The 53,451-nt window shown below is 70.4% G+C and carries 63 protein-coding genes and 1 riboswitch (1 of these 64 only partly in view); of the genes, 32 read left to right on the top strand and 31 right to left on the bottom strand.

Annotated features, from left to right (window positions below; all coding sequences use genetic code 11):
• Positions 1-272 carry the 3' end of a class I SAM-dependent methyltransferase gene (locus tag C4V41_RS27835; RefSeq protein WP_103958914.1) on the top strand. The gene continues 388 nt to the left of window position 1, outside the view, so only the last 272 of its 660 coding nucleotides appear in the window; the start codon falls outside the window, past its left edge; it ends in the stop codon at positions 270-272.
• 484 nt (positions 273-756) lie between these two features.
• A complete protein-coding gene (locus tag C4V41_RS27825; protein WP_103958912.1) occupies positions 757-1,155 on the top strand; it encodes a hypothetical protein in 399 nt (132 codons plus the stop codon).
• Between the two features lie 699 nt (positions 1,156-1,854).
• Here the strand turns inward: C4V41_RS27825 and C4V41_RS27820 are convergent.
• Entirely contained in the window at positions 1,855-2,436 is a 582-nt protein-coding gene (locus C4V41_RS27820; protein ID WP_235030420.1) for a CGNR zinc finger domain-containing protein, read from the bottom strand.
• A 92-nt stretch (positions 2,437-2,528) separates the two neighbouring features.
• Here C4V41_RS27820 and C4V41_RS27815 point away from each other — a divergent pair, with 92 nt between their 5' ends.
• The 3 genes from C4V41_RS27815 to C4V41_RS27805 all read left to right on the top strand — a co-directional run bounded on the left by C4V41_RS27815 (position 2,529) and on the right by C4V41_RS27805 (position 4,569).
• Entirely contained in the window at positions 2,529-3,260 is a 732-nt protein-coding gene (locus C4V41_RS27815) for a metallophosphoesterase (RefSeq protein WP_103958910.1), read from the top strand.
• 72 nt (positions 3,261-3,332) lie between these two features.
• On the top strand, positions 3,333-3,941 hold the full coding sequence (locus C4V41_RS27810; RefSeq protein WP_103958909.1) for a LysE family translocator: 609 nt from the start codon (positions 3,333-3,335) through the stop codon (positions 3,939-3,941).
• Between the two features lie 337 nt (positions 3,942-4,278).
• Positions 4,279-4,569 (top strand): YciI family protein, encoded by a 291-nt coding sequence (locus C4V41_RS27805; protein WP_103959249.1) that lies wholly within the window; start codon positions 4,279-4,281, stop codon positions 4,567-4,569.
• Here the strand turns inward: C4V41_RS27805 and C4V41_RS27800 are convergent.
• Both C4V41_RS27800 and C4V41_RS27795 read right to left on the bottom strand, forming a co-directional pair.
• Positions 4,566-5,759, bottom strand: coding sequence for a sensor histidine kinase (locus tag C4V41_RS27800; protein ID WP_103958908.1), 1,194 nt, complete (start codon positions 5,757-5,759; stop codon positions 4,566-4,568). The two genes, C4V41_RS27805 and C4V41_RS27800, sit on opposite strands and share 4 nt — an antisense overlap.
• On the bottom strand, positions 5,756-6,412 hold the full coding sequence (locus tag C4V41_RS27795) for a response regulator transcription factor (protein WP_103958907.1): 657 nt from the start codon (positions 6,410-6,412) through the stop codon (positions 5,756-5,758). The genes C4V41_RS27800 and C4V41_RS27795 overlap by 4 nt, the downstream gene beginning before the upstream one ends.
• Positions 6,413-6,563: 151 nt before the next feature.
• Between C4V41_RS27795 and C4V41_RS27790 the strand changes: the two genes are divergently transcribed.
• From C4V41_RS27790 to C4V41_RS27775, 4 genes are read left to right on the top strand one after another with little or no spacing between them, the layout of a single operon-like run.
• Positions 6,564-7,091, top strand: a complete 528-nt coding sequence (locus C4V41_RS27790) for a hypothetical protein (RefSeq protein ID WP_103958906.1) — start codon at positions 6,564-6,566, stop codon at positions 7,089-7,091.
• Entirely contained in the window at positions 7,091-8,224 is a 1,134-nt protein-coding gene (locus tag C4V41_RS27785; protein ID WP_103958905.1) for an efflux RND transporter periplasmic adaptor subunit, read from the top strand. Before C4V41_RS27790 ends, C4V41_RS27785 begins: the two co-directional genes overlap by 1 nt.
• Positions 8,221-8,940, top strand: coding sequence for an ABC transporter ATP-binding protein (locus tag C4V41_RS27780; RefSeq protein ID WP_327537472.1), 720 nt, complete (start codon positions 8,221-8,223; stop codon positions 8,938-8,940). The genes C4V41_RS27785 and C4V41_RS27780 overlap by 4 nt, the downstream gene beginning before the upstream one ends.
• The gene (locus C4V41_RS27775; protein ID WP_235030419.1) at positions 8,940-10,160 is read left to right on the top strand and encodes an ABC transporter permease; all 1,221 of its coding nucleotides are present in this window, start codon (positions 8,940-8,942) and stop codon (positions 10,158-10,160) included. The genes C4V41_RS27780 and C4V41_RS27775 overlap by 1 nt, the downstream gene beginning before the upstream one ends.
• A gap of 199 nt (positions 10,161-10,359) precedes the next feature.
• Here C4V41_RS27775 and C4V41_RS27770 read toward each other — a convergent pair whose 3' ends face one another.
• Positions 10,360-10,800: a hypothetical protein gene (locus C4V41_RS27770; protein WP_103958904.1), complete on the bottom strand. Its 441-nt coding sequence runs from the start codon at positions 10,798-10,800 to the stop codon at positions 10,360-10,362.
• A 142-nt stretch (positions 10,801-10,942) separates the two neighbouring features.
• Between C4V41_RS27770 and C4V41_RS27765 the strand changes: the two genes are divergently transcribed.
• Complete coding sequence (locus C4V41_RS27765; RefSeq protein WP_160150407.1) at positions 10,943-11,236, top strand: STAS domain-containing protein; 294 nt, start codon at positions 10,943-10,945, stop codon at positions 11,234-11,236.
• Here the strand turns inward: C4V41_RS27765 and C4V41_RS27760 are convergent.
• Positions 11,224-11,865 carry a TetR/AcrR family transcriptional regulator gene (locus C4V41_RS27760; protein WP_103958902.1) on the bottom strand — a complete coding sequence of 214 codons (642 nt, stop codon included), beginning with the start codon at positions 11,863-11,865 and terminating at the stop codon, positions 11,224-11,226. The genes C4V41_RS27765 and C4V41_RS27760 overlap by 13 nt on opposite strands.
• 60 nt (positions 11,866-11,925) lie before the next feature.
• Between C4V41_RS27760 and C4V41_RS27755 the strand changes: the two genes are divergently transcribed.
• Entirely contained in the window at positions 11,926-12,216 is a 291-nt protein-coding gene (locus C4V41_RS27755) for a hypothetical protein (protein ID WP_103958901.1), read from the top strand.
• Between the two features lie 132 nt (positions 12,217-12,348).
• Here C4V41_RS27755 and C4V41_RS27750 read toward each other — a convergent pair whose 3' ends face one another.
• Together C4V41_RS27750 and C4V41_RS27745 are read right to left on the bottom strand one after the other, a co-directional pair.
• Positions 12,349-12,861 (bottom strand): VOC family protein, encoded by a 513-nt coding sequence (locus C4V41_RS27750; RefSeq protein WP_103958900.1) that lies wholly within the window; start codon positions 12,859-12,861, stop codon positions 12,349-12,351.
• Between the two features lie 35 nt (positions 12,862-12,896).
• Positions 12,897-13,874: a rod shape-determining protein gene (locus C4V41_RS27745; protein ID WP_103958899.1), complete on the bottom strand. Its 978-nt coding sequence runs from the start codon at positions 13,872-13,874 to the stop codon at positions 12,897-12,899.
• A 301-nt stretch (positions 13,875-14,175) separates the two neighbouring features.
• On the opposite strand from C4V41_RS27745, the gene C4V41_RS27740 reads away from it, so the two are divergent.
• The 3 genes from C4V41_RS27740 to C4V41_RS27730 all read left to right on the top strand — a co-directional run bounded on the left by C4V41_RS27740 (position 14,176) and on the right by C4V41_RS27730 (position 16,559).
• Positions 14,176-14,376 (top strand): DUF5302 domain-containing protein, encoded by a 201-nt coding sequence (locus C4V41_RS27740; protein WP_146103807.1) that lies wholly within the window; start codon positions 14,176-14,178, stop codon positions 14,374-14,376.
• 161 nt (positions 14,377-14,537) lie between these two features.
• A riboswitch (cyclic di-AMP (ydaO/yuaA leader) is annotated at positions 14,538-14,671 on the top strand.
• Between the two features lie 173 nt (positions 14,672-14,844).
• A complete protein-coding gene (locus C4V41_RS27735; RefSeq protein WP_235030418.1) occupies positions 14,845-15,588 on the top strand; it encodes a hypothetical protein in 744 nt (247 codons plus the stop codon).
• A 125-nt stretch (positions 15,589-15,713) separates the two neighbouring features.
• Positions 15,714-16,559 carry an alpha/beta fold hydrolase gene (locus C4V41_RS27730; RefSeq protein ID WP_200824271.1) on the top strand — a complete coding sequence of 282 codons (846 nt, stop codon included), beginning with the start codon at positions 15,714-15,716 and terminating at the stop codon, positions 16,557-16,559.
• Between the two features lie 47 nt (positions 16,560-16,606).
• Here C4V41_RS27730 and C4V41_RS27725 read toward each other — a convergent pair whose 3' ends face one another.
• From C4V41_RS27725 to C4V41_RS27705, 5 genes are all read right to left on the bottom strand, one after another.
• Positions 16,607-16,978 carry a hypothetical protein gene (locus tag C4V41_RS27725; protein ID WP_103958897.1) on the bottom strand — a complete coding sequence of 124 codons (372 nt, stop codon included), beginning with the start codon at positions 16,976-16,978 and terminating at the stop codon, positions 16,607-16,609.
• Between the two features lie 32 nt (positions 16,979-17,010).
• Positions 17,011-17,397, bottom strand: coding sequence for a roadblock/LC7 domain-containing protein (locus C4V41_RS27720; protein ID WP_103958896.1), 387 nt, complete (start codon positions 17,395-17,397; stop codon positions 17,011-17,013).
• Positions 17,398-17,426: 29 nt separating this feature from the next.
• A complete protein-coding gene (locus tag C4V41_RS27715) occupies positions 17,427-18,287 on the bottom strand; it encodes a hypothetical protein (protein WP_103958895.1) in 861 nt (286 codons plus the stop codon).
• A gap of 3 nt (positions 18,288-18,290) precedes the next feature.
• Entirely contained in the window at positions 18,291-18,665 is a 375-nt protein-coding gene (locus C4V41_RS27710) for a roadblock/LC7 domain-containing protein (protein WP_103958894.1), read from the bottom strand.
• 137 nt (positions 18,666-18,802) lie between these two features.
• Positions 18,803-19,153: a winged helix-turn-helix transcriptional regulator gene (locus C4V41_RS27705; RefSeq protein WP_103958893.1), complete on the bottom strand. Its 351-nt coding sequence runs from the start codon at positions 19,151-19,153 to the stop codon at positions 18,803-18,805.
• Between the two features lie 54 nt (positions 19,154-19,207).
• Here C4V41_RS27705 and C4V41_RS27700 point away from each other — a divergent pair, with 54 nt between their 5' ends.
• Positions 19,208-19,810 carry an NAD(P)-dependent oxidoreductase gene (locus C4V41_RS27700; RefSeq protein ID WP_103959245.1) on the top strand — a complete coding sequence of 201 codons (603 nt, stop codon included), beginning with the start codon at positions 19,208-19,210 and terminating at the stop codon, positions 19,808-19,810.
• Here C4V41_RS27700 and C4V41_RS27695 read toward each other — a convergent pair.
• Positions 19,796-21,013 carry a DUF4032 domain-containing protein gene (locus C4V41_RS27695; protein ID WP_103958892.1) on the bottom strand — a complete coding sequence of 406 codons (1,218 nt, stop codon included), beginning with the start codon at positions 21,011-21,013 and terminating at the stop codon, positions 19,796-19,798. The genes C4V41_RS27700 and C4V41_RS27695 overlap by 15 nt on opposite strands.
• A gap of 22 nt (positions 21,014-21,035) precedes the next feature.
• Between C4V41_RS27695 and C4V41_RS27690 the strand changes: the two genes are divergently transcribed.
• Positions 21,036-22,604, top strand: coding sequence for a DUF885 domain-containing protein (locus C4V41_RS27690; RefSeq protein WP_103959244.1), 1,569 nt, complete (start codon positions 21,036-21,038; stop codon positions 22,602-22,604).
• A 22-nt stretch (positions 22,605-22,626) separates the two neighbouring features.
• On the opposite strand, the gene C4V41_RS27685 is transcribed toward C4V41_RS27690, so the two are convergent.
• Both C4V41_RS27685 and C4V41_RS27680 read right to left on the bottom strand, forming a co-directional pair.
• Positions 22,627-23,259 (bottom strand): class II aldolase/adducin family protein, encoded by a 633-nt coding sequence (locus C4V41_RS27685; RefSeq protein WP_103958891.1) that lies wholly within the window; start codon positions 23,257-23,259, stop codon positions 22,627-22,629.
• A 37-nt stretch (positions 23,260-23,296) separates the two neighbouring features.
• Positions 23,297-23,881, bottom strand: a complete 585-nt coding sequence (locus C4V41_RS27680; protein WP_103958890.1) for a TetR/AcrR family transcriptional regulator — start codon at positions 23,879-23,881, stop codon at positions 23,297-23,299.
• Between the two features lie 46 nt (positions 23,882-23,927).
• Between C4V41_RS27680 and C4V41_RS27675 the strand changes: the two genes are divergently transcribed.
• From C4V41_RS27675 to C4V41_RS63165, 4 genes are all read left to right on the top strand, one after another.
• Positions 23,928-24,842, top strand: coding sequence for a carbohydrate kinase family protein (locus C4V41_RS27675; protein ID WP_103958889.1), 915 nt, complete (start codon positions 23,928-23,930; stop codon positions 24,840-24,842).
• Positions 24,843-24,853: 11 nt separating this feature from the next.
• Complete coding sequence (locus tag C4V41_RS27670) at positions 24,854-26,068, top strand: aminotransferase class III-fold pyridoxal phosphate-dependent enzyme (protein ID WP_103958888.1); 1,215 nt, start codon at positions 24,854-24,856, stop codon at positions 26,066-26,068.
• Between the two features lie 78 nt (positions 26,069-26,146).
• Positions 26,147-26,689 (top strand): RNA polymerase sigma factor, encoded by a 543-nt coding sequence (locus C4V41_RS27665; protein ID WP_103958887.1) that lies wholly within the window; start codon positions 26,147-26,149, stop codon positions 26,687-26,689.
• Positions 26,686-27,579, top strand: coding sequence for a hypothetical protein (locus tag C4V41_RS63165; protein WP_200824270.1), 894 nt, complete (start codon positions 26,686-26,688; stop codon positions 27,577-27,579). Before C4V41_RS27665 ends, C4V41_RS63165 begins: the two co-directional genes overlap by 4 nt.
• Here C4V41_RS63165 and C4V41_RS27660 read toward each other — a convergent pair whose 3' ends face one another.
• The gene (locus C4V41_RS27660; protein ID WP_200824269.1) at positions 27,580-28,812 is read right to left on the bottom strand and encodes an alkyl sulfatase dimerization domain-containing protein; all 1,233 of its coding nucleotides are present in this window, start codon (positions 28,810-28,812) and stop codon (positions 27,580-27,582) included.
• A 147-nt stretch (positions 28,813-28,959) separates the two neighbouring features.
• Here C4V41_RS27660 and ngcE point away from each other — a divergent pair, with 147 nt between their 5' ends.
• The 7 genes from ngcE to C4V41_RS27625 all read left to right on the top strand — a co-directional run bounded on the left by ngcE (position 28,960) and on the right by C4V41_RS27625 (position 34,592).
• Positions 28,960-30,399, top strand: a complete 1,440-nt coding sequence (gene ngcE, locus C4V41_RS27655; protein ID WP_103958886.1) for an N-acetylglucosamine/diacetylchitobiose ABC transporter substrate-binding protein — start codon at positions 28,960-28,962, stop codon at positions 30,397-30,399.
• A gap of 3 nt (positions 30,400-30,402) precedes the next feature.
• On the top strand, positions 30,403-31,305 hold the full coding sequence (locus C4V41_RS27650) for a carbohydrate ABC transporter permease (RefSeq protein ID WP_103958885.1): 903 nt from the start codon (positions 30,403-30,405) through the stop codon (positions 31,303-31,305).
• A gap of 2 nt (positions 31,306-31,307) precedes the next feature.
• The gene (locus C4V41_RS27645; RefSeq protein WP_103958884.1) at positions 31,308-32,153 is read left to right on the top strand and encodes a carbohydrate ABC transporter permease; all 846 of its coding nucleotides are present in this window, start codon (positions 31,308-31,310) and stop codon (positions 32,151-32,153) included.
• A 9-nt stretch (positions 32,154-32,162) separates the two neighbouring features.
• A complete protein-coding gene (locus C4V41_RS27640) occupies positions 32,163-32,426 on the top strand; it encodes a 4a-hydroxytetrahydrobiopterin dehydratase (protein ID WP_103958883.1) in 264 nt (87 codons plus the stop codon).
• 96 nt (positions 32,427-32,522) lie between these two features.
• Positions 32,523-33,092 (top strand): superoxide dismutase family protein, encoded by a 570-nt coding sequence (locus tag C4V41_RS27635; RefSeq protein WP_103958882.1) that lies wholly within the window; start codon positions 32,523-32,525, stop codon positions 33,090-33,092.
• A 64-nt stretch (positions 33,093-33,156) separates the two neighbouring features.
• On the top strand, positions 33,157-34,266 hold the full coding sequence (locus tag C4V41_RS27630; protein ID WP_160150406.1) for a low temperature requirement protein A: 1,110 nt from the start codon (positions 33,157-33,159) through the stop codon (positions 34,264-34,266).
• A complete protein-coding gene (locus C4V41_RS27625) occupies positions 34,263-34,592 on the top strand; it encodes a nuclear transport factor 2 family protein (RefSeq protein ID WP_103958880.1) in 330 nt (109 codons plus the stop codon). Before C4V41_RS27630 ends, C4V41_RS27625 begins: the two co-directional genes overlap by 4 nt.
• Here the strand turns inward: C4V41_RS27625 and C4V41_RS27620 are convergent.
• From C4V41_RS27620 to C4V41_RS27605, 4 genes are all read right to left on the bottom strand, one after another.
• Complete coding sequence (locus tag C4V41_RS27620) at positions 34,585-34,782, bottom strand: hypothetical protein (RefSeq protein WP_103958879.1); 198 nt, start codon at positions 34,780-34,782, stop codon at positions 34,585-34,587. The genes C4V41_RS27625 and C4V41_RS27620 overlap by 8 nt on opposite strands.
• Positions 34,779-35,129, bottom strand: coding sequence for a MarR family transcriptional regulator (locus tag C4V41_RS27615; RefSeq protein WP_200824268.1), 351 nt, complete (start codon positions 35,127-35,129; stop codon positions 34,779-34,781). The genes C4V41_RS27620 and C4V41_RS27615 overlap by 4 nt, the downstream gene beginning before the upstream one ends.
• A gap of 130 nt (positions 35,130-35,259) precedes the next feature.
• Positions 35,260-36,225: a pirin family protein gene (locus C4V41_RS27610; RefSeq protein WP_103958877.1), complete on the bottom strand. Its 966-nt coding sequence runs from the start codon at positions 36,223-36,225 to the stop codon at positions 35,260-35,262.
• Between the two features lie 127 nt (positions 36,226-36,352).
• Positions 36,353-37,690, bottom strand: coding sequence for a serine hydrolase (locus tag C4V41_RS27605; RefSeq protein WP_103958876.1), 1,338 nt, complete (start codon positions 37,688-37,690; stop codon positions 36,353-36,355).
• 164 nt (positions 37,691-37,854) lie between these two features.
• On the opposite strand from C4V41_RS27605, the gene C4V41_RS27600 reads away from it, so the two are divergent.
• Positions 37,855-39,588, top strand: a complete 1,734-nt coding sequence (locus tag C4V41_RS27600; protein ID WP_103958875.1) for a sensor histidine kinase — start codon at positions 37,855-37,857, stop codon at positions 39,586-39,588.
• Positions 39,581-40,255: a response regulator transcription factor gene (locus C4V41_RS27595; protein ID WP_103958874.1), complete on the top strand. Its 675-nt coding sequence runs from the start codon at positions 39,581-39,583 to the stop codon at positions 40,253-40,255. Before C4V41_RS27600 ends, C4V41_RS27595 begins: the two co-directional genes overlap by 8 nt.
• Here C4V41_RS27595 and C4V41_RS27590 read toward each other — a convergent pair.
• From C4V41_RS27590 to C4V41_RS27575, 4 genes are read right to left on the bottom strand one after another with little or no spacing between them, the layout of a single operon-like run.
• The gene (locus C4V41_RS27590; protein ID WP_235030417.1) at positions 40,234-41,394 is read right to left on the bottom strand and encodes a DUF418 domain-containing protein; all 1,161 of its coding nucleotides are present in this window, start codon (positions 41,392-41,394) and stop codon (positions 40,234-40,236) included. The two genes, C4V41_RS27595 and C4V41_RS27590, sit on opposite strands and share 22 nt — an antisense overlap.
• Positions 41,395-41,421: 27 nt before the next feature.
• The gene (locus C4V41_RS27585) at positions 41,422-42,045 is read right to left on the bottom strand and encodes a GOLPH3/VPS74 family protein (RefSeq protein ID WP_160150405.1); all 624 of its coding nucleotides are present in this window, start codon (positions 42,043-42,045) and stop codon (positions 41,422-41,424) included.
• Positions 42,032-42,265, bottom strand: coding sequence for a hypothetical protein (locus C4V41_RS27580; protein WP_103959242.1), 234 nt, complete (start codon positions 42,263-42,265; stop codon positions 42,032-42,034). Before C4V41_RS27580 ends, C4V41_RS27585 begins: the two co-directional genes overlap by 14 nt.
• A gap of 5 nt (positions 42,266-42,270) precedes the next feature.
• Positions 42,271-43,221 (bottom strand): SPFH domain-containing protein, encoded by a 951-nt coding sequence (locus C4V41_RS27575; RefSeq protein ID WP_103958872.1) that lies wholly within the window; start codon positions 43,219-43,221, stop codon positions 42,271-42,273.
• A gap of 161 nt (positions 43,222-43,382) precedes the next feature.
• Between C4V41_RS27575 and C4V41_RS27570 the strand changes: the two genes are divergently transcribed.
• The 3 genes from C4V41_RS27570 to C4V41_RS27560 are packed head-to-tail and all read left to right on the top strand — an operon-like array spanning position 43,383 to position 46,192.
• Complete coding sequence (locus tag C4V41_RS27570) at positions 43,383-44,747, top strand: SUKH-4 family immunity protein (protein ID WP_103958871.1); 1,365 nt, start codon at positions 43,383-43,385, stop codon at positions 44,745-44,747.
• Between the two features lie 4 nt (positions 44,748-44,751).
• Positions 44,752-45,522 carry an aminoglycoside phosphotransferase family protein gene (locus C4V41_RS27565; RefSeq protein ID WP_103958870.1) on the top strand — a complete coding sequence of 257 codons (771 nt, stop codon included), beginning with the start codon at positions 44,752-44,754 and terminating at the stop codon, positions 45,520-45,522.
• 10 nt (positions 45,523-45,532) lie between these two features.
• Complete coding sequence (locus C4V41_RS27560; protein WP_103959241.1) at positions 45,533-46,192, top strand: SDR family NAD(P)-dependent oxidoreductase; 660 nt, start codon at positions 45,533-45,535, stop codon at positions 46,190-46,192.
• A gap of 39 nt (positions 46,193-46,231) precedes the next feature.
• On the opposite strand, the gene C4V41_RS27555 is transcribed toward C4V41_RS27560, so the two are convergent.
• From C4V41_RS27555 to C4V41_RS27525, 7 genes are all read right to left on the bottom strand, one after another.
• Positions 46,232-47,233: a substrate-binding domain-containing protein gene (locus C4V41_RS27555; protein ID WP_103958869.1), complete on the bottom strand. Its 1,002-nt coding sequence runs from the start codon at positions 47,231-47,233 to the stop codon at positions 46,232-46,234.
• A gap of 9 nt (positions 47,234-47,242) precedes the next feature.
• Entirely contained in the window at positions 47,243-48,238 is a 996-nt protein-coding gene (locus C4V41_RS27550) for an ABC transporter permease (RefSeq protein WP_103958868.1), read from the bottom strand.
• On the bottom strand, positions 48,235-49,728 hold the full coding sequence (locus tag C4V41_RS27545; RefSeq protein ID WP_103958867.1) for a sugar ABC transporter ATP-binding protein: 1,494 nt from the start codon (positions 49,726-49,728) through the stop codon (positions 48,235-48,237). Before C4V41_RS27545 ends, C4V41_RS27550 begins: the two co-directional genes overlap by 4 nt.
• Positions 49,729-49,741: 13 nt before the next feature.
• Complete coding sequence (gene rbsD / locus C4V41_RS27540) at positions 49,742-50,146, bottom strand: D-ribose pyranase (protein WP_103958866.1); 405 nt, start codon at positions 50,144-50,146, stop codon at positions 49,742-49,744.
• Entirely contained in the window at positions 50,143-51,084 is a 942-nt protein-coding gene (gene rbsK, locus C4V41_RS27535) for a ribokinase (RefSeq protein WP_103958865.1), read from the bottom strand. The genes rbsD and rbsK overlap by 4 nt, the downstream gene beginning before the upstream one ends.
• Positions 51,085-51,161: 77 nt before the next feature.
• Entirely contained in the window at positions 51,162-51,983 is an 822-nt protein-coding gene (locus tag C4V41_RS27530; protein ID WP_103959240.1) for an aldehyde dehydrogenase family protein, read from the bottom strand.
• Positions 51,976-53,394: an aldehyde dehydrogenase family protein gene (locus C4V41_RS27525; RefSeq protein WP_103959239.1), complete on the bottom strand. Its 1,419-nt coding sequence runs from the start codon at positions 53,392-53,394 to the stop codon at positions 51,976-51,978. The genes C4V41_RS27530 and C4V41_RS27525 overlap by 8 nt, the downstream gene beginning before the upstream one ends.
• Positions 53,395-53,451 lie beyond the last annotated feature (57 nt).

The following is a 53,451-nucleotide window of genomic DNA, read 5'->3' as shown; positions in this document are numbered from 1 at the left end:
GCAGGGCCACGAACTGGCTCACGGAGAACGGCCTCCTCGTCGCCAACCTCGACGCCCACTCCATCCGCCTCCCGGACGGCACCCCGGCGGGCCGCCGCCTCACGGCTGCGTTGCGCTCACAGGGACTGACGTACGACGCCCGTACCAAGAGAATCCGCTGCCACGGCCCCCGGACGATCAACTTCCCTTACCGCTACCTCGGCGCAAACGACCAGGCAGGCCCCAACTACACCGGCCAGCCCGCCGTCGACTCCCACTACACCCCGGCCTGAAGCCGGGGACGAGCGACCAGGCACACGCTGATCACTGACGGGGCCAAGGGAAGCGTCCAAGACAGACACCTGACACGACCCGCCCCTGCACCCTCCGCACCCCGTGACACGACCGACTCCCGAGCCGTCCACCCCCTGAGCCGTCCGCGCCTCCTGGGTCGCCCCGCGTTCCGTGAGCCGTCCGCCCCCTGAACCCCACCGAGTTCGCCCCCGATCTGCGTCTGGACTGCTCCTCCACCCCGACCACCCCTCAGCTCTCACCCTTCACCCGAAACTGTCGGTCCCCTCTGCCAACCTGATCCCCAGATCTTCGCGCCCAGGCGCAGGAAACCGTCCAAGCAGACAAGGAGCACGGCCATTTTCGCGCCGCCCTCGTGAACCTCATCCTGGTCTCCCCGATCCTGGTACTCGGCCCCTATGTAGCCGATCAGCACCTCGGCGGAGCCCCGGCCTGGTCGGCACCCGCTGGCGGCCCGCACGCCCGATGGTGGCCGCGATCCTGATCCTTCTGCTGACGGCCCCACTCCCGGCCCTGCTCGCGCTGCCCGCCGACGTCTGGCTCCTCGCGATCGCGGGCATCGGCTCCGGCCTGCAACTGGTCATCTACAACGTCCTCCAGACGACCACCATTCAGCAGCAGGTCCCGGAGGCGTTCCTGGCGCGGGCGACCTCGGTGACCATGCTGGGCTCCCTCGTGGCGGCCCCCCTCGGAATGGGCCTGGCCGGCCCCGCCGCAACGGCCTTCGGCACCCGACCGCTCCTCCTGGCCTGCGCCGGATTCGCCCTGGCCTTAACCGCCGCCACACTGCTGATCCCGGCCGTGTGGCGAATCAAACCTCCCACCGCCACCCCACAGCGCACCCCCGAACCCGCCCACCCCTGAAGCCTGAGACAACACAGCGCCTCCTCAACGAGACATGGGGACGGGCTGAGACGTCCAAACCAGGCGACGCTTGCGAGACAAACGGTCCGGTCAGGAGCGGCCGTGGCGTCGGTGCCGGCGGTGCGTCGGCGCGGGTCGTGCTACTGGGACCCGGCTGGCTGTCAGGGCGTGCCACGCGCTGGGCTCGGCGGCGCGGTCAGGACAGGCGGTGCAGTCAAGATCGGCAGAGCGTCAGGACAGGCAGGGCGGTCAGGATCGGCGGCGCGGCCAGGGAGCGGCCGAGGTGCCGGTGCTGGTAGTGCGTCGAGTGGGCCGTGCCGTCAGGACCTGGCCGAGGTTTCGCGGCGTGCCGTTGTGGGGCACCGGCGCGGCGGAAACGGCCGAGGTGTTGGGCGGGCCGTGTGGTGGGACCGGCGTGCGGCGAAATCGGACAAGGGTGCCGACGTGAGACGTGCGATCGGGACCGGCGGTGCCGCTACGAGAAGTCATGCGGCCCGGGAGAGAGCGGTGCCGCTGCGCAGCGGTGCGACTGGGGGAAGTCGTGCGCTCAGGGCAGTCCTTTGGTGCGCATGCCGTGTCGCCTGGACGGCCGTGCGGTCAGGGCATGTTCTGTGATCTGCATGCTGTGTCGTCTGGATAGCCGTGTCGCCTGGATGGCCGTGTCGCCTGGATGGCCGTGTTGCCTGGATGGCCGTGTGGTCAGGGTGAGTCGTCGGTTGTGCGGTGGCGTTGGTAGTGGCGGGCTGCGCGTGCCCGGTTGCCGCAGGATGGTTTGCACCATTCCTGCCGGCCGTGGCTCTTGAGGAAATACCGCACGCAACGTGGCGCACTACAAGCCCGCAACTGCTCCCGCCCAGGCCCGGACAGAAAGTCGATGGCCGCCCGAGCCAGCCCCGCCAGTAGGCGCACCCGTACATCCTGTTCGGGCGAGAGCATTCGGGTCCGTGGTGCCCCGTCCGCTGGCCAGTCGAGGAGGGGGACGACCGGTTCGCGGGCGGCCACGGCGTTGAGGTGTGCCAGTGCCTCCTCCACCGGCATCAGCCGGTGCGCGTCGGCGCGGCTGGATGGCGCCGGGCTGACCACTCGGGCGAACAGCGCCCGCACGGCCCGGCGTAGCGCGACGATCTCGACCCTGAGCGCCTCGTCCATGGGCGGCTCGGGCAGATCACTCTGCTGCTGGAGCCAGCGGGCCGCCCCCTGGAGCGTGGACAGGTCATCGGCAACACCACCATCACCGTCGTGCCGGATCGTGCTCGCCAGTGCCAAGGCCGGCTCCGCCACCACACCTCTCCCTCCTGCTTGCCCAATTCCCACCTACACTCTATGTTCTCTAACGGTAAATTAACATTAGCCGTTAGAAGGAGAGTCGGCAGATGACGCTACTGCTCGCCCAGATCAGTGACCTGCACCTGGACGGCACCGAACGGGCGACCAGTCGCGCCGAGCGGATCATGGAGTATCTGCGGCCCCTGCCGATCGACGCCCTCCTGGTCACCGGTGACATCGCCGACCACGGCGCCGAGGCCGAGTACGAGGAGGCGGCTCGCCTCCTGGCCGCCCCCTTCCCCGTGCTCACCTGCCCCGGCAACCACGACATCCGCCCCGCCTACCGCAAGGCCCTGCTCGGCCGGCCACCCCGTGACGCCCCGATCAACGAGGTCCACCACGTCGCCGGCACCGCGATCCTGATGTGCGACTCGACCATCCCCGGCCGCGACGAGGGCCTGCTGGACGCCGCCACCCTCGCCTGGATGGACGACACCCTGTCCCACCTGGACACACCGGCCCTGATCGCCTTCCACCAGCCGCCCGTACGGCTCCACCACCCGCTGCCCGACTCCGGCCGCCTCCAGGATGAGGACCGGCTGGCCGCCCTGCTCGAAGCCCATCCCCACGTCGTCGCCGTCCTCACCGGCCACGCTCATACGGCGGCCGCCTCCACGTTCGCCGGCCGGCCGCTGATCGTCGGCCCGGCCGTCACCTGGACCCTGCGCCTGCCCTGGGAGGGAGAGCACCCCGCCGACCGCGCCCAGCCCCCTGGCCTCGCCTTCCACGTCCTGGACGACGAGCGCCGCCTGACCACCCACTACCGCGTCGTGCTCTGAAACCGATGATCCACCCGTACGCCGCCGTTGTGAGGTTCCTGTGATGCACCCCTACGCCGTCGCGGACTTTCGGTGATCCACCCGTATGCCGTCGCGGGCTTCCTGCTCGCGATCCTGCCCCTGATCGCCGCCCCGGGAGCCAGCCTGACCCTGCTGGTCGGCCAGGTCACCACCGGCGGCCGCCGCCGGGCCGCGCCCGTCATCCTCGGTACGGTCACCGGCCTGTACGTGCACGCCACCCTGGCCATGGCCGGCCTGTCGGCCCTGGTCATGCACTCCAGCCAGGCGTTCACCACCGTCAAGCTGGCCGGCGCCGCGTACCTCATCGGCCTCGGCATCTGGACCTGGCGCTCCACCACCCCGACGCGCGCCCGCCGGCAGCGTTCGGGTTCCCCTTATGTTCAGGCCCTGCTCTCCAACGTCCTCAACCCGAAGGCCGCCTCCATCTACCTGACCCTGGTGCCGCAGTTCGTCGCACCGGAGAGCCCGTTGACCGGTCAGATCCTCACTCTCGCCACCGCTCACGCCCTCCTGATGGTGGTGTGGCTGCTCACCTGGGCCTTCCTCATCCACCGGGCGGCCCACGTCCTGCGGCGCCCCTGGTTCAGGCAGGCGATCGCCAAAGCCGCCTCGGTGGTGCTGGTGATCCTCGGCCTCCGCACGGCCGCCACCCTCGGCTAGTCCTATATTCGCCATGACTCTCCCTCTCCGCCGCACTTCGGCGGGGTCCTTCTGAAGAAAGAGGGAGGTGGAGAGGCCGGTTCGCCTGCGGCGATTCAGCACGTGTGGAGTACGAGGCATGCGGCCGCCACCCTCGGCCGGCGGCCGATATTCGGTGGATGTCCGACGCGCTCGATTGGTGGGCCGTCGCCCCGGATGGTGTCCGTCATGCTCGGATTGCGCTCGTGGCCCCCCGAATGGTGCCCGTTATGATCGGACTGCGCTCGTCGTCTCTGGGATAGCGCCCGTCGCTCCCGGTATGGCGCTCGGCATGCGCGGATGGCGGGAGAATGGCGGCATGTTGCACGTGCTGCTGGTGCGCTACACCGCTCCGATCGACCAGGTGAGCCCTCATGTGCCGGGTCACGTGACCTACCTGGAGCGCCGGCACGCCGACGGTACGTTCCTGCTGTCCGGTCAGACGGTCCCCGGCGACCTCGGCGGCGTGATCCTGGCCGTCGGTCCCCGGGAACACGTGGAGCGGGTGGCGGCCGAGGATCCGTTCGCGGTGGCGGGCGTGGCCGCGTACGAGATCGTCACCGTCGAGCCGGGGCGGATCCGCGACGACCTGCGCGCGCTGCTCGGCTAGTCGCGGGCCCGGGGCAGGGCCGCGACCACGACCAGCCCCCCGCCGTCCCGGGGCCAGGCCCGGATGTCGCCGCCGTGCGCCACCGCCACCGACCGGACGATCGACAACCCCAGCCCCGCACTGGTCCCCGTCACCGTCCGCTCCGTCCCGAGTCGATGGAACGGCTTGAACAGCAGCGGAACGTCGTACGGCGGCACGCTCGGCCCCGTGTTGCTGACCTCGACCTCCACCCGGCCCTCGGACACGGTACGGCTCACCACCCGCACCCACCCGGTCCCGTCGTCCAGGTTGTACCGGATGCCGTTCTCGACCAGGTTGTGCACGAGCCGTTCGAGCAGCAGCGCGTCCCCGGTGGTGGGGGCCTGGGCGCTGACCTCGTACACGCTGACCTTCGCGTCGGCGGCGTCGCGCTCGGTGTGCGCGATCACGTGCGTGACCACGTCGGCCAGATCGACCGGCGACCGTTCCGCGATCTCCTGCTCCGACCTGGCCAGCAGCAGCAGGCCGCTGATCAGGCGTTCGTGGCGGGTGTTGATCTCCAGCAGGCTCTCGCCCAGCTCCTTGACGTCGGACGAGGCGGTACGCCGGTGCATGGCCAGCTCGACCAGCGCCCGGTTGAGCGTGAGGGGAGTGCGCAGCTCGTGGGAGGCGTTGGCGACGAACCGGCGCTGCCCGTCGAAGGAGTGGTCGAGCCGCTCCACCATGGTATCGAAGGTGTCGGCCAGATCCTTGACCTCGTCGGCGGGCCCCTGCAGCGCGATCCGCTCGTGCAGGCCGCGCTCGGCCATGGGCGCGGCGGCGATCTTGCGGGCCGTGGCGGTGACCAGGTGCAGCGGGGCCAGTACGCGGCCGGCGACCACCCAGCCGAGTCCGACGGCCGCGCCCCCGACCACGACGAGCGCGATCGCGCCCTGGGAGAGCAGTGAGGTGATGGCGACGCCGCGCAGCTCCTCCTCCTGCTGCCGCAGCCAGTTGATCGCATCCTGGCCCCGCAGCTCGACGCCGCCCTTCTCGATGAAGATCAGGTTCTTGGTCTTGCCGGGCTCGGCGGCGTACCGGCTCTCGAAGCTCCGGTTGAGCTGCTGGTTGAACAGGAAGTACGTGACACCGAGCAGGGTCAGCCCGGCGAGGAAGAACAGGGCGCCGTAGACGAGGGTGAGCCGCAGCCGCAGCGTCGGACGTACTTTCATGCGATGCGGTAGCCGACTCCCGGCACGGTCTCCACGACCGGCGGGTCGGCGAGCTTGCGGCGCAGTTTGAGTATGGTGAGCCGGACCGCGCCCGTGAACGGGTCGGCGTGCTCGTCCCACGCCTTCTCCAGGAGCTGCTCGGCCGAGACGACGTTCCCGCCGGCCCGCATCAGCTCGGTCAGGACGGCGAACTCCTTCTTCGATAACGGTACGAACCGCCCGTTCCTGAACACCTCCCTGCGCGCCGGATCGAGCGTGATCCCGGCCCGCCGCAGCACGGGCGGCACGGCCGGCCGTGAGCGCCGGCCCAGCGCCAGGACCCGGGCGGCCAGCTCGGGAAAGGCGAACGGCTTGGACAGATAGTCGTCGGCCCCCAGGGACAGCCCGGTCACCCGGTCGTCGAGCTGGGCGGCGGCCGTGAGCATGAGCACCCGCGCGTCGCGCTCCGACGCGACCAGCTCCTTGCACACCTCGTCACCGTGGACGCGCGGCAGGTCCCGGTCCAGCACGACCACGTCATAGTCGTTGACCGCGATCCGTTCCAGCGCGGCCTCGCCGTCGTGTGCCAGGTCGACCGCGTGGGTCTCCTCACGCAGCCATTCGGCAATCGCGTCGGCGAGCATGCGCTCGTCCTCAACCACCAGCACCCGCATGGCGCACCCAGGCCCTTCTTTCCGCTTACAAAGCCGAGTGTGACCTAGGGGGCATTTGGTCAAAATAAGCCGCCGATGGAAACGCTGAGGAAACAGCGCGGCCTATTGCATCTCCCCTCGAACGAGGTTCTCTCACCAGAGGAGAAGTTTCATGCGAGGACGAGTCCTCAGTGCGCTGGTCACGGCGCCGATCGCCCTATCCCTGCTCCTGAGCGGCTGCGGCTCGGGCGAGACCGCCGGGTCCGACGTCGCGTCGGTGAGCGGCACCGGCAACCAGGCCGCGGCCAGCGCCAAGCCGACCGAGGATCGGCAGGCCAAGGCGCTCAAGTTCGCGCAGTGCATGCGTGAGAACGGCGTGGACGTACCGGACCCGGAGCCGGACGGCAAGATGATGATGAAGTTCGACGGGAGCGTGCCGCAGGAGAAGGTCGAGGCGGCGCAGGAGGCCTGCAAGCAGTACGCCCCGAGCGGCCAGCGCCAGGGCGGCGGCGACCCCAAGGCGGCCGAGAACCTGCGCAAACTCGCCCAGTGCATGCGCGACAACGGCGTCGAGAGCTACCCCGACCCCGAGGGCGGCATGATGCGCATCACCGGCGAGGTCGGCAACGACCCCGACTTCAAGAGCGCGCAGGAGAAGTGCCAGAAGGAAGCCGCTGAGGCCGGTATGGGAGGTTCTTGATGGGGATGGCCACCCTCGATGGAAAGGCGGAGCCTGAGGCGACGCCGCCCCGGCAGCGCCGCCGCCGCGGCCGGGGCAGGCTGGTCGCCGGGCTGCTGGTCGCGGTGGCCGCCGCAGGGGGCGGGCTCGTGGCGGTGAACAGCGCGGGCCTGCTGAACGGAAGCGCCGGTCCGACGCGGTCGGCCAGCGCCCTGCCCCCGGCCACCACCCCGGTGACCAGGCAGACGCTGAACGACACCAGGGACGCCGACGGCGAACTCGGCTACGGCCCGGTGACCACGGCCGTCAGCCGGCAGCCGGGCACGATCACCTGGCTGCCTGACAGCGGCGCGACGATCTCGCGCGGCAAGTCGCTGTTCCGGGTGGACAACAAGCCGGTCATGCTCATGTACGGCGACACGCCCGCCTACCGCGACCTCAAGTCCGGTATGGAGGGCAAGGACGTGGAGAACCTGGAACGCAACCTGAGCAAACTCGGCTACGACGGCTTCACCGTGGACGACGAGTACACCTGGGACACGGCCCAGGCCGTCATGGAATGGCAGGACGACCGGGGCCTGGACGAGACCGGCGTGGTCGAGCTGGGCCGGGTCGTCTTCGCACCCGGCAAGGTCCGGGTGGAGAGCCTGGACACCGAGGAGGGCCAGCCGGCCACGCCCGGCCAGAAGATCCTGACCTATAGCGGCACGTCCAAGGTCATCACGGTGCAACTCGAGGCCGAGGACCAGCGGATGGCCAAGAAGGGCGCCAAGGTCGAGGTCACGCTGCCGGGCGGCAAGAGCGTCAAGGGCAAGGTCACCGAGGTGGCCACGGTCATCGTGCCGGGCGAGGGCCAGGACGCCGACCCGGAGACACGGGTGGAGGCGCTGGTGTCGATCGGCGCCGCCAAGGCGGCCAAGGGGCTGGACAAGGCGGCGGTGGACGTGACGTTCACGGCGTCGCAGCGCAAGGACGTGCTGACGGTGCCGGTCGCGGCGCTGGTGGCGCTGCAGGAGGGCGGGTACGGCCTGGAGATCATCGAAGGCGGCAAGTCCCGATATATCGGTGTCGAGACGGGATTGTTCGCCGGCGGCCGGGTCGAGGTCACCGGCGACGGGCTCACCGAGGGCATGACCGTGGGGATGCCGAAATGACGTACCCGATGATCGCCCTGACGGACGTGTCCAGGACGTACCCCGGAGGTGTGGCGGCGCTGCGATCCGTGTCGCTGCGGATCGAGCACGGCGAGCTCATCGCCATCGTCGGCCCGTCCGGGTCGGGGAAGTCGACCATGCTCAACGTCGTCGGCACCCTCGACCGGCCGTCCTCGGGCACCATCCAGATCGACGGGTACGACGTCTCCAAGCTGTCCGACGGCCAGCTCTCGGCGTTGCGCGCGACCACGATCGGATTCGTCTTCCAGTCCTTTCACCTGGCCGCGAAGATCCCCGCGCTGGACAACGTGGCCGACGGCCTCATCTACACCGGCCTCGGCCGGGCCGAACGGCGCCGCAGAGCAGCGGCGGCGCTCGAACGGGTCGGGCTCGGGCACCGCCTGGACCACGAGCCGCACGAACTGTCCGGCGGCGAACGGCAGCGCGTGGCGATCGCCAGGGCGGTGGCGGGCGAACCGCCGCTGCTCCTGGCCGACGAGCCCACCGGCGCGCTGGACTCGGTGTCGGGCGCGGGAGTGATGGAATTGCTGCACGAGCTGAACGCGAGCGGGACCACCATCGTGATCATCACGCACGACCGGGAGATCGCCGCCAGCCTGCCCCGGCAGGTACGCATGCGCGACGGCGAGATCATCTCCGACTCCGCGGCGGGGCCCGAGTCGTGGCCCGAGCCCGCACGATCCGGGGTGGCGTGATGGCGGTCACCGAGGTGGCGCGGCCGAAGCCGTCCCCGGCCAGGATGCGGCCGCGCGACGTGATGCGGGTCGGCGCGGTCGGCCTGCGAACCCGTCCGCTGCGAGCCTTCCTGTCCGCGCTGGGCATCGCCATCGGCATCGCGGCCATGGTCGGCGTGGTCGGGCTCTCGTCCTCCTCGGGCGCCGAGCTCGACCGCCAGCTCTCCGCGCTGGGCACCAACCTGCTCACCCTCTCGTCGGGCAGCACGCTCATGGGCGAGGCGGCGCTGATGCCGAAGGACGCGGAGGCCATGATCGAGCGGATCGGCCCGGTCGAGTCGGCCTCGTCGATCGGCAAGATCGCCGAGGCCAAGGTCTACCGCTCGGAGGAGATCCCGGAGGCCCAGACCGGCGGCCTCATCACCTACGCCGCCCGCCTCGACCTGCTCGCCGCGGTGGGCGCGAAGCTGCGCAACGGGACCTGGCTGAACGCGGCCACCGAACGCTACCCGGCCGCCGTACTCGGCTCGACCGCCGCCCAGCGGCTCGGCATCGGCGCGGCCGGGCCGGACGCGCAGGTCATCGTGGGCGGCGTGCGGTTCACGGTCGTCGGGATCCTGGAGCCGGTGGCGCTGGCCGCGGAGGTGGACACCGGCGTCATGATCGGCTGGCCCGTGGCGGAGGAGCGGCTGGGCTTCGACGGGCATCCGACCATCCTCTACACCAGGTCGGAGGAGGCCAAGCTGGAGTCGGTACGCCAGGTGCTGGCCGGCACGGCCAACCCCGAGGCGCCGAACGAGGTGGACGTCTCCCGCCCGTCCGACGCGCTGGCCGCCAAGCAGGCCACCAGCCAGGCGTTCGCGAACCTGCTGCTGGGCGTGGGGGCGGTCGCCCTGCTCGTGGGTGGGGTCGGGGTGGCCAACACCATGGTCATCTCGGTGCTGGAACGCCGCGCGGAGATCGGCCTGCGCCGCTCTTTGGGCGCGACCCGCGGCCAGATCCGCACCCAGTTCCTGGCCGAGTCGCTGCTGCTGTCGGCGATGGGCGGAGTCGGCGGGGTGCTGCTCGGTACGGGGGTCACGATGGGGTACGCGTTCTACAGCGGCTGGCCGTCCGTGGTGCCCGCGTGGGCCACGATCGGCGGCCTGGCGGCGACCCTGCTCATCGGCGCCATCGCCGGCCTCTACCCGGCCATCCGCGCCTCCCGCCTCTCCCCAACAGAAGCCCTGTCCACCCCTTGACGCCGGCCCGCGCTCGCCAGGGCGGGCGCGCGGCCCCCGTCCTCTCGTCCCGCCCTCTCGAAGGGACAGCAGGGACGACGGCGGAGGTCCCTCTCGCCCTGCCCTCTCAAAGGGAGGGACTACACCGGAGCGCATGGCCCCCGTCCTCTCAAAGGGACAGCAGGGGCGACGGCGGATCAGTACGGGTAGGTGGGGTGATCTATTCGGTCACGTAGCAGGTGGTCTTGCCGACCACCTGGACCGTCGGCCGGTCCCCGGACAGGACGGTCAGCTCGAACGTCAGCTCCGTCTCCGGATTACGCAGCACCGCGACGTCCTGCTCGTCGTCCCGGAAGTCCAGGTCGTCGACCACCTTGTGATAGCCCATGGCCTGCAGACGATCCAGCAGCCCGGTGGACGCCTCGGCGTGCGCGGTCTCCGCCCGCAGGAACCGCCGCACCTGCCCCGGCACACACGACCCGTCGTCCGCCTGCTCGACGGCCGACAATCGCAGGTCGGCGGTGCCGGCCAGGCTGCCGGCGTCGGTGTTGAGCCGCTGGGTGGCCGCTTCGAGCGTGGGCACCTCGGAGGGCGCCGTGCAGGCCGTCATCGCCGCGATGCATAAGAGCACCGCGGTGAAGATGTGACGGCGGGCGCGCACGTTCGGACCATACCAACGATCACCGCGAACAATCTGTCAAATCACGCAAAAGGTGCGGTACGCCCTCGGCAGGTCTCACATAAATCTTCCTTTTCCGGGCACTTCACTACAGATGTACGGCAGGCACCCCCCACTCACCGACGTGACGCTCGTCCCGCACCCCCTCGGCCTGAAAGTGACGGGCGAGATCGACTACGCCAACCGTCACGTGCTGGCCGGCGCCCTGGACCAGGCGCTCCAGACCGGCAAACAGGACCTCCGGCTCGACCTGTCCGGCCTGACCTTCATCGACGTGGCGGGCATGCGCGTCATCGTCGCCGGCGCCGGCCGCCTGCCCCAGGGCCGGCGGCTCATCCTCGCCCCGGTCTCTCCGCAGGCCCGCCGCCTCCTCACGCTGACCGGCTGGCGGCACGCCTCCGGCCTTCACATGCCCTGATCGCTCAACAGCTGGGCCGCCAGCGTCTCGCGGGCCCACTCCTCCCACCGCTCGGGCGGCCAGCCCCGCTTGCCGGCCAGCAGCAGGTAGAGCTCGGGGCTCAGAACCCCGTACAGCACGTCGGCCGCCGATTCGGGTGACAGGTCAGGCCGCGCGCCCAGTTTGGCCATGAGCGACTCGGCCGCCGCCCGCTGCACGACGTAGCGCGGATCCACGGTCTGCGGCCACTCCGCCGCCACCTCAGGGTCCATGGCCACCGCCGTTTCGAGCACCTTGGTGATCGGGGCGACCCTGGCGAGCACCGCCGTCGTGCCGCGTACATGCGCGCTGAGGTGCTCGGCGGCGCTCCCCGCCGCCATCGCCTCCCTGAACCAGGTCCGGTCCATGGTCGCCACCGGCTCGTCGTCGCCCGCGATGGTGACGTCAACGAGCTCCTTCAGCAGCGAGCGCTTGTTGCCGAAGACGAAGTAGATCGTCTGCACGGCCACGCCCGCCAGCTCGGCGACGTCCTGCAGGTTGGTGGCCCCGTATCCGTCGCGCACGAACAGCTCGCCGGCCGCCTTCAGGATGCGCGCGCGGGTCTCCTGGGCCTTCTGCGTACGTTTGCTGACCCTCTTGACGTCGCTCATGGCTGTAGTCTAACTCTAGTCACGTTCGCTAGAAGTCAACTCTAGAGAAGGGCTATAGCCATGACTCTCATCCGTACCGTCCGCTTCACCGCCGACCCCGCCGACGCCGACCAGGTGCTCCATCGGCGGGTCGTGCTGATCGAGGCCGTCCGCGCCCGGTTCGGCGGCCTGGCCGAGACCCGGCTCACCCGGGTCGACGACGAGACCTGGGTGGACCACTGGCGCTGGGCCTCCCGCGCCGAGATGGACGCCGCCATCGCCGACGCGCCGGCGCTGCCGGAGGCGAAGGCGGCGTTCGAGGTCGTCAAGGACGCGTCCGTCGAGCTCGCGGAGCTGGTGGACGAACGCTGACGCCCGCGCGGACCCGGCGTGGGAGGACGCCGGGCCCGCGCCCCCAGTGTCACCGGTGCCGGGCCCGCCCACCCAGCGCCGCAGGGTCGCAGCGCCGCAGGGTCGCAGGGTCGCTCAGGGCCGCAGGGTCGCTCAGGGCCGCCAGCGTCGCTGGTCCGTTTCCTTCTCGTACGGCTGCGCGTCCGGATATGTCAGGAGTTCCACGGTGCCGCCCCACGGCGTCCTGCAGTAGGCGTACCGGTTGCGCTCACCCGCCTCCGGCCCCGTCAGCGGCACCGGGTCGGCCAGCCGCGTCCCGCCCGCCTCGGCGACCTGTCGCAGCGCCGCGTCCAGGTCGTCCACGTACAGGGCGACGTGCTGCCACCCCAGGTCGCACGGAATGACCGCCCCGGCCTGCCGTGGCCCCTTGAACTCGAACAGCTCGATCCCGGGCCCGTTCGGCAGCCGCAGCATGCGTACCGCCACCTCGATCGTCCCCTGCGGCACCCCGAGCCGCCGCTCGGTCGCCCAGCCCCCCTTGGGCCCCTTCTCGCGGGGCAGGGTGTCGTAGAGCACCTCGGCCCCGAACGCGCGGGCGAAGAACGTCGTCGCCGCCTCAAGGTCGGGCACCGTCACCCCGACATGGTCGATGCCGCGCACCGTCATGGCCCACCTCCCACCTGTCGTACCTCTCGAAGGGATCAAGAGCGCCAGTTTCTGAGCCGCCCGGCGAGCCCCAGGTCGTCCACGCACCGGCCCAGCCCGAGCGCCACGGACTCCAGCGGCCGCTCCGACGTGCGCACCGGCATGCACAGCGCGGTCCGCAGCCGCCGGTCGAGCCCGCGCAGCAGCGCGCCGCCGCCGACCAGCACCGCGCCCCGCTCGCCCAGGTCGGCGATCAGCTCGGCCGGGCAGCGCGCCACGGTCTCCATCGCCTCCCCGACGATGGCCTCGATGGGCCGGTCGGCGGCCTCGTGGACGCGCTGGACGGGCAGGGGGAGCGCGTGCTCCTGACCGCTGTCGGGGTCGCGCGCCCGCACCGTGATCCAGCCGCCGGTGCCCGCCCGCCGCTTGGCCGACTCGGCCTCGGCCTCGTCGATCAGCAGCCCGTGCTCCCGTTCGACCAGGCGGATCAGGGACATGTTCACGGCGTGGCCCCCGTACGGGACGGCGCCGTACGCCACCACGTCCCCGCGCGACAGCACCGCGATCCGCGCGGAGTCGCGCCCGATGTCGATCACCATGCTCCCGGCGCAGTCACTCACCGGCAGGCCCGCCCCGAGCGCCGCCGCCAGCGCGTGCGGGATCAGCACGATCCCACTGGCCTCCGCCTCGAACACCACGTCGCACAGCGCGGTCCTGTCGATCGGCGTGGAGTCGTCGGGCAGCGCCATGACCATGCGCGGCCTGGAGAAGGGATGCCAGTGCACCTTGCGCACGAAATGCCGGATCATGCGCCGGGCGAGCTCGATGTCGGCCGGCAGGCCGCCGCTGACCGGCCAGCACGTCTCGCCCCCGGCGCCGTGCGCGGCCTCGGTGCCGTACCGGATGACCTTGCCCGTCCGCCCGTCCACGGTGACGGCCGAGGGCTCGTCGAGCACGATGCCCCTGCGCCTGACATAGATCCGGGTGCTCGCCGCGCCCAGGTCCATCGCGAGGTCACGGCCCAGGAGGCTCATGTCAGCTCTATTTCCTGACCCGATCCAACACAACACCAGGAGAACGGAAGGGATCCGCCGCGTAGGGTATTCGCCTGCTCGACGACGCCCGCCCGGTGATCGCCGAGGCGGCCCGCCTGCCGCGGCCCGGGCACGGGCTCCGGGGCTACGGCGAGGCCGAGTTCAGGCCGATCCGGTGCTCCGCCTGCTGACGTTCGGGTGCTCGTGAGACCGATGAGCTCGGAGTGGTGCCGAGCCCGGTTTCGCGTCATAAGCGGTGCCGTGCGAAGCTGTGATTGTCCCCAACACCATGGAGGTCCTCATGGCGGATTCACCGGAGCCGGAAGTCAGCGAAACTCCCGAGGACGAGATGAAGCGCAAGTTCCGCGAGGCATTGGAGCGCAAGCGCAACCAGCACGCGGACTCGGGCGCGGGTGGCAGGGGCGGCGACCCATCGAAGATCCACGGGGCGCACGGTCCGGCTGCGAGTAAAAGATCCTTCAGGCGCAAGAGCGGCGGCTGAGCCGGGAATTCGGCGGGGGTACGGCATGCCGTGCCCCCCTTTTCTTTACCCTGATAGGTAGATCTTCGCCTGTTTGATACGAATAGTTTGCGTTTGTCCGATTCGGTCGTTATGGTTGTGGCCATTACCAGCCGGTTACCTAGTCCTTACCCAAGAGGGACAGCCGGTTGGCGCCGAATCCCGAACCCAGGGAACCGGGGAACCACCTCACTGGGGTGAATCCGGCCACGTGCCGGTAGGGCATCTCCACGCCCGAACCCGTCAGCTAACCCGGTAGGCGTGATGGAGAGGACAACTCACTCGATGTACCCCCGCGTCTTGCCCCCCGCCAACTGAGCGGAACCCTTCCCCAGGCTCGTTCTCGCGCTCCGCGTAGCAACCCCCGTCGGGCGTTCTGCCCCGCTACGCCTTTTCCCCCTGCGAAGCGCGATTCCCCCCTGTCCCCACGCGAAGGGCTTTTTACTTTTCATGTCTGCTCGTTTTGGCCTGCGTCACCTCGCCTTGCTCGCCGCCTCCACCGTCGGCGCACTGACCATCGCCGGCACCGCCGCGCACGCCGACTCCGACACTGATGAGAAGATCCTGCTCAAGGGCTCGACCACGGCGTCGTACTTCTGGGACGACTCCTCCGGCCGCGCCGGTGACACCGGGCTGCCCGCCAGTGGCAAGCCCATGCAGAAGCAGTTGGCCGCCAGCCCCAGTTGGCCGCTGCTGACCGAGGGTTATGTGATGTATCAGGGCAAGAAGATGCCCTTCTTCGTCGGTGACCGCGGTCCCGGCGCGCCCTCCAACCGTGGCATCATGCTCGACCTCGACGCCAAGACCTTCGCCGACCTGACCGGCGGCACGTTCAACCCCGACACGCTGGGTGTGGACGGTGTGGGCGGCGAGGGGCACATCAAGGTCGACTACGTCATCACCAAGTGGGGTGAGGGCGTGGGCAAGAAGAACCACCCCGTCGCCTTCTCCACCGGTGCCTGGTCCGAGCGTGACGAAAACCCGGCCGAGCCGCCGAAGGTTCTGGCCGAGGAGAAGCCCAGCCAGGAGCCGGCCCCGCAGGGTGGCGGCCGGGCCGTCGCGGCCCCCGCTCCCGAGGGCGAGCCCCAGGAGTCGGGCATCGTGGGCGGCGCGCTGATGGCCGGGGCTCTGGCCATGGCGGGCGGCGGCATGGTGCTCGGCGGCGAGCGCCTGCGCACCCTCGTCAAGCGCTGACCGAGCACCGATCGGGCACCGACCGAGCACCGACCGAGCACCGACCGGGCGCCGATCGGGCGCCGGCCGGACCACTGCCGCGCGCCGTCTTTACGTCTCGGGACTAGAATGTCATTCTAGTCCTCGTGACCACTCGCGTAGCCGTCAACGGCATCGAAATCGCCTACGAGAGCTTCGGCTCGCCGTCAGGACGGCCCCTGCTGCTCATCATGGGCCTCGGCGCGCAGCTCATCCACTGGGACGAGGGGCTCTGCGCACTCCTGGCCGAGCAGGGCCACCACGTCGTACGTTTCGACAACCGCGACGTCGGCCTCTCCACGCACCACCACGACCTGGGCGCTCCCACGACGGGGGCGCCCTCGGCGTATCTGCTGGACGACATGGCCGACGACGCCGCCGGGCTCATGGACGCGCTCGGCTGGACCAGCGCCCACGTGGTCGGCGCGTCGATGGGCGGCATGATCGCCCAGTCGCTGGCCATCCGGCACCCCGCGCGGGTGCTGAGCCTGACCTCCATCATGTCCACGCCCAGCCCGTCGGCCCACCCGCCGACGGCGGCCGCGGCCGCGGTTCTGATGGCCAGGCCGCCCGCCGATCGCGCGGCTGTCCTGGACCAGGCCCTGCAGACCTGGTCGGTCATCGGCTCGCCCGGCTACGAGCTCGACCGGGAGAAGATCACCCTGATGGCGGGGCTGGCCTTCGACCGCAGCTTCGACCCGGCGGGCACGGCCAGGCAACTGGCCGCCATCATGGCCTCGGCCGACCGTACGGAGTCGCTGGCGAGCGTCACGGTGCCCACGCTGGTGCTGCACGGGGAGGCCGACCAGCTCGTCCCGCTCGCGGGCGGGCAGGCGACGGCGGCGGCCGTTCCGGGGGCGCGGCTGGTCACGTACCCGGGGATGGGGCACGACATTCCGGCGGCGCTGTGGCCCGACATCGTCACCGAGATCACGAAACTGACCACGGGTTGAGGGCGTGTGGCGGCCCGCGACGGAGGCGCGGGCCGCCGGCGCCGCGGTCAGACCTCCAGCTTCTCCTCGATGGTGCGCATCTGGTGCCGGGCCATCGCCAGATTTCCGCGCGCCCGGTCGAGCGCCAGGTAGAGGAACAACCCCTTGCCGCCGCGCCCGGTGATGGGCCGGATGATGTGGTACTGCCCGGTCAGCGTGATCAGGATGTCCTCGATGCTCTCCTTGAGGCCGAGCGAGTCCATCGTGCGAAGTTTGGCCTTGACCACCTCCGTGTTGCCCGCGGCGGCGACCTGGAGATCCAGGTCCTTGGAGCCGCCGAGCGTGCCCAGCGCCATGCCGCTGCCGTGGTCGACGATCGCCGCTCCTACCGCGCCGTCGATCGTCATCATCTCCTTGAGCGAGACGTCCATGCCGGCCATGTGTCTTCCTCCCTTTTCTGCCGGGGAATGGTTCAGTGCCTGCGTGCTGCGACGGCGGCCACTCCGGCAGCCGTCTTCCTGCCCTCCAGCCGCAGCAGCCCGACGTTCGCGCCGGGACCGGCCAGGACCGTGAGGACGATGGTGGGGCCGGCGGCGTAGAAGGCCACGAAACCGGCGGTGCCGGAGATGAGCGTCTCCTCGAACGCCCCCTGACCGGTCATGCTGAGCATTCGCCTGCTCATCGCGAGCAGCGCCGCCGACAGGGCGGCCGAGTGCTCCGCGGCGTCTCCCATGGCGGCCTCCGCGAAGTCGCTGGCGATCTGCAGGCCGTCCACGGTGCAGGCGACGCTCCCGTTCACGTCCGGTGTGCGCTCACGCAGGAGCGCCATCTCCTCCAGAACCTCTTGTCGTAGCTCCACCGGTGGCCTCCTCCTGAGTGAGGGGAACCTCACGACAGCTCCTCGAGCGCCCTCTTCAGCCGCATCAGCAGCGCCAGGTCGGTTGGATCACCCGTGATGGGCGGGCCCAGCGGCGGGGCCGGCCCGGGGTCGTGGGGCGGCCGGCCCGCGAGCGCCTGCCGCTCCCGCTTCGGCAGGACATTCTGGGGCTCGTCACCGGGAAGAGCCTTCTGGCGCCGGCCGGCCGGTTCGGTACGGGCGGCCTCCGGCGGCGGCGGAGCGAGCAGGCCGGAGGCCGCCAGCCGCCGGACGGCCAGCAGCACCGAGTATCCGGACCTGCCGATCTGCCTGGCCAGCTCCAGCGGCGTCGCCTTGTGGTCGGCCCTGACGACGATCTCCCACTGGATCCGGCTCAGCGCCACGCCGTGCCCCGGCAACCGCGCGGCCGGCCGTACCGGCAGGATGTCCACGTCGGCGGACGGCCAGATCTGGGCCAGTTGCGCCCGCCGCCGCGCGCACTCGCGGACCAGCCCCGACACGTCGAAATACCACTGCTCGCCCAGCCAGTGCCGCTCCCCGGGGCGGAACTTGGGCCGCGTCCCGCTCATCGGCAGCAGGAAGAAGGCCGCGTCCAGGACCACGCCGAGCACCGCGTACTGCAGCTCGCCCTGGGTGACGGGCCCCTCGGCGAGCAGCCGCTCGCAGCCGCCGTCGGCCTCCAGGCCGCGCAGCGCCGCCTCGGTCATCACGCCCCTGGCCGCGAGCAGGCGTTCCACGCCGGGGGTCTGGGCGCACTCCATGTACGTCACGCGCCCGTCGGACAGGAAGATCGTGCCGTTCCTGCCGAGCCGGAGCGCGCCGGTGGAACGCTCGCGGGCGAGCCCGGCCAGGAGGGTGTCCAGCTTGGTCATGGGTCACGTCGTCAGGCGGCTGGAGATGGAGGCCAGGCGGTGCCGGGCCAGGGCCAGATTGGATCGTTCCAGGTCAAGGCGCACGTAGATGACCAGCGGCCCTTCGAAGACCGTCTCCAGCGGCCTGAGCAGATGATGACCCTTGTCCGTGGTGACGAGCATGTCGTCGATGCGGACGACCTCACCGGGGGACGAGCGCGCCAGTCCGTCGGTGGTGGCGCGCAGCGCCTCCGTGATCGCGGCGGCGGAGCGGTCGGCGTCCACGCCGGAGGAACTGCTGAAGGCCACCGCCATGCCGCTGGTGTGGTCCACCAGCATGGCGTCGAGTGCCCCTGGTATGGACATGACCTCCGCCAGGCAGGTGTCGATTCCGAGCACGTGACCCCCTCGCCGTCATGGGAACGGGGCCAGCGTAGGGCTAGGAAATCTCGCCTTTCGTGACGCTTGGCGCTGGCGATGCGCTTTTATACGGCCACGTCGTAGAAAAACAACACCGTTGCGCATAACTGTACGATTTATGAGAATTTCTCGCGGCAACGAAGCATCTCGCCCACGTTCCGCTCAGCCCACGAGGCCACCACGGACACCGGATCGTGCAGCGAACGCCCCAGCTCGGTCAGCGTGTACTCCACCCGCGGCGGCACCTCCGCGAACACCTCCCGCGTCACCAGCCCGTCCTGCTCCATGGAGCGCAACGTCTGTGTCAGCACCTTGGGCGTCACCCCGCCGATCCGCGTCCTGAGCCGGGTGAACCGCATCGGCCCGTCGGCGAGGCAGAGCAGCACCAGCACCGACCACTTGTCGCCGATCCGATCAAGGACCACCCTGGTCGGACAGTTCGGGTCGAAGACGTCGCCGGTATCCATAAGGTACTTATAGCACGGTGAAGTAACCAGTATCCAAGAGATACTGTGACGCTCATGAAGATTCTGCTCTTTGGCGCGACCGGCATGATCGGCCAGCGCATCGCCGCCGAACTGGGCGGCCGCGGTCACGAGGTGACCGGGGTCAGCCGCAAGGGCCCCGTCAAGGGAGACGTCCGCGACACCGCCACCCTGGCCAAGGGCCACGACGCCGTCATCTCCGCCATCGCCCCGCCGCGCGACGGCACCGAGCCCGAAGGCCCCTTCCTGGAGGCCAACCGCGCCCTCATCGACGGCGTGCGCGCCGCCGGGGTGCGCCGGCTGATCGTCGTGGGCGGCGCCGGCAGCCTGGAGGTGGCTCCCGGCCAGGACCTGGTCGACACGCCCGAGTTCCCTGAGATCTACAAGAAGGAGTCGCGCGCCTCGCGCGCGGTCCTGCGCGTGTTCCGCGAGATCGACGACCTCGACTGGACGTTCGTCTCCCCGGCGGCGGAGATCGCGCCGGGGGAGCGCACCGGGGTCTTCCGGGTCGGCGGCGACACGCTGATGGCCGACGCCGAGGGCCGCAGCTTCATCACCGCCGAGGATTACGCGGTCGCGATCGCCGACGAGGTGGAGAAGAACGCCAACCCTCGCCGGCGGATCTCAGTCGCCTACTGACTCCGGTTCGTCGGGCAGCAGCGCCCGCTCGTCGGGCTTGTGCACGAGGATGTTGTCGACGTACGACTTCACGGCCGTGGACAGCCCGACGTCGGCCTCGTCCGCCTCGGACAGATACCAGCGATGGTCGAGGATCTCGTGGAAGAGCTGTGCGGGCTCCAACTTCCCGCGCAGCTCGGCGGGGATGGCCTCGACCGTCGGCTGGAACACCTCGGCCAGCCACCGGTGCGCCACGATGGCCTCGTCCTCGTGCCGCAGGCCCTGCGCCACCCGGAACCCGTCGAGGTCGTTGAGCAGCCGCCTGGCCTGGTTCTCCTCGACGTCGAGCCCGGTCAGCCTGAGCAGCCGCCGCTGATGGTGCCCTGCGTCCACGACCTTGGGCCGCACGATCAGCCGGCCGGTGCCGACCTTGCGCCGCACCATCATCTCGGCCACGTCGAAGCCGAGCAGGTTGAGCCGCCTGATGCGCTGCTCCACCCGGTGCCAGTCGACCTCGTCGATGATCTCGCTCTGGGTGATCTCCTCCCAGAGGCGGTGGTAGCGGGAGACGACGTCCTCGGCGGTGTTCATGGGGTCGATCGACGGGTGCAGCAGCCCGCCGGCCTCCAGGTCGAGCATCTCGCCGAAGATGTTCGTGTGCGCGGCCTCCATGTCCGCGAGCCGCTGGCCCTCGCTGATCATCGGGTGCATCTCGCCGGTCTCGGCGTCCACCAGGTAGGCGGCGAACGCTCCCGCGTCCCTGCGGAACAGCGTGTTGGACAGCGAGCAGTCGCCCCAGAAGAAGCCGTTCAGATGCAGGCGCACCAGCAGGACGGCGAGCGCGTCCAGCAGGCGGGTGAGCGTGTCGGGCCGCAGGGTGCCCGACATGACCGCGCGGTAGGGGAGGGAGAACTGCAGGTGCCTGGTGATCAGTGCCGCGTCGAGGCCCTCCTCGCGGCCGGTGACGTACGCCACGGGCTCCACGGAGGGTGCGTCGAGCCTGGCCAGGTCCCAGAGAAGCTGGTACTCCCGCTTGGCGTAGCGTTCGCTGATCTCCTTGATCGCGTACACCTTGCCGGAGAGCCGGGCGAAGCGCACCACGTGCCGCGAGATACCGCGCGGCAGATCGACCAGATGGTGTTGGGGCCAGTCTTGGAGCGGGACCTCCCAGGGGAGGCGAATCAGGTCAGGGTCGCCTAGCGCGCCAGTGATCTGAAGTGGCATTTGCTCAGGATATGGTGCATTGGTGGACGAGTTTCTCAACTGGTACTTTTCCGACCGTCCCGTCGTGGCCAGCGCGCTGGGGGCCGACGGTTACGATCACACCCTCGGTGACCTGACCGCCTCCGGCTGGACCGCCCGCGAACGCGAGCAGGTCCGCTGGCTGGAGCGCCTGTCGGCCGCCGAGACCACGTCCCTGGACGACGCGATCGACCGAGACCTCGTCCTGTCGCAACTCAGAGGCTCGATCGCGATGGCCTCCTGGCCCGAGTGGCGGCGCGACCCCGCCGTCTACCTCTCGGCGATCTTCGGCTCGATGTTCCAGCCGTTCCAGCACCGGCTCAAGCCCGAGCCCGAGCTGGTGCCGGCCGCCATCTCCCGGCTGGCCGAGGTGCCCGGCGTGCTGGCGGCCTGCCGCGCGAACCTGGACCCCGACCTGGCGGCGCCGCTGCTGGTCCAGCGCGGCCTGGGCCAGGCGCGTACCGGCCGCAACTTCCTGACCCGCACGATCCCGTCCATGGTCCAAGATCCCGAGCTGCGCGCCAGGCTGGCGGAGGCGGCCGAGCCGGCCGCGCGGGCGTTCGACGAGCTGGTGACCTTCCTGGAGGGCTTCGAGTGCGGCGGCACCTGGCGGATGGGGGAGAAGCTCTACTCCACGCTGCTGCGCGAGCGCGAGTTGCTCGGCTACGGCGCCGCCGAGCTGAACGCGAAGGGCCAGGCCGCCTGGGCGGAGCTGGACGCGCGGATGCGCGAGGTCTCGCGCCAGGTCAACGGCTCCGAGGACTGGCGGGCGGCCATGGAGCTGCTCATGGACGACCACCCGCCGACGCTGGCCGACATGCGGGCCGAGTACGACGCCGAGACGCAGCGGGCCCGCGCGTTCGTCAAGGAGCGTGACCTGGTCACCTTCGCCGACGGCGAGGAGTGCCACGTGCTGCCGTCGGCCGAGTACACGCGGCCGGTCCTGTCCGTCGCCCACTATCTGTCGCCGCCCCCGCTGAGCAGCTCGCGCACCGGCGTCTTCTTCGTCCCCTACACGCCGGACGACTTCACCGAGGAGCAGGTACGCCAGCGCCTGCGCACCAACTCGCGGGCCCAGATGCCCTCGATCGCGGTCCACGAGGCGTATCCCGGGCACCACTGGCACCTGTCGTACATGGCGGGCAACCCCCGTACCGTCCGGAAGGTCTTCAGGACGCCGTACTTCACCGAGGGCTGGGCCCTCTACGTCGAGAAGCTCCTGCACGAGCAGGGCTACTTCGACACCCCGGCCACCGAGCTGGCCCACCTGGACTGCCGGATCTTCCGCGCCGCCCGGATCGTCGTGGACACGGCGCTGCACTGCGAGGACATGTCCATCGAAGAGGCCGAGACGTTCATGGCCACGAAGGCGTCGCTGTCGCCGGGCACCGCCCAGGGCGAGGTCAACCGCTACTGCGCCTGGCCGACGCAGGCGCCGTCGTATCTCACGGGCGCCATCGAGATCGACCGCATCCGCGCGTCGTTCCAGGGCACCCCGAAGGAGTTCCACGACCGGCTCGCCGGCTCGGGCGGGCTGCCGCTGGGGCTGGCCGAGCAGGCCGTGCTCTCATAGGCGTGCTGTCATAAACGTGCTGTCATAGACGGGGGAACTCGGGCGGGTTGAGCGCGCGCTCGACCACGGCGGCGAGCTGTTCGTCCGTCAGGATGGTCGGCTTGCCGATGCTCAGCCCGCGCACGTAGACCTCGCAGAGCCACTCCAGCAGCCGGGTGGCCTCGAACGCCTCCTCGATGGTCGTCCCGATGGTCACCCCGCCATGGTTGGCCATCAGGGCGGCCCGCTTGCCCTCCAGGGCGGCGCGCACGTTCGCGGCCAGCTCTGGGGTGCCGTACGTGGCGTATTCGGCCACCTTGACCACCCCGCCCAGCAGCAGCGCGTTGTAGTGCACCGGCGGCAGCTCGGTCATCGTGGTGGCCACGACCGTGCCGAACACCGAGTGCGTGTGCACGATGGCCTGCGCGTCGGTGGTCTCGTAGACGGCCAGGTGCATGGGGGTCTCGCTGGACGGCTGGAGGTCGCCCTCCACGAGCATGCCCGCCATGTTCACGATCGGGCACATCTCGGGCGTCAGCCGGTCGAGGGCCGCGCCCGAGGGCGTGACCGCGACCAGGTCGCCCTGGCGCATGCTGAGGTTGCCCGACGTGCCGATGACCAGGCCGAGCTCGACGGCGCGGCGGCCGTAGTCGCACAACTGCTCGCGGAGGCTCATGCGCCTGCAATGTAGTCGGTCGCCCGACTTCCGGCAATCACAGGCGGTCGAGGGCCTGCAACATCAGGCGCTCGACGTCCACGCGGGTGAGGCGGCCAGGGTAGAGGAGCAGGTGCAGGCTGAGGCCGTCGACCAGGGCGAGCAGGTGCTCGGCGAGGTCGTCGAGGTTGTCGTCCGTCTTCAGCTCGCCGGCCGCGCGGGCCTGCCCGAGCAGGCCGCGTACGGCGGCGCGCAGCTCGCCCGCCTCCGTCCGCTGCACCTCGGCCAGTTGCTCCGAGGCCAGGCTGCGGCTCCAGAAGCTGACCTCCAGCCGGGTCTCCTGGGTACGCTCGGCGTCCAGCGGCAGGTTGTCCAGCAGCAGCTCACGCAGCGCCGCCAGCCCCGTGACGCCGTCCACCTTCCCGGTCAGCCGGGCGCGGATGCGCTGGTGAGACTGGCTCAGCGCGGACAGCAGGATCTCGTCCTTGTCGGCGAAGTAGTGGGCGAGCACACCGTTGGAGTAGCCGGCCTCCTTGGCGATGGCCCGCGTGGTGGCGGCGTCGATCCCGTCCCTGACGATCACCCGGCGGGCCGCTGACAGGACCTCGCGCCTGCGCTCGTCGTGATCGACGATCTTCGGCATCCAATCCTCCGTTGACTTTTTATTCGGACGTCTGTCTATTTAGACTATGACCGTCGCCACCGTCGGCGTCCACATCGTCGACATCCTCGCCAGGCCCGTGGACCACATTCCCGAGGGCCAGGACACCGTACTGGTCGATCAGATCCGCCTCACCGCCGCGGGCGCCGCCGCGGGGACGGCGGTGGACCTGGTCAAGCTGGGCAACGACGTGGTCACCATGGGCGCGATCGGGGACGACGAGCTGGGTGACTTCCTGCTGGCCGTGCTGGCCAAGCGGGGCGTCGACGTCTCGCGTCTCGTCCGCAGGGCGGGCGAGCAGACGGCGGCCTCGATCCTGCCGATCAGGCCGGACGGCGGGCGGCCCAGCTTCCACGTGCCCGGCGCCAACCTGAGCGTGACGTACGCCGACCTGGACCCCGACGTGCTGCGCGGCGCGCGGGCGATCCACCTGGGCGGCGTGGACGTCACGTTCGGCCTCGGCGACCCGGCCTTCTTCGCCCTCCTCGACGAGGTCAGGGCGGCCGGGACGATCGTCACGATGGACCTGCTCTCGGAGATGCCCGACCTGCTGGGCATGGCCCGCGCGTTCCTGCCGCACGTGGACTACGTCCTGCCGAACGAGTCGCAGGCCCTGCTGATGACCGGCGCCACCGACGTCCCGGCCGCCGCCCAGGCGCTGCTCGCCGACGGGCCGCGCGGCGTGCTCGTCACCCTCGGCGAGGCGGGCAGCCTCGTCGTGACCGGCGAAGGCACGTCGGAGGTCCCGGCGCTCAAGACGGAGGTCTCCGACACCACCGGCTGCGGCGACGCCTACTGCGCCGGCTTCCTGACCGGCCTTCTGCACGGTCACGACGTCCTGACCGCCGCCCGCTGGGGCACGGCCGCCGCCGCCCGCGTCGCCACCGGGCTCGGCTCCGACGCCGGCCTCACCGACCTCGAATCCACCCTCAGCCTGCTCTAAGGACCCCTCCCATGACCGACGCAGAACTCCGCCAGCGGGCCTTGAAGGTCGTCCCCGGCGGCATGTACGGCCACCTCAACGCCGCGATCTTCGCCCCCGGCTACCCCCAGTTCTTCGAGCGCGCCGAGGGCTGCCGCCAGTGGGACGCGGACGGCCGCGAGTACATCGACTTCATGTGCAGCTGGGGCCCCATTGTGCTCGGGCACCGGCACCCGCGCGTCGAGGAGGCCGCCGCCCGCCAGGCCGCGCTCGGCGACTGCCTCAACGGGCCCGGCGCGGTCATGGTCGAGCTGGCCGAGCTGCTGGTGGACACCGTGCCGAGCGCGGACTGGGCGATGTTCTCCAAGAACGGCACCGACGCCACCACGCAGGCCCTCATGGTCGCCAGGGCCGCGACGGGGCGGACGAAGGTGCTGATGGCGCACGGGGCGTACCACGGCGCGGACCCCTGGTGCACGCCCTCGCTCGCGGGCACGACGCCGAACGAGCGGGCCGACCTGGTGGAGTTCACGTACAACTCGCTGGAGTCTTTGGAGGCCGCGGCGGCGACCGTCGAGGGTGACGTGGCGGCGATCATCGTCACGCCCTTCAAGCACGACTCGTTCGAGGACCAGGAGCTGGTGGAGCCCGCCTTCGCGCGCGGCGCCCGCGCGCTCGCCGACCGGCTGGGCGCGGCGCTGGTGATCGACGACGTGCGCGCCGGGTTCCGCGTCGACCTGCGCGGCTCGTGGGAGCCGTACGGCGTCCGCCCCGACCTGACGGCCTGGTCGAAGGCCATGGCCAACGGCTACCCGATCGCCGCCGTCACCGGCACCGACGCGCTGCGCGGCCCCGCGCAGACGCTGTACTCGACCGGCTCGTTCTGGTTCTCCGCGGTGGCGATGGCGGCGGCCAAGGCCACCATCGAGACGCTGCGGGACACCGAGGGCATCGCGTTCATGGAGCGCGCGGGCACCCAGCTCAGGGAGGGCCTGTACGCCCAGGCCAAGGCGCACGGCTTCGTGGTCAACCAGACGGGCCCGGTGACGATCCCCTGGCTCAGCTTCGACGGCGACGCGGACCTGTCGGTGGCCATGCACTGGAGCGACGCCTGCCTGCGGCACGGGGTCTACCTGCACCCCTGGCACAACTGGTTCATGTCGGCGGCCCACACCGAGGCCGACGTCGCGAAGGCGTTGGAGGGCACGGACCAGGCGTTCGCCGAGACCCGCAGCCATTTCGGCTGATATTTCCTCGCAACCGGTAATGCTCCGGATATGGCGGACATGGGGTTGAGTGTTGACGCACTCATGTGAGGAGCCCCCGTGGGAGACGATCCCGAAGGCCGGTTCGAGGAGATCTACGCATCCTCGTACCGGCCGCTGCTCGGGTACGCGTTGCGCCGATGTCCGGACCCGGACGACGCGGCCGACGTGGTGGCCGAGACCTTCCTGGTCGCCTGGCGCCGCGTGACGGAGGTCCCTGAAGGGGACGAGGCCCGGTTGTGGCTCTTCGGCGTGGCCAGAAAGGTGCTGGCCAACCAGCGGCGCGGCGAGCGCCGCCACGAGCAGCGCACCGCCGCCCTGCGCGAGCAACTGGCCGCCTCGCCGCTCGTCGCCCGGCCGCCCGGCGACGACCTGTCCCAGATGGGGCGCGTCTTCCGCGCCCTGCCCGAGGACGACAGGGAGTTGCTCGCGCTGGTCGCCTGGGAACGGCTGGACCCCGGCCAGATCGCGAAGGTGCTGGGGATCTCCCGCAACGCGGTGCGGGTCAGGCTCTATCGCGCCCGCAGGCGCTTCGCCCGCGGGCTGGCCGAGGCCGGCGTCGACCACTCTTACGCCGTCGCGATGGAAGGGAGCGGGCTGTGAACATCGCCGATCTCGCCAAGGTCAAGGACGAGGACCTGTCCGCGGAGCCGGTGGGGCGGTCGTCCGGCGCGGGGGCGCGGGCGCTGATGGAGTCGATCATGGGGGAGGAGCGCGAGGAGGAGCGCGAGCCGGTACGCGGGCGCTTCCCGGTTCGGCGAAGCCTCGGGCTCTCGGTGATCGCCGCCGGGCTGGCCACCTCCTTCGTCATCTGGACCCCGTTCGGCAGGCCCGCCACCGAGTTCGCCAACGCCGCCGTCTCGATCAAGACCGGCGCGGACTTCGTCGAGGTCGAGATCAACGATCCCGAGGCCGAGGCCGAGACGTTCGCGGAGGCGTTCCGTGCGGTCGGGCTGAACGCCGAGGTGCGCAAGGCCCCGGTGGCGCCGGAGGAGGTCGGGGTGATCGTCCCGGTCACGGACGGTGACTTCCCGGCCGGCACCGGCATGACCGTCACCACCGTCACCGAGGGCTGTAAGTCCGCCTGGTGCGGCAGGGTCGCCATGCCCGTCGGATTCACCGGTAGGTTCGTCATCGGAATCGGCCGGCCCGCCGCGCCGGGCGAACGCTACTCCTCCTCCGTCGGCTCCGAGGTGGACGGGCCGTTGATCGACGGCTTCCAGCCACGCGGCAAACCTGTCTCCGAGGTCCGCGCCGCCATGAAGCGGTCCGGGCTGAAGATCGAGTACGTGGTGGTGTGGACCGTGGCCGACGGCAGCGGCGGCGGCTACAACGTCCCCGCCGAACACGTGAAGGGCGACTGGGTCGTCGGTCACGTGCAGCGGACCGCCTCCGACTCCATCCGGGTGCTGATCGACAATCCCCCCGGCGTGCCGAAGGACTCGCTGCCCAGGGCCGACCCGCCGCCCGCGCCCGACTGGTGGAAGGACTGACTACGAGCGCCGCTCCGACTCGGCGGCGGCCCAGTTGAAGATGCCCTTCGCCATGAGGGAGAGCTCGTTCGCCGCCCTGGTGGAAAAGACCTCCGCGCGTACGCGGTGCACGCCCGCGTCGTCCGGTGCCGCCAGGGCGGCCATTTCCGCGAAATGCCCCGCCAGCCGTTCATCGCCCTCGGAAAGGGCCTTCATCGCCGCGTCGGCGAGGGCCGCGGGGCCGCCCGCGAGTTCGGCCACGGCTTTCGCGAGTTCCGCTTCCGGGGCGGGTTTCAGATGCGCCGGGTTGCCGTCGTACCAGCCGCCGTAAAGGCGCCACAGATTGCGTACGACGAATTCCGGCTCGTCATATCGGGCCCGCAGGTAGGGACGGCCCGCGAGGTGCTCGGGCGGGCTTACGGAATGCACGATCTCGTCGAGACGGGCGCCCGCGTTGAGCAGTTCCAGGGTCTGTGTGACGAGCGATTCCAGCCATTCCGCGGTCTCCAGCAGCGCCTGCCGGATACGGTCGCCGCCGAAGATGGGGGCGCCGTGGCTGGGGAGCATGATCTCGGCGTCGAGGGCGGCCATCAGGCGCAGGGCGTGCACCCATTCCCGGGGATAGCGTTGGACCTTCTGCGGATTACCGCAATTGGGCGTCACCCAGATGAACAGGTCGCCGGGCAGCAGCAGCCGGTGCTCGCGTACGTAGCCGATGGTCGCGTCGTCGGTCTCGCCCTTGGCGTGCCGCAGGTCGAACGTCAGGCCGCCGCGCCGCACGGTCAGCGCGTCGCCGTAGGTCACGTCGGGATGGCGATAGGCGGTGGGCCAGCGCAGTCCGGGGCTCTGGAACTGCCGCTGGTTGATCACCGCGTTGTAGCCGTTGGTCAGCAGATAGCGCTCGAACCGGTCGGCCACCGCTTTGTGGGCGTAGACGGTGGCGCGCGGCCCCGACTCCTCGAACGGGCCTGTGCCGAAGACGTGGTCGATGTGCCCGTGCGAGTAAATGGCGGTCGTCAGCGGCGCCTTCGACCACCGTCGCACGTCCTCGTGCAATCGCGCCGCCGAGAACGGGCTGCTGGTGTCGAACAGCACCAGCTCGCCCCCGGTCTCGAAGGCGATGACGTTCCCGAATCCGGGCCACCAGCCCAGACCCTCCGCTATCGGGTGGACGCCCTTGCCCTCCAGGCCCGTGTCCACGATGCTGTCGTCAGATTCGCCGTGCCACACCCGGTCCGCGTACTCCACAATCATGCGGTCAACTCTGCTTCTAGAACCTCGTTCTAGGCAAGCGGAATCACGGCAAGGTCACGTGTCGATAGCACCCTCTTGACGGGTGTCGGGGGCCGTTCGTACGTTGCGGGCAAACGTTTAGGAAACTTTCCTAATTCAGGAGGCCCCATGACCCCTCCAGGCGAGATCACCCGCCGTCAGCTCCTCCGCCGGATCGGGACGGCCGCGTTCGTCGCGGGCCCGGGCGCGGGTCTGCTGAGCGCCTGCGCCACCGCCGGCACCGGAGGCGACCCCGCGCCCACCACCTCGATCACGGCCTCCGCCGACTCGAAGAACCCGTTCGGCGTCGACGCGAAGAAGCCTCTGGAGGTGGTCATCTTCAGCGGCGGGTACGGCGACGCCTACGCCAGGGACCTGCACGAGGAGCTCTACAAGAAGGAGTTCCCCGGCGTGAGCGTCAAGCACAACGCCACCCAGCAGATCGGCACCCAGCTCCGCCCCCGCTTCGTCGGCGGCGACGCGCCCGACGTGCTCAACAACTCGGGCCCCGAGTCGATGGACCTGGCCGCGCTGGCCGCCGAGCAGCACCTGGCCGACCTCGGCGTGCTCTTCGACGCGCCCTCGATCGACGACCCGGCCAAGAAGGTGCGCGACACCGTCACGCCGGCCGTGCTCGACAACGCCCTGATCAACGGCAAGGAGCTGGTGCTCAACTACACCGTTTCGCACCGGGCGCTCTGGTACAACGCCAAGCTGTTCGAGTCGAAGGGCTGGAAGGTGCCGGTGACCTGGACCGAGTTCGTCGAGCTGGGGGAGAAGGCCAAGCAGGAGAACATCGTCCTGTTCGCGTACCCGGGGCAGAAGGGCCCGTACTACCAGCTCTGGAACGTCCTCTACACGGCCGCCAAGATCGGCGGCAACCAGATCATCATCGACATCGACAACCTGGTCGACAACGCCTGGACCGCCGAGCCGATGAAGCAGGCCGTCACCGCCTGGGTGGACATCCAGGCCAGGTTCGGCGACAAGGCGTATTTCGGCCTCGACCACACCCAGACCCAGATCAAGCACCTGCAGAACAAGGTGCTCTTCTATCCGGTCGGCTCCTGGATCGAGAACGAGATGGCCAAGGACAAGCCGAAGGACTTCCAGTACGCCATCGCCCCCATTCCCGACGTCACCGCCGCCGACAAGATGCCGTACGGCGCCATCCAGGTGGGCGTCGGCGAGAACTTCGTCGTCGGCGCCAAGGGCAAGAACCCGCAGGGCGGCCTCGAATATCTGCGCATCATGCTCTCGAAAGAGGGCGCGCGCGGTTTCACCGAGAAGACCAAGAACATCACGGTCGTGAACGGCGCCGCCGCCGGCGTGGATCTGCCCGCCGGCCTGAGAAGCGCCGCCGATGCCCAGGACAAGGCCGGCCAGAACGTCATCACCGAGGCGCGTTTCGAAGGCTGGTACAAGGAGCTGTTCGACTACGGCACCGAACAGATCAACGTGGTCATGGCGGGCCGGATCACCCCGGAGAAGTTCTGCGCCAACATGCAGAAGAAGGCCGACGCGGTCAAGAAGGACGACGCGGTCGCCAAGCAGACCCGGAGCCAGTAGTCCATGCAGCGGTTGCGCAAATACGGGTTCGTGGCCGGATTTCTCGTCGTCCCTCTCACGCTCTATTCGGTCTTCGTCATCAGCCCCTATGTCCAGGCGTTCCAGCTCTCCCTGACGAGCTGGAACGGATACAGCTCGATCGTGCGTTACGTGGGGCTGGACAATTTCGGCCGGCTGTTCGGCGACGAGGTGTTCTGGCAGGCCCTGCGCAACCACGCGGTCCTGCTGCTCGTGCTGCCGATCGCCACGATCGCCATCGCGCTGTTCCTGTCCTTCCTGCTGAATCTCGGCGGCGGCACCATGAAAGGGGTCTGGGGCTCGAAGTTCTACCGGGTGGTGTTCTTCTTTCCCCAGGTCCTGGCCGTGGCCGTGGTCGGCGTGCTGTTCCAGGCGGTCTACCGGCCCGACGCCGACGGCGTCATCAACGGGATTCTGGCCCGGCTGGGCATCGACCCCGTCGGCTGGCTGATCGAGCCGGGGCTGGCTTTGTGGTCGGTGATCGCGGTGATGGTCTGGCAGGGCGTCGGCTTCTACGTCGTGCTGTTCTCGGCGGGCATGGCCGCCATTCCCCAGGACTACTTCGAGGCGGCGGCGCTCGACGGGGCGGGCCGGCTGCGCCTGTTCTTCTCGATCACGCTGCCGCTGCTGCGCGACACCGTCCAGGTCGGCTGGATCTATCTGGGGATCGCGGCCTTCGACGGGTTCGCGCTGATCCAGGTGCTCGCGGGCGACAAGGGCGAGCCCGACGGGGCCACGACCATCCTGCCCGTCACCATCTACAAGACCGCCTTCTCCTACCAGAAGGTCGGGTACGCGTCCGCGATGGGCGTGGCGCTGTTCTTCCTCACCGTGACGTTCGCCGTGCTGACGTTGCGTACGACCAGGCGTGAGAGGGTTGAGCTCTAGACATGGCCTCGCGTAAGCCCCGGTTCGGCGTGCTCAACGGCCTTTCGCACGTGGCGCTGGCCGTCTGGGCGCTGCTGATCATCGCGCCGCTGCTGTGGACGTTCCTGGCGTCGTTCAAGAACAACACCGAGATCTTCGGCGACCCGCTGCGACTTCCCGGTGAGCTCCGGCTGGACGCGTGGGGGCGGGCGTGGGACACGGCCCACATCGGGCGCTACATGCTCAACACCGTCATCGTGGTCTTCTTCGGTACGGCGGGCACGATGGTGTTCGGGTCGATGGCGGCGTACGTGCTGGCCCGCTACCGGTTCTTCGGCAACAAGCTGATCTACTACTACTTCGTGGCCGGCCTGGCGTTCCCGGTCTTCCTGGCGCTCGGCCCGCTGTTCTTCGTGGTCAGGTCGGTCGGCCTGCTCAACTCCCACGTCGGCCTGGTCCTGGTCTACATCGCCTATTCGCTGCCGTTCACGGTGTTCTTCTTAGCGGCATTTTTCAGGACGCTGCCCGAGGCGGTCGCCGAGGCCGCCACCATCGACGGCGCCTCCCACACCCGCACGTTCTTCCAGATCATGGTGCCGATGGCCAGGCCCGGCCTGATCAGCATCACCATCTTCAACGTGCTCGGGCAGTGGAACCAGTATCTGCTGCCCCTCGTGCTGCTGGCCGGTGACCCCGACAAATGGGTCCTCACCCAGGGCATCGCCAGGATCTCCACGCTGGCCGGCTATGAGGCGGACTGGCCCGGCCTGTTCGCCGCCCTGTCCATCACCATCCTGCCCGTCATGATCGTGTACATCATCTTCCAGCGTCAGATCCAGTCCGGGCTCGGCTCGGGGGCGCTGAAGTAGCGTGAGCCCATGGACATCAACGACCTGCCCCTTTGGCGGCGCGAGGGCGACGAGCTCCGGCGTACGGTGACCGCGCCCGACTTCCCCGCCGCCATCCGCATCGTCGACGAGATCGCGGTGCGGGCGGAGGAGCTCAACCACCATCCCGACATCGACATCCGCTGGCGCAAGCTCCACCTGGCCCTCACCACCCACGACAAGGGCGGTCTCACCGACCTCGACTTCACGCTCGCCGCGCTGATCGACGACATCGCGGCAAAACATGGCGCCTAGCATCGGATAACCGTCCGTAGCAGACCGGTCACTCGTTAAAGTGGGTGCCCTCTCGGAGTCCTCAGGCCGTAAGGGGCTCGGACCATAGGGGTTCTCATGCGTGTGCCCGCACTTCTGCTCATCCTGCTCACCGCCGCCTGCGCGGGCCCGCCCGCCCCACTCCAGGACGCATCCGGCGCCGGCGGGGCCGTCGAGAAGAGCCCAGGGGAGGCCGTCACGCTGTCGGCCGCCGGCGAGTTCTCCGCCGGCGACACCGGTGACACCGGGGCCATCGCCTACGACCGCAAGCTCGTCCCCGAGGGCGCCCAGGCCAGCGTCACCGTCGAGTCCACCGGCGGCAAGACCCGCACCTCCCTCGTCGTCGAGGGACTGCTGCCCGATCGCCGCTACGGCGCCCACCTGCACGCCAAGCCCTGCGGCAAGAAGCCCGACGAGTCGGGCCCGCACTTCCAGCACCACCCGGGCCAGATCAACCCGACGAGCGAGGTCTGGCTCGACGTCACCACCGACGCCGAGGGCGCGGGCCGCTCCGCCGCCCGCCACGACTGGGCGCTCGACGCGGCCAAGCCGCCGGGCTCACTCGTGATCCACGCCGAGCCCACCACGACCTCGGGCCCCAAGGTGGGCCAGGCCGGGCCGCGCGTCGCCTGCCTGACGCTGAAATAGGTACCGAGCGGCGCACAATCCGGGCATAATTACACAATTACATAGTGTGGAGGCAAGAGCAGTCGTGACCAATCGCCAATGGCAGCCGCCCCGATTAAGGCTGTTCGAAGACGCGCACCGCCGGGCGACCTGGCTCGAGCTACTCTACGACCTCGTCTTCGTCGTGGCCGTCGCGGAGCTGGCCGCCGTGCTCGCCGAGGGGGCGGATCTCGGCCGCGTCCTCACGTTCGTGGGGCTGTTCGTACCGGTCTGGTGGGCCTGGGCGGGCTACGTCTTCTACGCCAACCGCTTCGACACCGACGACGTCAGCCACCGCCTCCTCGCGCTGCCGCAGATCCTGGCCGTCGCCACCATGGCGGCCAGCGTGGGCGACATCGAGCAGCGCTCCGCGCTCTTCGCCGTCTCGTACGCCGTTGCCCGGGTGCTGCTCATCGTGGCCTACGTGCGCGCCGGCCGCCACGTGCCCGAGGCCCGCGCGCTCACCACCCGCTACGCCGCCGGCTTCACCGTGGCCGTGCTCATCTGGCTGGCCTCGCTCGCCGTGGAGCCGCCGCAGCGATACCTCTTCTGGGCCGTCGCCCTGCTCATCGACCTGGCCACGCCCCTGCTGGCCCGGCGCCACCAGGGCAAGCTGCCGCCGCAGAGCGAGCACCTGCCGGAGCGCTTCGGGCTCTTCGTGGTGATCGTCCTCGGGGAGGTCGTCGCCGCGGTCGTCATCGGGCTGAAGGGTCACGACGTCACGCCGGGAGCGCTGCTGATCGCGCTGGCCGGGGTGGCGATCGCGATGGGCTTCTGGTGGCTCTACTTCGGCCACCTCGACGAGTCCGTCGTGCTCCGTACCCAGATGGCCGGTCAGGTGTGGGTCTACTCGCACCTGCCGCTCTCGCTCGGCCTGGTGGCGTTCGGCGTCGGCATCGAGCACGCGATCACCCACCCGTCCGGCACGAGCGGGTCCGTCGGCGTCCCCGCCGCGCTCGTCCTGGCCGTGCTCGGCGTGCAGCACCTCTGCTCCCGCGACCGCCGCGCGGGCGCCATCCGCCTGACCGCCGCCGCGCTCACGCTGGCCGCCTCACTGCTCCCGGTCGTGGTGGCGCTGCCGGTCATCCTGCTGATCGCCGCCGCCCAGGTGGCCTACGACCTGCTCCGTCCGCTTCCCGAAGGTGCCGCCACATGACCGCCAAAGACGTCTTCGACCGCCAGCTCGCCGCCATCGCCGGCCAGGACCTTCCGGCCCTGCTCGCGCAGTATCACGACGAGGCCACGGTGGTCCGCTTCGACCGCGTCGCCCGGGGCGCCGCGGAGATCGGCGAGCTGTTCGGCGCCTACCTCTCCGCGAAGCCTCAGGTCGACGAGATCGTCTCGCTCCAGGTGACCGACGACGTGATCTTCTACAACGCCTACATGACCGTCGGGGGGAACCGCGTGACCACGTACGGGACCCTCGTGGTCAAGGACGGCCGCATCTGGCGCCAGACCGCCGCCGCCCTCCCGCTCACGTGATCGAGGCCGCCATCGTCTGCCACGGCGCCGCGTCGAAGATCAGCATGATCGTGCCGATCTTCCCGTCGCGGAGCCGGAAGTGCTCGGCCGTGCGCTGGACGCCGTCGACCAGCGCCGCTGCGGCCGCCACGTCCCCACGGAACCGGGCGTCGTGATAGCCGCGCACGACCTCCCGCGTGGCGGCGCTCATCGGCCCTCCCGCAGGTGCTGCGCGAGCTGCTCCTGGTTGACGGCCAGCCGTAGGCACAGATGCCGCAACAGGCCCAGCTCCTCCGTCGTGAACCCCCGGAAGATCGCCGCCATGGCCAGTTGCGACGGCTTCCTGAACGCCTCGATCCAGGCCAGCCCCTCTGGCGTGATCTGTGCCAGCACCGACCGCCGATCCCGCCGATCGGGCACCCGCCGCGCCAGCCCGTCCCGCTCCAGCGTGTCGACCAGCCCCGTCACGTTCCGGGAGGTCACCCCCGCGGCCTGCGCCAACTCCCCGATGCTGACGCCCTCGTCACCCGCGGAGCTCGGCCGGAGCAGCAGATCCATCGCCCCGGAGCTGAGCCCCCGTCTTTCACTCCCGTGCGACCGCATCCGCTCAACGGCCTGAGAAGCGGTCCGTACGGCCGCCGCCGCCTCGAACGCGAGGGTGTCCCCACCCCCCCCGTGAACGCACCGGTCAGACGTGCTCGGCGGGAATCGCGCCCAGCCTCCCCGCCTGATAGTCCTCGAACGCCTGAGCCAGCTCGGCCTTGGTGTTCATGACGAACGGCCCATAGTGCGCCACCGGCTCCCCGATGGGCTCGCCGCCCAGCACGATCACGTCGAGCGTGTCCTTGGCCGTGATCGTGACGCTCTCCCCGGACGTCGCCAGTCCGGGCCGGTTCCCGAACCCGTCGAACACGGCGAGTTGCCCGCTGTGGAACGGCCGCCGCTCATCGCCCACGGTCCCTCGCCCCGACAGCGCGTACGCCAGCGCGTTGAAGTCCTTCCGCCACGGCATCACCAGCCGCGCCCCGGGCGACAGCGTGGCGTGCAGCAGCGTGATCGGCGTCTGCGTGCTCCCCGGCCCGCTGTTCCCGGCCAGATCCCCGGCGATGAGCCGCACCAGCGCCCCACCGTCATGGCTGCTCAGCAGCACGACACTGGAACTTCCGATGTCCTGATATTTCGGCGCGATCATCTTCTTCGCCCCCGGCAGGTTCACCCAGAGCTGCACCCCGTGGAACAGCCCGCCCTGCTGCACCAGCCACTCGGGCGGCGCCTCCTTGTGCAGAATCCCGGCGCCGGCGGTCATCCACTGGGTGTCCCCGTTGGTGATCGTCCCCCCGCCCCCGTTGGAGTCGAGATGATCGATCACCCCGTCGATCATGTACGTCACGGTCTCGAACCCCCGGTGCGGATGCCACGGCGTCCCCTTGGGCTCCCCGGCCGCGTAGTCGACCTCACCCATCTGGTCCATCATCACGAACGGGTCCAGGTATGCCGGCTTGATCGCGGCCAGCGCCCGGCGCACGGGAAAGCCTTCCCCCTCGAACCCGCTGGGCGCGGTCTCGATGGCGAGCACCTTACGGCCGTGCGTCCCGGCCACCGGCTCGGGCAGGCGGGGGAGGGTTAGCGGGTTCTCTACGGTCACGGCGGGCATGTCCGGCTCCTTCCAGCGGATTCTGCCCGGCTCAACCCGATTTACTTTTCAACTATTCCCCGGCGTAGAGCCGTTCGAGATCCACCGGTTGGATCCGGCCGCACTCCAAAAAACAGGCGAAGCTCGGTCAGGAGTCGCCGGCGAGGGTGAAGGCGCCTCGGGCCAGGGACAGGAGCTCCGTGGTCGCGTGCGGGTCCGCGAACGGTGTCTTCGGGTTCACCGCCATCACCGTCGTGACGTACGTCTTCCCCCCGGCCGTACGCGCCAGGAAGCTCATGTCGATCAGCCCCGGCTCCGAGCCGCCCTTGAACCAGACCTCCGGCCACGTGCCCTTGTCCAGCCCCAGCCCCGCGTCGTTGATCGACATGGCCTCGGCGATCCGCTTGTCGCCCAGCTTCACCAGCCCCGTGTACGCCCGGCAGATCTGCGCCGGCGACGCGAACCACTCGATCGTGTCCAGCTCGCGCGGCGCGGTCCACGCCTTGACCTGGGAGAGCGGCACCTTGGCCACGACCGACTTCAGGTACGCCCGCTGCCGCCCGTCGCTCAGCGACAGGTACCGCTTGGCGTGCTTCGGATAGTCCGCGCCCTTGAGCACGAACAGCTCCCGCGTCGTGAGCGAGGGCACGTTGCGCTCGTCGGCGGCGCCCCAGGCGCGCATCGTGCGTTCGACCGCCGCGCGGCCCGCCTTGTGGACCAGCAGGTCGGTGGCCGTGTTGTCGCTGATGGAGATCATCAGCTTGGCCGCCTCCAGCACGGTGACCTTGCTGTTGTCGGGACGGTCCTGCAGCTCGCCCGACGGCAGGCTCTTCAGCTCCGGCGTGATCGTCAACTGGGTGTCCCAGCCGAACGCGCCGCTCTTGATGCGCTCGGCCACCGCGCCCAGCACGTACAGCTTGAACATCGACCCGAGTGGCCGCGCCTTGCCGGCGGCGACGGCGTGCAGGGGGCGGCAGGTGCCGTCCTTGGCCGGTTCGGCGGTCAGGAGGCCCGTGCGCGGAGCCGCCTTGCCCAGGCGTTCGTCGAGTTCCGCCCAGCTCCGCGGGGTGGGGGACTGGAAGCGCAGGCCGCTGATCCGGCCGGTGCCGTCCACGGTGAGCGAGAGGTCGTACGGGAGGGTGCCCACCGCGATCCGTGCGACCAGCGAGCGGTCCTGCTGCTGCGTGAGCCGTACGAGCTTCATGTCCTTGAAGACCGCCAGGACCTGGTTGAGCTGGTCGGCGGGGATGTTCTTGAGGAAGTCGGCGGTGAAGTGCTCGCCCAGCTCGCTCGCGGGGATCGGCGCGCGGGGGGCCGCGTCGAGCAGCCAGCGCAGTTGGCCGCCCGCCGGAGTGCCGGGGATGTCCGTCCCGAAAGCCGTGATGGCGGTGGCCTGGACGGGGGCGGGCCGGCCCACGCAGGCCGTCATGGTGACCGCCACCGCGGCCGCCGCGAGGATCCGGGCGGGTTTCGGCACCGTGCGCATATGAGGCTCCGTTTCGATCGGTTGCTGCGTCCGTTCCAGACAAGCCGACCGGAAGATCGGGAACCACCAAGTGGGCCACCGTTCCGGCAGGTGAGGCTGGCCGCGGGAAATGTGCGGATAACCTCATAGACGACCTCCCTGATCGCTCATCACGATGGGGGCCTATGAGTTCCAGGCTGGTGGCCGCACTGCTGGCGGCGACCGCGGCCGCCGGCGTCGTGGCCGGTGCACTGATGGAGACCGGCCTGCCCGCTCCGGCGACGCAGTGGGTGTTCATCGTCTTCGCGCTGCCCCTGCCCGCCCTGGGGTGGCTGCTGGCCTCCCGGCGTCCCGAGCTGCGCTACGGCTGGCTGCTGCTGGCCTGCGGGTTGTTCCTCGGGCTGAGCGTGCTGGGGGTGGGGGTGCGCGCCCAGGGCGGCCCGGAGCTCCTCGGCTCGTTCCTCATCTCCCTGTCTCCCCTGTTCTATGGGCTGACCTGGATCTTTGTGCCCCTCCTGTTCCCCGACGGCAGGCTGCCCTCGCGCCGGTGGCGGCCGGTGGCGAGGATCTCGGCCGTGGCGATCGCCGTGCACGCCGTCGGCTCCACCGGGTTCCTGATGTTCGGGCCGAACATGTCCGATCCGTCGCCCTTGGCGCTGATCGCGGCGCTCATGTCGGGGGTGGGGCAGTTCGTCACGTGGATCCTGGCGGTCGTCGTGTTCTGCGGGCTCGTGGTCCGCTGGCGGCGCAGCCGCATGGTGGAGCGCCGGCAGTACGCGTGGATGGTCGGCGGCATGGTCGTGACGATGGGGGGCGCGGCGCTCATGCTGTTCACCATCTTCGGCCGTACGCAGATCGGGCCGGTCGTGCTGCTCGGGGTCGTGACGGCGATGGGGGCGCTGCCCGCCGCGCTGGTCGTGGCGGTCGTCCGCCACCGGCTGCTCGACATCCGGATCGGCATCAAGGGGTCGCGCCTGCACCTGATGTTCGACCTGCGCCCGACGGTCGACGAGGTGCTGTCCGACCTCGGCACCGCTCTTGAGGACGCCCCCGAGCCGGTGGAGCAGCTCGGGCGGCTGGCCACGGCGGTGCGTACCGGGCTGGAGGTCAGGTGGGCGGCCGTGACGCTCGCCGATGGCACGCGCGTGGTCTCGGGCAAGGAGGAGGGCGAGGCGCTGGTGACGATGCCGGTACGCGGCGGGCTCGGCCGTATCGAGTGCGGCCCCAGGGACGCGGGCCCGCTCACCCGCGTGGACCGGCGCCTGCTGCAGGCCCTGGCCGTGCCCGCCGGGCTGGCCATCCAGAGCGCCGGGCTGGTCACCCGCCTGGTCAACGCCCAGGAGGCCGAGAGGAGGCGCATCGAGCGCAACATCCACGACGGCGTACAGCAGCAGCTCGTCGCCCTCATCGCCGGCCTCGAACTGGCCAGGGCCACCGGCGCGGGCCCCGACATGCTGACCCAGCTGCGCGAGCAGGCCCGCCAGACGCTCACCGACCTGCGCGAGCTGGCGGCCGGCATCCACCCGTCCGCCCTGAGCCAGGGCGGCCTGGTGGAGGCCGTCGAGGAGCGCTGTTCCCGCCTGCCCGTGCACACCAGGGTGAGCGCGTCCCCGGGGCTGCGGGCCAGGCGGTTCGCCGACGAGATCGAGGGAGCGATGTACTTCACCGTGAGCGAGGCCGTGGCCAACGCGCTCAAGCACGCGGAGGCGGCCACCATCGAGGTACGCCTGTCGCAGTCGGACGGCCGCCTGCGCGCCACCGTCGCCGACGACGGCAAGGGCTTCACCCCGGGCGCGGCCGCCCGCAGGGGGCTGGCGACGCTCGCCGACCGGCTGGACGCGCTCGGCGGCGGGCTGACCGTGGACAGCGCGCCGGGGGAGGGCACACGGGTGAACGCGTGGGTGCCGGCCGATGAGTGAGCCGATCCGCACGGTGGTGGCCGACGATCACTACCTGGTGCGCGAGGGGACCCGGCAACTGCTGGAGATGTCGGGCGAGGTGACGGTCGTGGGCGCGGTGGGCGACGCCGACGAGCTGCTGGACGCCGTCCGCCGGCTCGGCCCCGACGTGGTGATCACCGACATCCGGATGCCCGGCGGGGAGTGGCGGCAGGGCTTCGAGGGCATCGACGCCGCCCACCGCATCCGCTCCGCGCATCCGAAGGTCGGGGTGGTGGTGCTTTCGCAGTTCTCGGATGCTTTGTTCGCGTTCGAGCTGTTCAAGCATGGTACGGAGGGGTACGCGTACCTGCTCAAGGACCGGGTGGGGGATCTGGACGAGCTGCTCGGGGCGATCAGGGCGGTGGCGACGGGCGGCTCGGTCATCGACCCGAAGGTGGTCGAGGGCCTGCTGGCCCGCCGTGACGTACGAGGCCAGCAGGAGGCGCTGACCGCCCGCGAACGGGACGTCCTGCGCGAGATGGCCCACGGCCGGACGAACTCGGCCATCGCCAGGGCCCTGCACCTGTCGATCTCGTCGGTGGAGAAGAACGTCAACGCCATCTTCACCAAGCTCGGCCTGGAGAACAGCGGGGACGTGCACCGCAGGGTGGCCGCGGTCCTCGCCTACCTGGGGCCGGAGGCGTAGGTGAGGCGGCGGAGCAGGATCTCCGCCGGGCCGCGATGGCCGGCGCGGCGCATGAGATCGGCCAGGAGCAGCGAGACCAGCCAGGTCCCCGTCGCCACCGCCGTGGCGCCGGCGAGGCCGAGGTCGTCCTGCAGGCCCAGCCCGAACGGGTAGAACAGCGCGGTGAACACGATCGACTGGAAGAGGTACATGCTCAGCGAACGCTGCCCGAGCGCCTCGACCGACGTCGTGAACCGGTTCCGGCGGCGGCCGGCCGCGATCGCGACCAGGCCGATGATCGCCGCCATGCCGATGCCGCCCGCGTACCCGGTGAGCGGCTGCGCGAAGGAGGCCGCCAGCATGGCCGCGCCGGGCGGCCCGGCCCACAGCCCCGCCTGGATGAGGGCGGCCGGGAGGGCTCCGGCGACGGACAGGGCGGTGGTGATCACCGCGGCGCGGACCAGGAACCGCCGATGACGTGCGGGCTCCTCCAGGAACCGCCGCCGCGCCGCCCACATGCCCACCAGCATCCCCGGCACGACCAGGACGACCCCGAAGATCACCATGAGCGGCCAGGCCGCCATCCGGTTCGTGAACAGCTCCCAGAAACCTTGACCGCCCGCGGCGACGCTGCCCGCGGTGTAGGTGGACATGCCCCGCGACAACGGGAACCACATGCCGAACCCCACGATGAGCGTGGCCGGGACCAGAGTGAGCCCGGCCGTCCACAGCAGGGCCCGGTCACCGCGCCGGAGCAGGCCGGTCACCAGCACGGCGCTCAGCCCGTACGCGGCCAGAATGTCGATCGGAACCAGCAGCGCCACATGGACGAACCCGATGAGCACCAGCCACCAGCCGCGGCGGCGCAGCAGCCTGCGGGCGCTCACCCAGTCGGCGCCGCCCGAGAGCCGCCGGTCGAGCAGTTGCACCAGCGCGTAGCCGAACAGGAAGGCGAACATCGGCCGCGCGTGGTTGCCGACGAAGAAGAGGTGGAACATCTCGGCGACGGTGTTGAGCACGGTGGGACCGCGGCTCACGTCGGTGACGAACAGCGGGGCGTGGGCGAAGGCGATGGCCAGCAGCATCGCGCCGCGGGCGAGGTCGGGGGCCAGGGCCCGGCCGGTGATGGTTCGTGGCCGGGCCTGGATGGACGTGCTCACGAGCGATCTCCCTCAGAGAGTGGGGGTTCAGCCGGCGGCGTGCGAGCTCCTCGCCGCGTCCACGCTCTTGCGCAGCGCGGTGGCGATCGGCTCGACGGGCTCGGACAACTGCTGGATCCGTTCCTTACGTCCATGCGTGGGGACGGCCTTGTGCCGGGCCGCCGTGCCCAGTGCCGCCAGGACGCGGACGTCCAGCTCGAGGCGGTCGACGGGCCGGCCGCCGCGGATCGCCTGCGCCACGCGCTCGGCGAGCCTGCGCGACAGGTACGGCTTGCGCGGCGTGATCCGCTCGACCGGGAAGAACAGGATCCGCCGCCGCTCCACGCCGATCAGCCGGGCGGCCACCAGCTCGTCGCGCACCAGGCGGACCGCCTTGCCGCCATCCTTGGTGACCCAGTGCCCCCACTTACGGGGCGGTGCGGCCGCGATCTGCTCATAGACGGCCGCCGGGAGGGCGCCGAGGTGGGCGGCGGGGGCGGTGAGCGCCCGCACCTTGCCCGAATCGTCCGCCAGATGGCCGGCCAGCAGCAGCTCGGACAGGGCCGCCGCGCGCAGCAGGTAGCCCAGCTCACCCCGGCCGGTGAGCCGGCCCTTGCGCAGGTCGAAGGCCAGCAGGAACGCCGACCTCGTCAGTGACTCATCCTGTTTCACCTGTGTCTCCATCGGTGCTCTCCTCGTCGGGAACCTTTTTGGGTCTTCCACGGGGGCGCATCCGCGCCACGTCGTCGGGCAGACGCCCCGCCTCGGCCAGCGCCCTGCGCAGCAGGAACTCGATCTGCGAGTTCGTGCTGCGCAGCTCGTCGGACGCCCACCTGGCCAGCGCGTCGTGGACCACCGGGTCGAGCCGCAGAAGGATCTTCTTCCGCTCCACCGGGGCTAGTGGTAGAGCGTGCCGGTGTTGACGACCGGCTGGGTGTCGCGGTCGCCGACCAGCACCACGAGCAGGTTGCTGACCATGGCCGCCTTGCGCTCCTCGTCCAGCTCGACGACGTCGTGCTCGGCGAGCCTGGCCAGGGCCATCTCGACCATGCCGACCGCCCCCTCGACGATCCGCTGCCTGGCGGCGACCACCGCGCCGGCCTGCTGGCGCCGCAGCATCGCGTGGGCGATCTCCGGCGCGTAGGCCAGGTGGACGATGCGGGACTCGATGACCTTCACCCCGGCCGAGGCGACCCGGGCGCCGATCTCCGCCGAGAGCTGTTCGTTGATCTCTTCGGCGTTGTCGCGCAGGGACAGCCGGGGATCGCCGTGGGCGTCGTACGGGTAGCTGCCCGCGATGTGCCGCACGGCCGTCTCCGCCTGGATGGCCACGAACTCGATGAAGTCGTCGACCTCGAAGACCGCCTGCGCCGTGTCCTGCACCTGCCAGACCACCACGGTCGCGATCTGGATGGGGTTGCCGTCGGCGTCGTTGACCTTCGTCACGTCCGTCTCGTGGTTGCGGATCCTGGTCGACACCCGGCGGCGATGGGTGACCGGGTTGACCCACTGGAAGCCGGGGGTGCGCAGGGTGCCGACGTACCGGCCGAGGAGCTGGACGACGCGGGCCTCGCCCGGCGCCACGGCCGTGAGGCCGAAGAACATCGTCAGGCCGCTGATGATCATCAGGATGGTCACCACGACCAGCCACAGACCGCCTTGCTCCGCCCCCGTGGCGAGCATGACGATCCCCACGACGAGCAGCGCGAGGCCGGCCAGCACCAGCACCGTCGCCACGCCCGCCATCACGAACCCGTTGGACGCCCGCATCACGCGCTCGCTCGTGCGCGGCGCCGGCATGTCCACGATGGGTCCCTCAAGAGCGGCCCCGCCGGGTGTGTCCGCCATCGTCCATCTCCTGTCTAGGTGATTCCATCTTGCTAGCAAAGTGATATCACTTTTTTGGCGATCAGGGAAGCCGTCCTGGTGCCCCGCGAAGTCCCCTACTCTTAGGGGATCTTGATCTCTGGGCCCGGCGGGCCCACCGGAACGACACAAGGTGCTGCAACGTGGTCTCGCACGAAGAGATGGCCGAGGCGTTCGGCGACGAAGGCCTGCTGCTGATGGACGCCGAGCAGTCCCACGAGATGGGGCTGTCGGACGAGGACGCGCGGATCCTGTGCCAGATCGGGTTACCGGTACGCGCCGACCTGGCGTTCACCCTCCTCGTCGACGACGAGCCGCGCCCGGGCTCCCTCGTGGTGTTCAAGACCGGCGACGGGGACGTGGACGTCCTCATGCTCGGCGGCACGACCGGCGACACGGCCATGCGCTACTTCCTCGACCTGCGCAGCGGCGTCGTCGGCCTGCTCTCCTTCGACGGCGAGCCGCAGGCCGAGCGGGTCAACGGCTCCCTGGCGACCTTCGTCGAGTTCCTCTACCGGCTCAGGCTGCGCCAGCGGGCGCTGAACGGCGAGTCCGCCGACGACGGCCGCCGCTACACCGAGGAGCTGTGGCGCTCGCTGCGCGAACTGGACCCGGTCGCCTTCGTGGGCGGCGCCGAGGCCTGGTGGTCGATGGTCCTCGACAACCTGATGGACCGCGACCTCATCGCCGAGACCCGCGCCTTCCTCGCCCAGCGCCGCGCGGAGGTCGCCGACGTCCTGTCCGAGCCGTCCGCTCCCGCCCCCGACGACTCCCCCTCACAGCTTCCGCCGCGCGACGCCTTGGAGCGGGCGCTCGGCCGGTTGGAGCAGGAGGGCTGGCAGATCGTCGACGCCGAACGCTTCGCCGCCGACAAGACGACCAGCGGCCTCCTGCACGTCGCCGACCCCCACTTCGACGCCGATGGCACCCTGGTCAAGGACCTGCCCCTGTCCTGGCGGGGCGGGCTGCCCTCCCGCGTGCAGGCGGTGTTCGCCAAGGAGGGCCTGGTGGTGGCCGTACCCGGGCAGTCGGACCGGGGCGAGGACTACGACGCGATCCTCGAAATGGACCCCGACGAACTGGCGAAGGAGGCGGACGCCGCGATGGAGAAGCTCTTCGCCGCCGTCCACGGCCTCAACGAGCCGGAGGAGGGGGTCGTGACCTGCCTGGCCACCGGCCGCCGCTCCGACCTGTGCCGCATCGTCAGGGCCTTCGACGACCTCGCCACCCACGGCTACCTCGCCGAACCCGACCTCTGGCCGACGGCTTCCGGGGGGTGGGAGCACGTGTACGAGTCGACCAAGGCGGGCGAACCTGCCAAGGCCGTCTTCTGGACCACCCAGCAGCACACGTCGAGCTTCGACGCCTGCGGTGACCTGGTGGACGAGCTGGCGCTGCAGTGGACGGGGGATCGGGAGCTGATCGCACGAGCCCTGGCCACGACGGGGCTCGCGGTGGAGACCCCCGAAGACGACAGCACCGCCTTCTTCCTCCGCCCCGTCGTCTGATCGCGTGGCGGACGAGGAGATCTTGCAGGACTCGGCCCATCGCCGGGTCGTACGCGTCGGCGACACCGTTCGCAGGCCCGTCCACCCATGGACCCCGGCCGTCCACGCGCTGCTCCGGCACCTGGAGGAGGCGGGTTTCCCCTACTCGCCACGGGTGCTGGGGATCGATGAGGAGGGCCGGGAGATCCTCACCTACCTGGACGGCGAGTCCGGCCCTGAGGGCTGGGCCAAGGTGGTCGGGGACGCGGGCCTGACGTCCTTCGCCCGCCTGCTCCGCGACTACCACGACGTGGCCGCCGGTTTCCGCCCGCCCCAAGGGCTCACCTGGTCCAGCGGTGAGGCGGAACCACGCGAAGACGAGGTCATCTGTCACGGGGACTTCGGCCCGTGGAACACGGTCTGGCGCGGTGAACGCCCGGTCGGGATCCTGGACTGGGACTACGCCCGGCCCAGACCCCGGCTGCACGACGTCGCCTACGCGCTGGAGTACGTCGCGCCGTTCCGCGACGACGCCGAATGCCTGCGCCGGCTGCGCCACCCCGAGCCACCCGACCGGCGTCGCCGCCTGGAGCTGTTCGCCGCCGCCTACGGCCTGACGTCCACCACGGGGCTGGTCGACGCGGTCATCGGCGTGCAAGAAGAAGTGATCGAGCAGGTACGCCTGCTGGCCGCCGCCGGGCGCCAACCCCAGGCCCAGTGGGTCGCCGGCGGCTTCCTCGACGAAGCGGGCCGGAAACTCGCCTGGAGCCGGGCCAACCGCCACCTTTTCGAGTAGGGGAGTGGTCATGGGAAACGTGCTGGTGACCGGGGCCACCGGCGGCATCGGGACGGCGCTGGTCGGCGCGCTGGTAGCGGCCGGGCACCGGGTGACCGCCGTGGGGCGCGGCGTCGGGCGGCTGGACGTACCGGGGATCGAGGCGGACCTGGCCGCCCCCGAGACGCTGGCCGCCGCCGTGGGAGAACCGGAGGATGTCCAGGCGCTGGTGCACTGCGCGGGAATCTCCCCGGTCGAGGCCGTCGCCGACGCCGGCCCTGAGACGTGGCGGCGGACGATGGCGGTGAACGTGGCCTCCGCCGCCGAACTGACACGCCTGACGCTGCCCGCGTTACGCCGGTCCAGGGGCCACGCGATCTTCGTCAACGCCGCTCCGGGGATGACCGGGGTTCCGCGCTGGTCGGCGTTCGTGGCCAGCAAGGCGGCGCTGCGGGAGCTGGCCGAGTCGCTGCGTGAGGAGGAGGCCGCTCACGGCGTCCGCGTCACCACGGTCTATCCCGGGGCGACGGCGACCGAGCTGCTGGGTGAGGTGCGGAAGGACTTCGGGCGTCCGTACGATCCCGGGGCGTGCATCCGGCCGGAGACGCTGGCCGCGATGATCGTCTGGGTGCTGAGCGCCCCGGCCGACTCCTATCCGTGCGAGCTGTCCGTGCTGCCGTCGCCGCGGTAGGGCGCCTGCCCGGGTGAGTCCGGGCAGGCGTTTCCGCTCCTACTTGAGGCTGTCCGGAACGCCGGACTTGTCGCCGAGGCCGACGAGGTAGTCCGCGTACTCCTTCACGTTGTCCTTCTTGACCAGCTTGCCCTGCAGCGTCTCGTCGGCCTGCACCTGCTTGCCGCCCAGGACGTCGCCGGCCAGCGAGATCACCTTCTGCCCGAGCGCGAAGGGCGACTCGGCGTTGGTGGCGTACATCTCACCCGCCGCGACGGCGGCCAGCGCGTCGGCGATGCCGTCGTTGCCGACGACCTTGACCTTGCCCACCAGGTTGCGGGCCTTGAGCGCGGACAGCACGCCCATCGCCATCTCGTCGTTGGCCGCGTACACGCCGTCGATGTCGGGGTTGGCCTGCAGCACGTTCGTCATCACGTTCAGGGCCTTGGCCCGGTCGAAGTCGGCCGCCTGCGTGGCGACGACCTTGATGTCCTGGTGCGTGGCGATCTGCTGCTGGAAGCCCTTGCTTCGGTCCTGGGCCACGTTGGTGCCGAGGATGCCCTGGATCTCGACGACCTTGCCCTTGCCGCCGACCGCCTCGGCCAGCGCGTCGGCCGCGTTCTTGCCGGCCTGGACGGCGTCGTAGCCGACGAACGTGGCCAGCTTGCCGCCGGACGGCTTGCGGTCGAACGCCATCACGGGGATGCTCGCCGAGTTCGCCTGCGTGACGGAGCTGCTGGCCGACTGGCTGCCCACCGGGTCGAGGATGAGGATCCCGGTCTGCTTGGAGATGGCGGTCGTCGCCTGGTTGAGGAAGGTGGCGTCGGAGTTGTCGGCGTTCTGCACGTTCAGGGTGATGCCGTTCTTGGCGGCCTGGGCCTCGGCGCCGTCCTTCACGCTGATGAAGAACGGGTTGCCGAGCGTACTCATGATGATCGTGGCGTCCTTCTTGCCGGACGCCTTGACGGCGCCCGCGGTGGTCTCCTCACCGCCCCGGCTGCAGGCGGTCAGGGAGACGGCGGCCAGGATCGCGACGGCGAGGATTTTGCGGGGAGTGTGCATGGCTGTTCCTTAGATGTGCTGTGCGAGTTCTGGAGTGGGTACGGGGGATGCGGCCCGGCGCGGTACGAGCCTGCGCAGGATGTCCACGTTGCGGTCGAGGAAGACGGCCAGGAGGATGACCAGGCCCTTCACCACGTCCTGCAGGAACGGGGAGACGTCGAGCAGGTTCATCCCGTTGTCGATGACGCCGAGGACGAGCGCCCCGACGAGGGTGCCGAGCAGGGTGCCGCGGCCACCGGCCAGGCTGGTGCCGCCGATGATGACGGCCGCGATCGCGTCCAGTTCCAGGCCGGCGCCGGCCGTCGGCTGGGCCGTGGAGAGCCGGGCGGTGATGATGAACCCGGCCAGGGACGCCAGCACGCCGCTGATGACGAACGCGAGGATCTTGACGCGGTGGACCCTGATGCCGGAGAGCCGCGCGGCCTCGACGTTGTCGCCGGTGGCGTAGACGTACCGGCCGAAGCGGGTGCGCGCCAGGACGAACCCGAAGATCCCGAACGCCACCAGCATGATCCACACCGGCACCGGCACGCCCGCGAACCGGGCCTGCCCGATGCCCTGGAAGTCGTAGTCCGTCACCGGGATGGGGTTGCCCGAGGTGAGGTGAAGGGTGAGCCCGGCGAACACCGACATCGTGGCCAGCGTCGCGATGAACGACGGCATTCTGGTCCTGGTCACGAGCAGGCCGTTGATCAGCCCGATGGCCGCGCCGGTCGCCAGGCCCGCGGCCAGCGCGGGGACGAGCCCGTACGTGCCGAGCGTCAGGGCGGTGACGACGGCGGAGAAGCCGAGCGCCGACCCCACGGACAGGTCGATCTCGGAAAGGATGATCACATATGTCTGCCCGGCCGCGAGCAGCGCGGCGACGGAGGTCGCGAGCGCGACGTTGAGCAGGTTCGCCGGGGTGAGGAAGACCGGCGAGGCCACCGAGAGGACGATCCCTACCAGGAGGAGCATCCACACCGCGCGCAGCCGGCCCGCGACGGTCTTGAGCTTCGAGGTCATGCGGCGCCTACCAGTGCGTGCTTGAGGATGGACTGCTCGTCGAGGTCGTCGCCGGTCAGCTCGGCGACGAGCCGTCCCTCGCGCATCACGACCACGCGGTCGGACATGGCGACGAGTTCCGGCAGGTCGGAGCTCACGAGCAGGACGGCGACACCGTCCGCGGTGAGCTGGTTGATGATCCGGTAGATCTCCGTCTTGGCCCCGACGTCCACGCCGCGGGTCGGCTCGTCCATGAGCAGCACCCGCGGCCGGGTCATCACCCACTTGGCGAACAGGGCCTTCTGCTGGTTGCCGCCGGACAGCGAGCTGACCTCGATGGACGGGGAGGCGGCGCGCACCCGCAGCTCCGAGATGACCGCGCCGGTGGCAGCGCGCTCCTTGCCGCGCCGCACGACGCCGCTCCCGGGGCTGAACTCCCGCAGGGAGGCCAGCGACACGTTCGCCTCGACGGACTGGCCCATGCACAGGCCCTCCGCCTGCCGGTCGGGCGACAGGTAGGCGATCCGGCTGCCGATCGCGTCCTGGACGCTCGCGACGCGTACGCCGGAGCCGTCCACCAGCACGGATCCGCCGGTCAGCGGCTGCAGACCGAACAGCGCGCGCAGCAGGTCGCTGCGCCCGCAGCCGACCACGCCGCCGATGCCGACCACCTCGCCGGCCCTGACCCGCAGATCGATGTCGTGGAAGCGGCCGCCGCCCCCGCCGCGCACCTCCAGCACGACCTCGTTTCGTACGTTGCGCTCCTTGGGATAGAAGTCGTCCACGGCGTCGCCGACCATCGCGGTGACGACCTCGGCCGGGGTGAGCCGCTCGGTGGGGGCGTCGAGCGTGACCCGGCCGTCGCGCAGCACGACGATGCGGTCCGACAGGGCGAAGACCTCGTCCAGCCGGTGGCTGATGTAGATCACCGAGACGCCGGCCTCGCGCAGCCGGTTCACCTGGGCGAAGAGCTGCTCGGACTCCTGCTCGTCGAGCGCCGCGGTCGGCTCGTCGAGGATGATCAGCCGCAGCTCGTGCGTCATGGCCTTGGCGATTTCGAGCATCTGCCGCTCCGCCACGCTCAGCTCGCCGACCTGGCGGTGCACGTCGATCTCCATGCCGAGGCGGCGCAGCGCCTGCCCGGCCTCGGCGGCCATGCGCCGCTTGGAGACGAACCAGCGGCCGAAGACGCGCTCGCGGTCCAGCACGTACATGTTCTCGGCCACGCTGAGGTGCGGGAACAGGTTCTGCTGGAACTCCTGGTAGATGACCTCGATGCCCTGCGCCATCGCGGCCTGCGGGTCCTTGAACACCGTCGCGGTCCCGTCGATCAGCAGCCGGCCCGAGTCGGGCTGGTGCGCGCCGGAGATCACCCGGGTGAGCGTGGACTTGCCCGCCCCGTTCTCCCCGACGAGCGCCACGACCTCGCCGGGAGCGACGTCGAAGCTGACGCCGCGCAGGACGCTGTTGTCGCCGAAGGACTTGCGCACATCGGCCAACTGGAGATGCATGCCAGGCTCCCGATCAGTACACGACGCCCGCGGTGAGCAGGACGTTGGCGTACGAGGTGAACTCGCCGGAGCGCACGGCCGCCCTGGCTCCCGCGGTGGCCCGCTTGAACTCGGTGTGCGGCAGGAACTCCAGCGTCAGGCCGAGCCGGTCGAACCGCTCCTCGATCGCGGCCAGCATGTCCGGGCTGTGCCGCTTGATCTCCTCGGACAGCACCACACCCTCCACGGCCACCTCGTCGAGCACCGTGTCCAGCAGGTCGAGGAAACGCGGCAGGTTCTCCCTGACGGCCAGGTCCACGCGTTCCACGTCTCTCGGGATGGGAAGGCCCGCGTCGGTGACGATGATCGTGTCCGTGTGGCCCAGCTCGGAGATCACGCGGGCGAGCTGGGCGTTGAGCGTTCCTTGGTTGCGTCTCATCGGGTGGCTCCTTCCATGGGGGTGTTGACCAGCGGTTCGACGTCGTCCCTGCCGGGGAGTGAGGGGCTGGCCCCGGCCTTGGTGGTGGCGAGGGCGCCGGCCGCCATGCCGTACTGGATGGCGGTGTCCACGTCGAGGCCGGCGGCCAGGGCGCCGCCGAAGAAGCCGGTGAAGGCGTCGCCGGCGGCCGTGGTGTCCACGGGCGTCACGGCGTAGGCGGGGAAGTGACGGGTGCGTTCCTTCGTGACCGACAGGGCGCCGCCGGCGCCGAGCGTGATGATCGCGTGGCGCACGCCGCGCTCCAGGAACCAGGCCGCCGCCCGCTCCGCCGACGCGAGGTCCGTGACCTGGACGCCGGTCAGCACGGTGGCCTCGCTCTCGTTCGGGGTCACGATGTCGAGGTACGGCCACACGTCGTCCGGCAGCTTCTGGGCGGGCGCCGGGTCCAGGACCACGGTCAGCCCGGCCGCCGCGCCCTCCCGCGCCGCGTGGCAGGCGACCTCGGTCCGGATTTCGAGCTGGAGCAGCAGGACGCCGGCCCGGTCGCGGATGCGCTCGATGCTCTCCGTGACCATCGCCTCGTCGAGGGAGGCGTTGGCGAGCGGCGTGATGATGATGTCGTTCTCACCCGACGCGTCCACGCGGATGTGGGCGACGCCCGTGCGGCCCTCGACCGTGCGTACCTCGGTGAGGGTGACACCGTGCGCCTCCAGGCCGGACAGCACGATGTCGCGGAACGGGTCCTGGCCCACGCAGGCGACCATCCAGGTCGGCGCGCCCGAGTGGGCCGCGGACACGGCCTGGTTCGCGCCCTTGCCGCCGAGTACGAGGGTGAAGTCGTCGCCGAGCACGGTCTCACCGCGCCGCGGCAGCCGCTGGCTGAACGCCGTGACGTCCGCGGTGATGCTCCCGACGACGAGAACACCGGTGGGTTCCATGGGGATTCCTCCAGATTCAGGGATGGGTGACCCGAGGTCACGGCCTGTGTGCCGTGTCCTTGCGGGTGCGGGGTCGATCAGATCCCGGCGGGGTGCCAGACCGTCTTGGTCTCCATGAACGTGGTCATGCGTCGCGTGCCCCGGTCCTTTTCCGCGGTGAACACGCGTTTGAAGTTCTCGGCCGCCGCCTGCTCGCAGGCCAGCGCCAGCTCGGGGGCTCCCACGCCGGTGAGGTCGAGCCCGTTGACGTCCATGTGCGCCGCCAGCCAGGGCGCCAGCTCGGCCTGGTGCCCGGTGAGGATGTTCACGACCCCGCCCGGCAGGTCGGAGGTGGCCAGCACTTCGGCGAACGTGATGGCGGGCAGCGGCGCCCGCTCCGAGGCGACCACGACACAGGAGTTGCCGGTGACGATCACCGGTGCGACGGCGGAGACGAGGCCGAGAAGGGGGTCGGCGGGCGCGATGACCGCGACCACTCCGGCCGGTTCCGGCGAGGACAGGTTGAGGTACGGCCCCGCGACCGGGTTGGCCGCCCCGTGCACCGCGGCGATCTTGTCGGCCCAGCCCGCGTACCAGACCAGCCGGTCCACCGTGGCGTCCACCTGCTCCAGCGCCTGTTTGCGCGGGCCGCCGACCTCGTCGGCGAACTGGGCACGGCGGCCCTCCAGCATCTCGGCGACGCGGTAGAGGATCTGCCCCCTGTTGTACGCGGTCGCGCCCGACCAGCCGGGAAACGCCTTGCGCGCGGCCACCACCGCGTCACGGGCGTCCTTGCGCGAGGCCCTGGCGGCGTGCTCCGTTCTCGTCACGGGGTAGGACCTCCCGCTCTCCGAGCGCGGGAACGCTCCACCGATGAACAACTTGTACGTCTTGCGCACTGTCACTCGTCGCTCAGACATCGAGGTACGCCTCCAGCCCATGCAGCCCGCCTTCGCGGCCGTAGCCGGACTCCTTGTAGCCGCCGAAGGGCGAGGCCGGGTCGAACTTGTTGAACGTGTTGGCCCACACCACGCCCGCGCGCAGCCGGTCGGCCATCCACAAGATGCGTGAGCCCTTCTCGGTCCACACCCCGGCCGACAGCCCGTACGGGGTGTTGTTGGCCTTCTCCACCGCCTCGGCCGGCGTGCGGAAGGTCAGCACCGACAGCACCGGTCCGAAGATCTCCTCCCGGGCGATGCGGTGCGACTGCGCGACCCCGGTGAACACCGTCGGCGGGAACCAGAACCCCCGCTCGGGCAGCTCACACGCCGGCGACCAGCGCTCGGCCCCCTCCGACTCGCCGATGTCGCTGAGCCGCCGGATCTTGGCGAGCTGCTCGGCCGAGTTGATCGCACCGATGTCGGTGTTCTTGTCCAGCGGGTCGCCCAGCCGCAGCGTGCCCAGCCGGCGCTTGAGCGCGGCCAGCACCTCCTCCTGCACCGACTCCTGCACCAGCAGCCGCGAGCCCGCGCAGCACACGTGCCCCTGGTTGAAGAAGATGCCGTTGACGATGCCTTCGACGGCCTGGTCGATGGCGGCGTCGTCGAACACGATGTTCGCCGCCTTACCCCCCAGCTCCAGCGTCAGCTTCTTGCCGGTGCCCGCCACCGCCCGGGCGATGACCCGGCCGACCTCGGTCGAGCCGGTGAAGGCCACCTTGTCGACGTCGGGGTGCGCGACCACGGCGGCGCCGGTCTCACCCGCGCCGGTGACGATGTTCACCACGCCGGGCGGCAGCTCGGCCTGCCGGCAGATGTCGGCGAACAGCAACGCCGTCAACGGCGTCGTCTCGGCCGGCTTCAACACCACCGTGTTCCCGCACGCCAGCGCCGGGGCGATCTTCCAGGCCAGCATCAGCAGCGGGAAGTTCCACGGGATGACCTGCCCGGCCACCCCCAGCGGCCTGCTGCCGAACCCGGCATACTCCAGCTTGTCGGCCCAGCCCGCGTAGTAGAAGAAGTGCGCCGCCACCAGCGGCACGTCCACATCACGCGACTCGCGGATCGGCTTGCCGTTGTCCAGCGACTCCAGCACGGCCAGCTCCCGCGCCCGCTCCTGAACGATCCGCGCGATCCTGAACAGATATTTGGCCCGCTCGCCGCCGGGCAGCGCGCTCCAGACGCCGAACGCCTTGCGCGCCGCCCGCACCGCCCGATCGACGTCGTCGGCCGAGGCCGTGGCCACCTCGGCGAGAGTCTCCTCGGTGGCCGGGTTGACGGTCTTGAACGAAGGCCCCGAACCGTCGACGAACTCACCGTCGATGAACAGCCCATAAGAGGACTTCACCTCGACGACGTCGCGCGACTCGGGTGCCGGTGCATAGTCGAACATCGTGTCGAACTTCGTGTCGGGCATCGTCTAGTCCAAGGTGAAGTAGTCGGGACCCGC

This window comes from Nonomuraea solani (assembly GCF_900108335.1).
Lineage (GTDB): Bacteria > Actinomycetota > Actinomycetes > Streptosporangiales > Streptosporangiaceae > Nonomuraea > Nonomuraea solani.
Note: the sequence above shows the minus strand (reverse complement) of the source record. Positions and strands in the feature narration are given on the sequence as shown.

Coding starts and splice junctions, on each gene's coding strand:
- C4V41_RS27825 (WP_103958912.1), top strand. CDS start 757: ATGGTGGCCGCGATCCTGATCCTTCTGCTGACGGCCCCACTCCCGGCC.
- C4V41_RS27815 (WP_103958910.1), top strand. CDS start 2,529: ATGACGCTACTGCTCGCCCAGATCAGTGACCTGCACCTGGACGGCACC.
- C4V41_RS27805 (WP_103959249.1), top strand. CDS start 4,279: ATGTTGCACGTGCTGCTGGTGCGCTACACCGCTCCGATCGACCAGGTG.
- C4V41_RS27800 (WP_103958908.1), bottom strand. CDS start 5,759: ATGAAAGTACGTCCGACGCTGCGGCTGCGGCTCACCCTCGTCTACGGC.
- C4V41_RS27795 (WP_103958907.1), bottom strand. CDS start 6,412: ATGCGGGTGCTGGTGGTTGAGGACGAGCGCATGCTCGCCGACGCGATT.
- C4V41_RS27790 (WP_103958906.1), top strand. CDS start 6,564: ATGCGAGGACGAGTCCTCAGTGCGCTGGTCACGGCGCCGATCGCCCTA.
- C4V41_RS27785 (WP_103958905.1), top strand. CDS start 7,091: ATGGGGATGGCCACCCTCGATGGAAAGGCGGAGCCTGAGGCGACGCCG.
- C4V41_RS27780 (WP_327537472.1), top strand. CDS start 8,221: ATGACGTACCCGATGATCGCCCTGACGGACGTGTCCAGGACGTACCCC.
- C4V41_RS27775 (WP_235030419.1), top strand. CDS start 8,940: ATGGCGGTCACCGAGGTGGCGCGGCCGAAGCCGTCCCCGGCCAGGATG.
- C4V41_RS27760 (WP_103958902.1), bottom strand. CDS start 11,865: ATGAGCGACGTCAAGAGGGTCAGCAAACGTACGCAGAAGGCCCAGGAG.
- C4V41_RS27755 (WP_103958901.1), top strand. CDS start 11,926: ATGACTCTCATCCGTACCGTCCGCTTCACCGCCGACCCCGCCGACGCC.
- C4V41_RS27750 (WP_103958900.1), bottom strand. CDS start 12,861: ATGACGGTGCGCGGCATCGACCATGTCGGGGTGACGGTGCCCGACCTT.
- C4V41_RS27745 (WP_103958899.1), bottom strand. CDS start 13,874: ATGAGCCTCCTGGGCCGTGACCTCGCGATGGACCTGGGCGCGGCGAGC.
- C4V41_RS27740 (WP_146103807.1), top strand. CDS start 14,176: ATGGCGGATTCACCGGAGCCGGAAGTCAGCGAAACTCCCGAGGACGAG.
- C4V41_RS27735 (WP_235030418.1), top strand. CDS start 14,845: ATGTCTGCTCGTTTTGGCCTGCGTCACCTCGCCTTGCTCGCCGCCTCC.
- C4V41_RS27725 (WP_103958897.1), bottom strand. CDS start 16,978: ATGGCCGGCATGGACGTCTCGCTCAAGGAGATGATGACGATCGACGGC.
- C4V41_RS27715 (WP_103958895.1), bottom strand. CDS start 18,287: ATGACCAAGCTGGACACCCTCCTGGCCGGGCTCGCCCGCGAGCGTTCC.
- C4V41_RS27705 (WP_103958893.1), bottom strand. CDS start 19,153: ATGGATACCGGCGACGTCTTCGACCCGAACTGTCCGACCAGGGTGGTC.
- C4V41_RS27700 (WP_103959245.1), top strand. CDS start 19,208: ATGAAGATTCTGCTCTTTGGCGCGACCGGCATGATCGGCCAGCGCATC.
- C4V41_RS27695 (WP_103958892.1), bottom strand. CDS start 21,013: ATGCCACTTCAGATCACTGGCGCGCTAGGCGACCCTGACCTGATTCGC.
- C4V41_RS27685 (WP_103958891.1), bottom strand. CDS start 23,259: ATGAGCCTCCGCGAGCAGTTGTGCGACTACGGCCGCCGCGCCGTCGAG.
- C4V41_RS27680 (WP_103958890.1), bottom strand. CDS start 23,881: ATGCCGAAGATCGTCGATCACGACGAGCGCAGGCGCGAGGTCCTGTCA.
- C4V41_RS27675 (WP_103958889.1), top strand. CDS start 23,928: ATGACCGTCGCCACCGTCGGCGTCCACATCGTCGACATCCTCGCCAGG.
- C4V41_RS27670 (WP_103958888.1), top strand. CDS start 24,854: ATGACCGACGCAGAACTCCGCCAGCGGGCCTTGAAGGTCGTCCCCGGC.
- C4V41_RS27660 (WP_200824269.1), bottom strand. CDS start 28,812: ATGATTGTGGAGTACGCGGACCGGGTGTGGCACGGCGAATCTGACGAC.
- ngcE (WP_103958886.1), top strand. CDS start 28,960: ATGACCCCTCCAGGCGAGATCACCCGCCGTCAGCTCCTCCGCCGGATC.
- C4V41_RS27650 (WP_103958885.1), top strand. CDS start 30,403: ATGCAGCGGTTGCGCAAATACGGGTTCGTGGCCGGATTTCTCGTCGTC.
- C4V41_RS27645 (WP_103958884.1), top strand. CDS start 31,308: ATGGCCTCGCGTAAGCCCCGGTTCGGCGTGCTCAACGGCCTTTCGCAC.
- C4V41_RS27640 (WP_103958883.1), top strand. CDS start 32,163: ATGGACATCAACGACCTGCCCCTTTGGCGGCGCGAGGGCGACGAGCTC.
- C4V41_RS27635 (WP_103958882.1), top strand. CDS start 32,523: ATGCGTGTGCCCGCACTTCTGCTCATCCTGCTCACCGCCGCCTGCGCG.
- C4V41_RS27625 (WP_103958880.1), top strand. CDS start 34,263: ATGACCGCCAAAGACGTCTTCGACCGCCAGCTCGCCGCCATCGCCGGC.
- C4V41_RS27620 (WP_103958879.1), bottom strand. CDS start 34,782: ATGAGCGCCGCCACGCGGGAGGTCGTGCGCGGCTATCACGACGCCCGG.
- C4V41_RS27615 (WP_200824268.1), bottom strand. CDS start 35,129: ATGGATCTGCTGCTCCGGCCGAGCTCCGCGGGTGACGAGGGCGTCAGC.
- C4V41_RS27610 (WP_103958877.1), bottom strand. CDS start 36,225: ATGCCCGCCGTGACCGTAGAGAACCCGCTAACCCTCCCCCGCCTGCCC.
- C4V41_RS27605 (WP_103958876.1), bottom strand. CDS start 37,690: ATGCGCACGGTGCCGAAACCCGCCCGGATCCTCGCGGCGGCCGCGGTG.
- C4V41_RS27600 (WP_103958875.1), top strand. CDS start 37,855: ATGAGTTCCAGGCTGGTGGCCGCACTGCTGGCGGCGACCGCGGCCGCC.
- C4V41_RS27595 (WP_103958874.1), top strand. CDS start 39,581: ATGAGTGAGCCGATCCGCACGGTGGTGGCCGACGATCACTACCTGGTG.
- C4V41_RS27575 (WP_103958872.1), bottom strand. CDS start 43,221: ATGGCGGACACACCCGGCGGGGCCGCTCTTGAGGGACCCATCGTGGAC.
- C4V41_RS27560 (WP_103959241.1), top strand. CDS start 45,533: ATGGGAAACGTGCTGGTGACCGGGGCCACCGGCGGCATCGGGACGGCG.
- C4V41_RS27555 (WP_103958869.1), bottom strand. CDS start 47,233: ATGCACACTCCCCGCAAAATCCTCGCCGTCGCGATCCTGGCCGCCGTC.
- C4V41_RS27550 (WP_103958868.1), bottom strand. CDS start 48,238: ATGACCTCGAAGCTCAAGACCGTCGCGGGCCGGCTGCGCGCGGTGTGG.
- C4V41_RS27545 (WP_103958867.1), bottom strand. CDS start 49,728: ATGCATCTCCAGTTGGCCGATGTGCGCAAGTCCTTCGGCGACAACAGC.
- rbsD (WP_103958866.1), bottom strand. CDS start 50,146: ATGAGACGCAACCAAGGAACGCTCAACGCCCAGCTCGCCCGCGTGATC.
- rbsK (WP_103958865.1), bottom strand. CDS start 51,084: ATGGAACCCACCGGTGTTCTCGTCGTCGGGAGCATCACCGCGGACGTC.
- C4V41_RS27530 (WP_103959240.1), bottom strand. CDS start 51,983: ATGTCTGAGCGACGAGTGACAGTGCGCAAGACGTACAAGTTGTTCATC.
- C4V41_RS27525 (WP_103959239.1), bottom strand. CDS start 53,394: ATGTTCGACTATGCACCGGCACCCGAGTCGCGCGACGTCGTCGAGGTG.